This window comes from Deltaproteobacteria bacterium, assembly GCA_016874735.1.
Classification (GTDB): domain Bacteria; phylum Bdellovibrionota_B; class Oligoflexia; order Oligoflexales; family CAIYRB01; genus CAIYRB01.
In genome coordinates this window covers 115344-173014 of the sequence record VGTI01000003.1, presented here as the reverse complement: position 1 = coordinate 173014, position 57671 = coordinate 115344, and the positions used below count along the sequence as shown (strand labels likewise).

The window sequence follows — 57671 nt, the reverse complement described above, 5'->3', positions numbered from 1 at the left end:
TGCAACGGCGTCAATATCCATGCGTAGGCGAAGGTCTGCCGCGATTTTTGCTGGAGAAAAATCTAACTGAGTGGTCTCACCAGCACTGTAGACAGGTAGTACATAAACAAGGTCCGCGCCGTCCAACGATTGTAACATTTCATCATACATAGTTTCGAGTCGTGTAAATCTATGCGGCTGATACACAACGTGCAGTTTAATCTGTGGCCAAGTTTGCCGCAAAGCCTGGATACAGGCTGATATTTTTCCGGGATTATGGGCGTAATCGTCGTAGATCTTGAGTCGGTCGGTACTCAAGAGTCGGTCCATTCTTCTTTTGACCCCTCGGAAGTTAGCTAAACTTGCAGCCGCATCTTTAACGTTGAGTCCCAAAGATCTTGTGACAGCTAGTGCACATAGGGCGTTTTGCACATTATGTTTGCCCATCATTGGCAAGGAGCATTTAAATACATCGCGCTCAACAATGACCGTGAAAGTGGAGGAGCCAGAAACAGAGATGTAGTCGCGCGCTCTTACGTCGCACCCCAGGACAAATCCGTATGTGAGGCGGTCTCGCAGATATGTAGACCCAACGTCCCGCGTTAGTGGGTGATCCCAACCAATAATAGCAAAACCATCCTCGGTGATATTTTGTAGATATGACCCAAAAGCCTGGAGCAGTGCTCCCTGGTTTTTAAAAAAATCTAAATGATCCAATTCAACATTTGTGATGACGCCGACATACGGTCGATACTTCAAAAAGGAGCCATCCGACTCATCGGCTTCCGCCACAAAGATGTTACCATCACCAAGAAGGAGGTAACTGTCGTAGCGGATCATTTCCGCACCTATAACTGCCTTTGGTTTACAGCCTAGGTCGTCAAGGACATGTGCGATCATAGCAGATGTGGTCGACTTTCCGTGGGTGCCAGCAACAGTGATAGGTAACGATTCACTCATCAAAAGTTGTAGGAAATCACTACGGTGCAGAACCTCAATGGCTTTGCTGTGTGCAAGAGTTAATTCCGGATTGTCAGCGGCTATTGCGCTTGAGTAAACAACCGTCCCAGCACCATCCAGGGATTGTCCTGAGTGTCCTAAATAGAAGCGTACGCCCTTAGTGACTAATCGATCTATGATCGTCGACGATTTGATATCAGTACCTTGTACTGAGATACCAAGATGCACGGCCATTTCAGCTAACCCAGACATCCCTGAACCACCGATGCCGATAAAATGAACTGGCTCCTTAAGCCTGCTTTTCAGCATGTCCCAACTTATCCTCCGTGGCAGCCGGAGAAATTCCGGCTAGCTTGGTCAAGATAGCGGAAATCATCAGGAAAACCAGCAAGGAACTACTTCCGCTAGAGACGAATGGCAATGTCATTCCTTTGGTCGGTAATAGTCCCATACAAACACCAATATTGATGAGCGCCTGTATAACAATTGTCACAGTTAACCCAAAGGCTAAGAATCTTTTGTGTGGAGAGTTCTGATTTTGAGCAATTTGGAAACCGACAGCACATAAATAGAGGAAACAAGCACAAACGAGTAGTACCCCGAGTAAACCACTTTCCTCACCAATTACTGCGAGTATAAAATCGGTATGGGCCTCTGGTAAAAAAAACAATTTTTGCTTGGATTCACCGAGGCCTACCCCAAATAGGCCGCCATTTTGAAATGCGACAAAGCTTTGGATTATTTGAAATCCACTACCTTTAACTTGTGACCAGGGATCAAGAAAGCTCATGACCCTTGCCATACGATAGGGTTCGAAGATGATGGCAAGGCATACCGCGCCTAGAAATGCACCAACTGCAGACAGCACGAACTTACGCGTGACACCCGCAGCGAAGAGCATGCAGAACGTTACCGCAAATAATAAGACGGGAGTACCAAGATCTTTTTGCAGGAGCAACAAGCCGGATACTATTGCGAAAACAAAAATATTTGGTAGTACTCCACGGGTGAAACTATGAATATCACTGGATGGACGGCTAAGATTGCGAGCAAGAAAGAGCACCATCGCAAGCTTCGTTAGTTCTGAAGGTTGCCCTCCAATGATTGGTATGTTTAACCAGCGAGAAGCACCCCCAATTTTTACATACATGCCTGGGATGAAAATAAGAGAGAGTAAACCCAAGGTAAATAGAAGTAGGGGAAGGGTCGCTCGCTCGATCCAGCGCCAAGGCACTAGTTGAATAATAAAGTACGCGAAAAGACCAACTAAAGTAGATCCGATTTGCTTTCTCAAAAATAGGAATTCGTCGCTAAATTGCTGCTGACCCTTGAGTGAGGAAGCAGCGTAGATCGCTGTTAAACCCATCAAAGTGAGAAGTAGGACTACCAAAAGTAGCCGCTGCTGTTGGGAGTTGAATCGCGACGAATCTGCTGTTGACGCCAAAATCAGCTCCTTCGTGTTGTGATCAGCCGTCCAGAAGTCCCTTCATTTGCTCGCGGAATACATCACCTCGATGCTCATAATTATTGAATTCATCAAAGCTTGCACAACCAGGAGAGAAAAGTATCGGAGTCGGTTTATTAGATATTATGCCAGCGATTTGTCCTAAAGCTACAGTGAGGGTAGGAAATTCGTGCACCAACAGTTCTCTTGATAGGTCATTCGCGATCGCGGGACCAGATGCCCCAAATGTGATGACAGAAGATATTTTGTCTTTTAGCTTTAAAATCGGCGTGTAACTCTCGCCTTTACCTTGTCCGCCCATCAAAAGCAAAACAGGTCTAGTTTGACTTGATAAGGCGACAAGCGTTGATTCCACGTTTGTAGACTTGCTGTCGTTAATACACTGATTACCACGAACAGTCCCAATGAGCTCACATCGGTGCCTTAAACCGATAAAATCCTTGAGTCCCTCGGCCAAACTTCTCACATCCCGGCCTAAAGTATGTGCGACGGCAGTCAGGGCGAATCCCGCATTGAGCCGATTATGTTGCTCGGCGATGGAGGTTGGTGCAAGAGAGGCAAGAAAAGATCTATCCGTTATTAACTCTTTGGTATCAGTCTCAAGGCATAGACCCGATTCTTCGGCTAAGAGTAGGATATCAGCCGGTATGACCAGCAGTGACGCGTCTTGCATATTGTCAAATACACGCCATTTTGCACGTAAATATCCAAGCATCGAGCCATGCCTGGCTAGATGATCATGTGAAAAACTCGTAAAAATGCTGACGTTAGGGCGAATATGAGAGGATTGCTCTAATTGATACGAGGATAGCTCGAGAACCAGGTGCGGAGGCAGTTCACCGGCGTCAGCCAACATTTCGCTGGGTGGCATGCCGTAGTTGCCAGCTATCGCACTTTTTATTCCACTTTTTTGAAGAAGATGGTCAATCATCTTGCAAGTGGTACTTTTACCATTGGTTCCCGTCACGGCATAAATAGTTCCACTGTATCCAGCTAGGGCCAGGTCTAGTTCTGAGTTAATTGCAATACCCCGGGCATTTGCTTCGAGCAGTAGAGGGTGGGTGAAGCTGATTCCAGGCGAAATAATGATCTCTTTTACACCTTCGAGGTGGCTCAGTTGGTGGCCACCGTGCAGCACCTCCGCGCCAAGCTCGGTGAACTTCTTGATTCTCTCGGTTGAAAGGATGCTGCCCTCGGAAATTCGTACTCTTTTGTTCTTGGTTCGCAGTAGTTTCGTGGCGCCAAATCCTGATACCCCAGCACCCAAAATCAACGTAATCATTTGTTCACCGTAGCAAGATGTTCGACGAGTCTGTTTAATTTGAGGCCATTAGATCCTTTAGCGTAAACAACATCACCCATTTTTCTGAAATCTATATCAGCATCCACAAGGTGCCGCACGTCGTCGAATGTACGTATTTGATGCGCTTTTAAACCCCCATCTACTGCGCCGGTAGCAATATACTTCGCTTCGTGTCCCACCGTAATCAGATAGGAGGGATTGATACTGGCCACGAGGTCGCGACCAATCCTTTCGTGAGCTTCACGGCTTAGATCTCCCAGTTCCAACATATCACCCAGAACTAATATGACCCTCTTGCCGTGGAACGCACGAGATACCGTTTTCAGTCCAGCCGTCATACTCTCTGGATTGGCATTATAGGTATCATCGACTAATGAAAAGTCGCCGAATCTTTGGACATAATAGCGTCCCTTGATGCCGCGGAAGCCACTCAATCCATCAGCAATCGATTCGATACGGACACCACAAGCTATTGCCATAGCTGCTGCCGCAGCAGCGTTTAGAGGAAAGACCTCATGTGCTACCCCCAAGACAATAGTAATTTCGCCTTTCGCCGAATAGCGCATGCGAACTTGCATGCGGCCGTCACTAAGCCATTCGCTGCTCAACAGTCGAATGTCTGCTTGAGTTGAGGTACCGAAAGTTATGGTCTTCTTTCCAGTACTCAGAGCGCCTTCCAAGATGCGAGGATCATCAGCATTAGCGACTTGAATCGCGTGCTCAGGGCAGTGTCTAAAAATCTCAAGTTTGGTAGTCAAAAGATTTTCTCTTGATCCAAATATACCTAGGTGTGCAGATCCTACATTCAATAGGCCTACGACATCTGGAGTAGCCAATTCGCACAGAAATTTTATGTTTCCAGGCATGCGCGCACCAAATTCTAAGGCGCCGTAACGGAGGTCGGGTGTTAGCTGCTGTAAACTTTTTGGGACGCCAATCTCGTTGTTGAAACTAGCCAGGGTAGCAAACGTAGGGCCATCTGCGCGAAGGATAGCGGCTAGCATCTCCTTGGTAGTCGTCTTACCGGTTGATCCCGTCAGCGCAACCAGTCTTAGGTTTTTTAGACTTCGGCGCCATCCGGCAGCCGCAGATTGAAAGGCCTGTAGCGTGTCCGTTACGGGGAAGCCCAGATGCCCAAAATTTTTCGGAATCATCGACTTTTTTTCGATGCTATAAAAAAAACCTCGAGCGCCCTTTGCCATAGCGTCTGCAATGTACTGATGGCCGTCGAAGTTCGGTCCCTCAATAGGCACAAACCAGTGATGCGCATGAATCGTGCGACTATCGGTGGACAATTCAGCTAATTCGGGCGCGGGAGCAGCGGGATCAGCTTTGGATCTTGCAATAGGCCCTAACCACTGACGATAGTCTGACCAGTTCAACATAAATCCCCCTTTAGTTTCGGCGGGCAAGCAACGCTTTGCGTGCCATCAAACGATCATCAAAAGGTACTGTTTTGTCTGAAAATATTTGTTCAGTCTCGTGACCTTTTCCAGCTATCAAAATTAGGTCATTTGCGGATGCAGAGACGACTGATTTACGGATCGCGAGCTCTCGATTAACCTCAATGTTAACGATTGCACGACCTTTCATGCCTGCACATATATCCTCTATGATCTTGTCGGGATCCTCACGACGAGGGTTGTCTGAGGTGACGATCACATAATCAGCTAGCCGGTCTGCAATTTCTCCCATTAAAGGCCGTTTTCCCTTGTCGCGGTTACCACCGCAACCAAATACAACGTACAACCTGCCTTTAACTAGGGGCCTCAGCACAAGCAGAGTCTTTTCTAAAGCATCGGGGGTATGCGCATAGTCAACAATCACGGGAGGTTGACCCGGCACTAGAATCTGCTCCAGACGACCTGGAACGGGTCGTAACGTGTTCCAATTTTTGGAACTAATGAGGTAGGCACTACTAACATGAGATGCGATCAGGAATGCGGCGGCAAAATTATCAATCGCATGTTTTGCAAAATAAGGAACGAATCCTGACTCGATTTCGGTAGCGTCAGCCATCAGGGAAACATTGCTACCACAGAAATTAGAAGATTCGATCTGATAGGTGTAACGCCTCCAGTCGGCTGACGGCAAATTTGAGTCTTTTGAAACCTGAGCTGAATCCCCGTAAATCCCTGAGTTGGGATTCGCGAGTTTTGGTAGAGTAGGGACTTTGCCAAGAGTTGTGGAAAACAGGCACAATGCTTGCGGTTTTCCTAATTCCGAAAATAGGCGCCATTTGCAATTCCAGTATTCCTCTAGAGTGTGGTGATAGTCTAAATGATCACGGGAAAAGCTTGTAAAAGCCATGGCATCAAAGGTGAGAGGCGCAAGTTTTTCCTGAGCAAGAGCGTGTGAGGATGCCTCCATAGCGACCACGGACACGCCTTGTTCGACGGCAAAATTAAGCAATCCAAAAAGTATATCTGGATCCGGTGTGGTATGTCCTGTAGGAAGACGCTGATCCTCCAAGTAGGCTCCGAGGGTGCCGATGGTCATGCAGCGAATCCCAACGCTCCGAAGCAACTCTGCCACCATCCAAACCGTGCTAGTCTTGCCATTAGTTCCCGTTACGGCGACTAAGCGCAATTGAGTTTGAGGCGAGTTGAACGACTCCGAGGCCAGAAAACTCCAGGCTTTACGCGAATCCTTCACTTGAATCCACGGTGTGTTCTTGGGCCAATTTGCATCGGAAGGAGGCGCCTGCTCACTTACTATGAGCGAAAGCCCACAGCCTGATAATAGATCTAAATGATCATGCCCATCGTGGTGAGATCCTTTTATCGCAATGAAAATCGAGCCCCGTACTACCTTGCGTGAATCAGTGCTGATGGCACTCTTCGAGCTGCTGAGAGGTTTTTCACATTTTGCAATTAAAAGACCAGCAGATCTCAGCGCTTTTACAGCATCTAAGGCTGATATTTCACATTTTTTTAACATGAGATCCATTTGGTTCACGGATCGCCAGGGGTGGTTGTGTAGCCCTATCAGGAATCGCCGGCAGATCTGGTGCGACATTTAAATAACGGAGACTCCGTTCAACGATACGGGCAAAGATTGGTCCAGCAACTTCGCCACCATAATAGAGTTTTCCGCCCGGTTCGTCGATCATCACATACACGACGAGATGGGGGTCCTCCACCGGGGAAAAACCGACGAAGCTAGCAATATACTTGCCCTTTGCATAGCCTTTGATGCCAGGATCCACCTTCTGAGCAGTACCAGTCTTACCAGCTGTGCTGTAGCTCAGCGCGCGAGCCTTTTTCCCGGTGCCGTGAGCATCGGTAACCACTTTTTGCAAAAGATTACGCATAGTTCTTGCCGTCGACGGTGAAACCACATCGCGCACGACCTTAGTGCTCGCGCTACTAACCAGTAGGCCATCCGACGATACGATACGTTCGACCAGCGCAGGTTTCATAAGGTGGCCACCGTTAGCCAAAGCCCCCATGGCCTGAACTAGCTCCAGACCAGTTACGGCAAAGCCATGACCAAATGATACGTTTGCAAATCTGATTTGAGCCCACTTATGGAAGTCAGTAACGTAGCCAGAGGCTTCTCCGGGAAATCCTAAAAGACTATTTTTGCCTGCAAACCCAAATCCGATCAGGGCGTTGTACGTGGACTGTCGCCCCATCTGACTGGCTATCTTATAAGTGCAAATATTACTTGAGCGGATCAGTGTCTCACCCGTAGTCAGTTTGTCTGAGCCGTGTGTGTCATGAATCGTATGGTTGCCGATTCGCAAGGAGCCACTATCGCAGTTGTGCAGTTCTTCAGGATAAGTACTTTTATTCTCAATCGCTTGAGCAATTATGAATGGCTTGATGACTGAGCCTGGTTCAAAAGTATCGAGGAATGCCGCATTCCTTGCCTGTTCAAGTTTTACGTTGCGGCTGTGATTTGGATCAAAAGAGGGATAATTAGCAACAGCAAGAATGCGTCCTGTATGAGGGTCTGAGACAATCGCAAAGCCCTTTTGAGCCATCGATTGTTTAACTCCTGCGGCAAGTTCTTCCTCAGCAATTTCCTGGATCACACTGTCGATGGTAAGCATGATGCTATTGCCCGTACGCTCGGGGGCTGCGCCTACCGTTTCATTTACGATAAAGTTGCCGCGGGCGTCTTTACTTGCCATGACCTTGACGCCTTTTCCCCTAAGATCGCGATCGAATTGTCGCTCTAAACCGGCGAGGCCACCATTGTCGAGTCCAGTGAATCCCAGAATTTGGGCCGCCGCACCCCCTGCGGGGTAAAATCTAGCCGGCTCGTTTATCTCAACGAGGCCGACAATCCCCAGATTCATCGCAGCATCGGCGACCCTTTGATCAAGTTGTCGCGCCACCCAAGCAAAGTAACCCTTGCGATGTGATAGATTGCGAACCGTCTGTGGGGTAATCTTTAACGTCTTGGCTAGCTGATGAATTTCAGAATGATTAGGCCGGAAAATTCGAGGATTAATGGCCAGAGAGGGCCTTTTAACGCTGATCGCAAGGGGCTCGCCACGATGATCGAAAACATTGCCCCGACTGGGAGCGAGGGTGATTTCTCGCTGATATTGATTGTCGGCAATATGTTGAAGGGTATCAGCCTGAGTTGGAAAAATATGGAGAACGATGGCTCGAACAAAAATAGCGCAGAAAATTCCCCAGATTGACCACTGAACTAGTCTTGCGCGATCGCCCCTAAAACTGCCGGCCTGGGTCCTACTCGGTCTCCCGAAAAGAAATGACCAGAGTTTTTTGGTTGCGGAGATCACTTAAGAGCAAAGATTCCTTCAGGAGCCCCTTTAGGAGCGTTGACTTGAATGATGCGTTGTAAATGCTTCTGAGTTGTCATTTTTGCTAATTGCATCTTCAGCGCGTTACGTGTCTCAATAAGCCGAGCTTCTGAGGCCTTAAGATGACCAATCTCGTATCCAATCATCGTAGTCTGAACGCGAAGATGTATCCGGACCATCGCAAAGGAGACTAGAACCAAACATACTCCAATAACAAGGGTGGAGGCTGTCCATGGCGTAGTGGTTCTTTGGCTCATTTCTAACCTCAAGTCTAATATAAATAGAAAATAATTTAAAGTTTTGTGATTACGCGCAACTTGGCGCTACGCGAGCGAGGGTTCGAGGCAATTTCAGAAGTAGTAGCGACTATGGGGAAGGGTTTTATTATATCAGCTTTTGCGTCAATTAGTTCTCTAAGCGCAGCGGCAGTAATTGGTAGATCTCGGGGAACAGCGCTCTTATTCGATTTTCCGGCAAATGAAACAAACTTTTGCTTAACACGTCGGTCTTCTAGCGAGTGAAAGCTAATTACGGCAAAACGACCGCTCGGTCTAAGCGCTTCTAAACCTGAATCGAGCAGAGTGTCTAGTTCGGCAAGTTCATCGTTGACTACGATTCTAAGAGCCTGAAAGACTTTCGTTGCCGGATGACGTCGACTCGCAGTTGGATACCTTGCGGCAATCTTCACGAGTTCTGCAAGCTGAAGGGTCGATGTGATTGGCGCGAGCGCTCGGGTCTCAAGGATCTTTCTTGCTATTTGTCGGGCTTTTGGCTCTTCGCCAAATTCTCGAAAAACCGTCACCAAAGTCGCTTCGTCAGCCTCAGCTATAAAATCTGCCGCAGAGCGGCCTGCTGATTGATCCATACGCATGTCGAGGGGGCCGTCACCTTGAAAGGAGAATCCCCTGGAGGCTTGGTCAAGGTGCATACTGGAAACGCCAATATCGGCGCATATACCCTGAATTTTCCCACTTAAGTCAAATTGATCAACTATCCGCGACAGCTCAGAGAAACGCGCTTTGACTAATTTTAAATTCCCTTGAACCAGATAGGACGAAAGGCGCTCACTAGCTATCGATAAAGCTTCTGCGTCCTGATCGATACCGATTACTAGTCCGCTGGGACCGACTTTTTCAAGAAGGGCTTTGGTATGGCCACCAGCGCCCAGGGTACAGTCAATGGCAATGTCCCCTCGGTTCAAGGCCATTGCGTCTACCAGCTCATTTAGTAAGACCGAAGTGTGTTTTTGATGCGGTTGACTCAGGCGAATTTCCTTTTAATAGAAAACACTAAGGAACTAGCAGGTGAACCAACATGTTGTCGACGATTTGTTGGTAGTAATTGAGGAAGCGCAAAGGGTGGGTATCAGGAAAGTTTCACTTATTGAGGCACCGTACCTTATAAATCGCTACCTATAGGATATCTTGCGCGAAAAGTAGCCGTCAATTCTTGGATTAGGACGATAGCGTCGCTCGGAGGTCGCCCAGGAGACACTAAGTGCCACCAAGAATATCACCACGGAGAGGGTCGAACCCATGGGAACGACCGCTTCAATAGCCAAGATTGTGGGTAGAGCCAACAGTGGAATTAGAAAGGGCCTCAGGGACCTAATGCCGGCTGCCGACCAGCCTACCAAAACGGATAGTAAGATGACGATTATCAGAGATTTGGACAGTCGCAACTGTAGTTTTACTACGAGAAAGCTTCTGACATCTTCGATAGAAAATAAAGCTAACGAGATACCAATCACGGACCCCAGCCAGAGAGTTGTTATGCCAATCCTGCGGGCTACGACACCATAACCGTTTGCTCCCGACTGTTGCCAGCTAGCCTTATCTCCCATGAAAAGGAGGACAAGTTGAGATAGCAAAAAACACACATCAGCAGCTCTTGATAGCCCGGCTGCATGAGAACTCAAGAAAAACAAATACAAGAGGGTTGTAGCGAAAGCACCAAAATTCACGAATTTCGTCGCAAATATCAGCGCACTCAGCAGTAAGATACACGCCTCGGCCGGCCTTAGCTCAACAACCAAAGACTGAAATCCAACATGTGAGGCCGTGCCTTTAAAGAGACAGGCTAGCAGGAGGCCGACGTAAGCTGCCAGAGCGACGGCCGGAAGCCAGCGTGCGCAACCTTGTAGGGCAATGGCATGAATGATGCGAGCTTGTCGCTTCAGAGTCCCAATAGTGGCTATTGAAAGAATTGCAAACAAGGCTGTTAGCACGGCAACTAGAGTGATCATAAGAGCATCCACGGGTACATCGTTCGCAGCAACCATGGCAAATTGAGCAAGATCCATGCCGTGCGAAATGTGTGAAAAAATACAAAAAATACCGATGGTTGTGTCCGGCTTGTGCAAGTGCCTGTACAGTGCCTATACAGGCTATTCACTCGTTTTGAATGAGCAGATGAAGGGCTTTGTCTAGCATTCTGCGCGCTGTTGTTTGTCTGGTGAGCAGGCATTTTCCCCTGGTTCAGAGGTGGAAAACATTGCCCCTTGCGGGTTTCAGAGAATCCGCCTCTAATAAACTAAAGGTCTTTATAGGGGGTGCCGAAACCTCTTTCGAGATCTAGTGTCTTAACTTTTTTGTTGGAGGACTGAAATGAGAATGTTCGGGAGGCGCTGGCTTGGCGCTTCGCTCCTGGCGCTGTCATTCAGTTTCGGGATCGTCGGTTGTTCCGGCGATCAGGGAACTGAAGAAGCAGTTGAAGGATCGGAGAACCAGGTCGCAGATGAATCTGGTGGCGGTGATGCCGCTGCTGGAGAAGAAGGCGACGGTAGCGGTGGAAACAACGCTGCTGCGGAGGATGGTGGTGCATCCGCAGACGCCGAGGCAGCCAATGCTGCTTCTGGCGGAGAAAACGCGGAAGCAGTTGCCAACGCTGGAGCTTCAGGCTCTGGCGAAAACGATTTACAGGACATCATCACTGAGATGAATGGCCAACAACCAGCTGGCGATAATGCTACAGCCGAAGCCGCTACCGGCGATGCAGCAGCACCAGCCGACGGCGCCGCAGCAGCGCCAGCAGGCGATGCCGCCACAACGGCACCAGCCAACTCAACTGCTTCTGCTGCACCAGCGGCGGCACCAGCCGCAGCAGCACCCGGACCCGCTTCAACGGCACTGCCGCAGCAGCCAGGCGGATCTCCGGCAGCAGCCGGCCTTCCTGAGCTAGGCTCGAAGATGGCCTACATCGTTGAACCAGGCGACACGCTCGCCAAAATTTCGCAAAAGATTTACGGTGCGCCAAGTCACTGGCAAGAAATGGCCACACTCAGCGGACTTGCAAATCCAAGCAAAATCTACCCAGGTGACGTGATCTATTACACCCTCGAAGACAGCGCACTCGCTTTCGCAAAGGCTTACGACGCAGTTCAGCGTGCAGAAGAACAAGTACAACCGGGCGACACGCTCGCAACGATTTCAAAACGTGTTTACGGCGAAACCTCAGGATGGCGCTCCATTTGGCGTCACAACGACAACATTGACGACCCCGACGTAGTTCAATCTGGCTCCACCGTCTACTATGTTCCGCGAGGAGCAGTACAAGCAGCACTTACCAAATTTAAAAGTGACGCGGCAAAAGTCGCTCTTTCCAAAAGCCAACCGGCAAATAAGTTAGTTGTTAAAGTAAAAAGCACTGAAAGCAGCGCGGGCAAAGGCGCAAACGCAGCTAAGAAGCTGATCACAAACAGCAAAACATTGAAAAATCTCGACGCACTGAGAGTTTAATTAGTACTAGATCTAAGACGAAGTCGAAGGGCTTCATAGTGTGATACCCATCAGAACGTTGTACGGAGGCAAGATGACTTCCACACGTGAATCTGATGTAGGTTTCGAAAACAAACCAGGCACTCATATAAAGAAAGATGAGTCAGAGGTTTGGAAACCAAAAGATGTGGTAGTGTTGCTGAAATAACGCGGTACCAGCAAACGATAGGTCTTAATCATTGGTTCCGGCCAGAATTAACGATAGACCAGTCGTCAGGCAGAAGACCAAGCAAGTTTTTACAGCACCGTCCACTTATCTTCCCCAACTATGGTCGTCTGTAGTTAGATTAGTCAAAGGAAATGTTTAGTCTAAACTCTGCGCCTATGATCATGCGATGTATATTCTCTCCGGCGCCGACTTGAGCACCCGGGAGTATAACTGACTCCATGACCACGGCATTTTTTGCCACGGTAGCCCCCTTTTCTAGAATGGTCTTGGGCCCGATTTTGGCTAGCGAGTCTATTCGAGCTTCTTGGTGAATTAAGGTTTGCCGAGGATGATCTAAAACCATTTTGCTCGTCGCAAAATTTTCACTGGCAGTGCTGCTGGCTAAATCAAATAGGTTGAGTAACGCTCCGAAGTAGGATTTAGGCGTGCCTAAATCGTGCCAATAGCCTTTGTGGATGAACGACGCGATCGGTAAGTTGGCCGCTAATGCAGGGAGATATCCTTCGGAAATGATGTCGAAAGTGCCGTCGGCAGGTAAAAGTTCTAAAAATTGTCTGCTTACAACTTGGGCGCAGGCAAAATTGCCCGGGACCGCGCCGGCTAGAGGTTCCTTTTTTGTAATCGCCTTGATTTTTCCATCTCGGTGATAAACCGCACTTTCCCCAGGTATTACAGAACTAAGTAAGGCCATTGTTGCACAAGCGGCATGATCTTTGTGGGCGTGGACTAAATCCTCAAGCCGTAGCGTCGAAACTACATCGCCGTTAATTATCACCAAGGACGCGTCGCCAAGCCAAGTCTTCAAAGGGTTGAGGGCGCCGCCGGTACCGAGAATATCTGGCTCATGAGACAATTTTAGTTTTAAACTACTATTTGACCTTTGGATTGAGTTTACTGCTTGTTGGATTTGGTCGGATCGGTAGTGACAATTTATTGCGATATCTTTGATACCGAAATTTTCAAATTTTGAAATAGCAAGCGATAGAGGCGTATTCCCAGCAAAAGGCACAAGGGGTTTGGGATAATAGTCAGTCAATGGCTTCAGTCTCGAACCGAATCCCGCCGCAAGAACGAGTCCTTTGTATTTACTTTCCATAAAAATTTTTATCCAGGCTGATGCGCATCCTTCGTATCAGAGTGTCAGATAAAAGAGGCCACCTTTGGTCCGCAATATTTTGAGTTTCTAGTGTATTGAGAGCTGGCCCTACGTACTTCAAGTAATTATGTCTCTTTTTGTCGACAGTTAGGTAACCAAAGCTACCTATCGCCTTTAATTGTCGCTGTAAAAGCATCGGGCGCCAGAATTCATTTGCATCTTGATAGATAGAATCTCCTAGTTGCTGACGGATCACGTTTAGTCCCGTGTTCATGAGTTCGGTACGCATCTCACTTGAGAACGGAACATAAGAATCGAAACAAAGTGACACCAAATCGTAAGAAGCAGGCCCTAATCTTGCGTCTTGAAAATCAATTACGGCAAGTTTCGTCTCTTTCACCATTACATTTCTTGAGTGAAAATCACGATGAACAAAATATTTTGAACCCGAGGACAAAAGCTCAGCCAGAGACGTGGCCTCTTTTTGAAACTGAGCCTCCTCCATTTTGCTGAAAGAAATACCTGCGATTGGAAAGGCATATTTCTGTAAAAAGAATTTTAGTTCCCAAACAAATCGCTCTGTATCAAATCCGCGCTGGCACCAGACAGAATCAGGATTTTTCTCGACGCTTAAAAATTTGGTGATGATTTCCATACACCCCAAATAAAGTTGCCGAAGAGAAGCTAAATCGTGTTTCTCCCACAACGTGAAAACCGATCCTTCGAGCATTTGGTCACCGTAATCCTCGATGATTAAGGCGGCATGATCGGGCATCGTACAGCTAACGTGAGGGACGAAGATTTTGTGAAGACTTAGTAGGTTGGCTATGTTGATCCAGTCGTATCCGCCATCTTTTAAGGCTTGGGCATCGCTGCCAGAGAGCTGCATCAACACTAATGGCACGGTTAGCTCCGGACCAGTTATCCGGTAATAGCAGCGATCTGAACCGTCTCCTGCAAGCCAATCTATGTTGACCGCGGCGACTTTGAGCGCTTTGGCAACGTCAGCTGGTGGAGGGGGTGGGAGCACGTTTGTATTGGTTTTAGATAACGACAAATTCAAGTTGGGGCCCAACCTCTAAGGTTAATTTGCCAGTTATGGCGGTAAACAATTCTCCGTCCAAAGTGTAGTCGAACGGCTCCCTTGTTTCGATACTGAGGGATTTGCAGCAAAAGCTTATTTTATCCTTAGTTGGCCCTCGCTGTCCCCTTATGAACTCAAAAGGTAGTCGCCACGCATCTTGAACTGGTGTCGTGAACGCAACGGTCTGAAATTCATCGGGGTGGTCATCCAATGAATAAAAGTAAGGGACTCCTAGTGGTAGTTTCAGTAGTGTCGATGCAAACATGACACAAGACTTAAGCTCTGTTTGCTTGGCGTTAGTGCTCGATAATTTTTGGTCGTGTTCGACGAAGACGTTTTTGAACAAGTGTCCTCGATAGAAACTGGAAAACCAGACAGCGAGTACTAAGGCCCCGGAACCTAAAGCATTAGTTTTGCGTTTGTAGTATTCTTTCAAAAAGGATGCGGCAATTCCGTTACCGAACAAGAAGCCATGCATGCCGTCAATAGATACAGTCCTCAGGCGTTTGACCGGTATGGCGTCTCCGCGTGAGTGCCACTCGACCAATCGGAACAACACCTGTTCGGGCGTTCCCCGGATACCCAAATTGTTCGCAAGGACATTGATCGTACCGCCTTTGAGAATAGCTATTTTCGGCATTGGCTCGGAGCCGTAAGCTTTCAAAAAAGCCGTCAAAGTGCGCGAAACAGTACCGTCCCCGCCATTTATGGCTAGGACGCTGATACCCTTGCTCTTGAATTCTCTCGCGACTCGCTCTAAGTCTTCTAATGAGTTAGTGACCTCCAACTGACCCTGCGAACCGAGAATAAATCCCAGGTACGCCTGTCGGTTTGGATTTCGTTTGTTCAACTTAGAATGGGGATTTGTTATGATGCCGATCCCTGACATCGTTTTCTGCCTTTCGTTATGAGGGGGCTAGGTCCGTGTCTAAACTCCCAGCGGTTCGGACTGGCGATAAGTCACCATCGAGCTTATCTCCGCTACAACTTTACCTACAGCAAATCGCAAAATATCCTTTGCTTGAACCAGAGGAAGAGTACGAGTTGGCCCGCCAACACTTCGATGACGGTGATGTCCACGCCGCTCATCGTTTAGTTACGGCAAATCTGCGTCTAGTAGTAAAGATAGCTAATGATTTCCGGCAGGCCCAGCTTAATTTGTTGGATTTGATTCAAGAGGGTAACTATGGCTTAATGCAGGCGGTCAAGCGCTTTAATCCATACAAAGGCGTGAAATTATCAAGTTATGCTGCTTGGTGGATCAGAGCGTATATTTTAAAGCATATTATGGACAACAAGAGTCAAGTTAAGATTGGCACTACGGCCGATCAACGGAAGCTCTATTACAATCTCGAGAGAACTGCGCGTAAGTTGCTGCAGGAGTACGACCATGTCGACAGTAAAATGTTGGCAGAGCATTTGAATGTGAAGGAAAAAGACGTCGAGGAGATGCAGGCCAGGCTTGCGGCCCCTGATGTCTCTCTAGATGCCCCTCTTAGCAACGAGCCTGACGCGACTACCAGGGGGCAGCTACTGTCCTCTGAAAGCAGCGGAGCAGAGGACGTACTTGCCAATGAGGAAGTAAGACGGATTTTTTCTGATCATCTCAATGATTTTCGAAGTACTTTGAAAGGCCGAGACCTAGAGATATTTGATGCTCGGATGATGTCAGAGGAACCACTTACCTTACAGGAAATTGGCGACAGATACGGTGTCACGCGGGAGAGGGCGCGTCAAATTGAGAACAGGATACTGCAGAAGCTGCGCGAGTTTGTTAACGAAAAGGGTCTACTCGACGCCGAAGTCATCCGCTAGCGACGCCATCCATTAAGACTTTCCCGCAAGGAACCTAGTCGCTTTGCCGTCTGGGCCTTGCGTTCGTTTTCCGACGAAATCCTATTAGCTAAATTGACGGCATCGTCTGAGCGCAGAAAGGTTTGAGCTGGCACTTCGTCAAGGAACCGAGAGGGCTGACGTGACTGTTTACCTTGATAACCAGAACTTCTATCGAGGCAGTAACTAAGGTGGAGCTTTTTCTTAGCCCGGGTCAGTGCAACATAGAAAAGTCGTCGCTCCTCACATAATGCCTGAGGATCTTGAATGCTGTTCTTGTGAGGCAATTGTTCCTCCTCGAGTCCAATCACAAAAACGGCTGGAAACTCAAGGCCTTTAGAGGCATGAATCGTCATCAAGGAAATGTGATTGCCGCCATCTTTGGTTTCTTCTTTCCTATCGTTGTCTAGGGCTAGCGAATCAAGCAGGTCACGAACATTGACGTTGCCAGTATCGTCACTGGACTCTCTGGCAAGAGTGCCGAACCACTTGGGTAAACTCCGCAAATTGCTAATTTTACGTTCTCGCGAGCCTGTATCCTCGGTCCGCAAGCGTATGCCCTGCTCAAGTCCCGACAACTTCAGTATCTGCAAGCCAAGGGCCTCGTAGTGGTCAGCGGTGTCTAGAGGTAGCTCGCGCAGTTGATCAATGAGTTGGACAAAAGCGCGCATGGCTGACTCAGCCTTGCCGTTTAATTGACTCAGATCTCGCATAACCTGAAATGGGGAAAGTTTCGTGGATTTTGCTTGGTCTTCAATGCGTTCTAAGGTTTTCAGGCCGATGCCACGGTTCGGTGTATTGACAATGCGCCACAGGGCCAGTCTGTCCTCAGAGTCTAGTACAAGACGTAGATAGCAAACAAAGTCCTTGACCTCTTTCTTCTCGAAAAAACTTTGGCCTCCGTAAGTACGGTATGGTAGGCGCGCCTCTCTCAGAGCTAGCTCAATCGGGGTAGATTGCTTGTTGGCTCTGTATAGTATTCCTACATCGCGGGGCTCAAGACCGCCACCCATCAAGCTTATACACTTTTCTGCCACCAAGTTTGCCTCTGCGGTTTCGTCTTCGCAAGGGCTTAGAACTATCGGCGCGGTTTCTTGAGAGGCGCTCCACAGTGTCTTCTCTTTGCGCCTTTGATTGTTCCGGATAACAGTATTGGCAGCGTCCAAGATTACGTTAGAGCAACGGTAGTTTTGTTCGAGCTTGATGACCCTAGTGTTCGGAAATAGTTGTTCAAAGCGCTCCAGGACCTCGTACATAGCCCCGCGCCACGAATAAATTGATTGATCATCGTCCCCAACCACACAGACATCATGCGAAGAGCTAGCCAACAGCTCCAATACGGCAAGCTGAGAGGTATTGGTGTCCTGATACTCATCTACCATGAAATATCTGTATTCACGTTGGATTCTCTCGCAAATACTGGGATTTCTCCGAAGCATCAACACAGTTTTGTATATGCAATCATCAAAATCAATGACTCGATTGAGACGAAGTTGGCGCTCGTAAAGATCGAAAACCTCCGAAAGCACCTGGTTGTCGATGCCAACGCGACCAACACCCTTACCAGACCTAAGGTCTTCGGCCGTGAGTAGCTGATTCTTGGCCATTCCAATTTGGTGGTGCAACTGGTCTATGTGGTACAGACCGGCCCAATTTTTTTCCTCTAGTCCTTTGCGTACCAGATCGAGCTGGTCTGCAGTACCCGCCAGGCTGAACCCGGGAGTTAGACCCGCCTCGTTCGGAAATCGTCGAAGCAGGCTCAGACAGAAGCTATGAAAGGTACCGAGCCACGACTTTTTGGCACGCTCCCCAATGAGCCTGCGCACCCGTTCAGACATCTCTTTGGCGGCTTTGTTTGTAAAGGAGAGAGCCACAATCGATTCGGCCGGGATGCCCGCACCCAGCATATATGCTAAGCGATAAGTGATGACCCGGGTTTTGCCGGTACCCGCCCCAGCGAGAATCATTACAGGCCCGTCAATTGTGGTAACGGCATCCCTTTGGGGGCTATTAAGTTCGTCTAGGTCGAGGCGCATATCCTGTCCATCAAGTTGTTTTCGAAACTGCCTCTGCCAATACCTTGATCGTCCCAACTTATTCAGCTAAGGTCGGCCGGTTCCCATATGCCGGAGGATAACTTGTGATTCAACTCATTCTTAACGCGGCTACCGCCATGGCGCAAGCGACCGAAGTGGCACCAGCCAAGAGCCCCTCGCTAGTTGAGATGCTGGCTATGCCAGTGGGTTTTCTATTTATCATGTACTTTCTTATCATTAGGCCGCAGCAGAAAAAGGCCAAAGAGCATGCCGATCTTCTGACCAATCTAAAGGCAGGAGACGAGGTTGTAACTTCTGGTGGCATTATTGGTAAGGTCAGAGCTGTGGCTGAGTCATTTGTGACCATAGAGGTGGCAAATAACACTGCGATCAAGGTCATGAAGTCTAATGTGTCAGGTTTGACGAAGCAACCGACTGCCAAGGATGCCGTTAAAGCCTAGAGGTGGCGGGATGGTTTTCAGTGGGAAGAATTTCGTATTAGCCGGGCTCATACTGGCCAATACTGTTCCGGTTTTCGCCGCAGACGACCATAGGGTGCCCGATGAGTTCGAAGTAACCAGCGGATTGGGCGTTGCGACACTAAACAGCGGGGCGGGTGGGACCGACAGCTTCACGGCTATCACCGTTAACCCTGCGGCACTGATCGCACCGAAAACTTATGTAGTCCACGGTGTGTACCATTGGCCGACATCAGGGCGCGATTACTACCAACTTGGCGTTGTTGATACAACCAGTGCTCCGGTGGCGGCTGGTTTCAGCTACAACAGCTTCACCGAGGATTATCAGTACCCCAAGGTAGCAGAAGACCAACGTTCAGCAGAGTTTTCCTATGACTCGCCGGTAACCAGGCGCGTGTCCCTTGCTTTGGCTCAACAATTTGAGGGCATTTCGGTTGGGATCGGGGGGACTTATATCGATACTAAGCCGACCATTGATTCGCTGTTCTACAAGCAGGGAGAGCAGCGATTAACGGGCGTGGGCCTCAATATGGGACTATTAGGTACGATTTCAACTGGTTGGACCATCGGCGCCTCGGCGCAGAATCTGGCGAGTAAGCGGGTGCGTGACTTTGCTCCACGCACCTTTCGTCTAGGCACAGCCTACCAATTTAGTCAGCTATTCGCCGTCAACGTTGACATCCGGCAACGAGATCGTGTCGATAGCTTTGAGGTACCTGCAAATGCTGGCACCACTGCAACGCCTCGGGGCATGGATAAACCCGAACGGCTGGTGATTGTATCCAGCACCTTCCAGGTTCAGGAATATTTAAAAATTTTGGGCTCTTATGGAGCTTCGCTCACAGACGATCGCAACGCATTAGCTGGCGGAATTTCGCTCAGTAGCAAGAATTTTAGCCTTGCATATACGGCCTCTCGGCCATACCTCAAATTATCAGCGGCCCACCAGGCTGTAACACTGAACGTAGAAATGGCTATGTAATGATTCACGAAATACTCCCGAGCGGTGTTGAGGTTGTCGTCAAAGAGAACCACTTTACACCGGTGGTAGCTATTCAGGTTTGGGTTGGTGTGGGTTCCATGCACGAGGCTTCCGATGAGCGAGGCATGGCGCACTTTCTTGAGCATATGCTCTTCAAAGGAACGGCCCGACGAGGGGTCGGAGAAATTGCCTCAACAGTTGAAGCTTGTGGTGGGGAGATCAATGCATATACCACATTCGATCAGACTGTCTTCCACTTAACACTTGGCGCCGCTTATGCGGACCTAGGTGTTGACCTGTTGTTTGATGCGTTTGCCTTCAGTTTACTGGATGAGTCCGAGGTAGAGCGTGAGCGTGAGGTCATTCTTGAGGAGATCAGACGATCGAACGATAGCCCGGGGAGCATTTTAGGGCGCCGCGTATTTGAGCTCATGTTTGAGGGCTCGGAGGCCGGACGTCCAATTATTGGGTCAGAACAGAGTGTATCGGGTTTCACCCGCGAGCAATTGGTCGATTTCTATAAAAAATGGTACCGAGCCAATAATTGCAAAGTGGTGGTTACCGGGTCATTTGACGGCGCAGCGATGCTTGCTCAACTGGAGAGTACGTTCGGCTCACTAATTGTTGAGTCCAGCGCACAGGATCTAGCACAACCGCGTGCGCCAATGCGTCCAGTGCCAAGCAAGGATTGGCCGAAAGTCTCCCTAATCAAGGGGGATTATCAACAACCTCGGTTGGCGGTAGTTTATCCAGCTCCATCGCTGGAGCACTTAGATAGCACCGCATTGGATGTAGCGGCCTTTGCCCTTGGTGCAGGGGAGATGAGTCGTCTTAATCGTCGCCTTCGTGATGAAGAAGGCCTTGTTTCAAGTATCAGCGCTTCGGTTTATTCACCATTTTTTGGTGGAATTTTTGAGATTAGTGCGCTGGTGAGCCCAGACTCTCTGGCTGCATCGATCGCAGGTATTGCACGCGAAGTTTCTCTGATTTCAAACGTGGAGCCCGTAACTGGGGATGAACTGAGTCGTACCCGAGCTAATCTCAGGTCAGATCGTATCTATCAAGAAGAAACGGTGGATGGTCAGGCGCGAGCCCTAGGTTTCGGTCTTCGGACCTCGCAGAAGTTGCTTTATGACGATGTTTACATGGCGATGATCAATCACATGCCGGAGACAGCGGTGCAAGGAGCGGCGAGGCGGTGGCTGAAACCAGAAGATGCGGCCATTGTCGCGCTGATACCTAATGATATGGAAGGCGACGAATCTGATTTGCGTGCGCAGTTCCGTGCCGGAGTTTTGGCTGGTCGGCGCGGCTCCCCTTATGGACTTTCATCGCTCATAAATAAACGACCCGACATTGGCACAAAGCAGGCTGAAATCATCCAAATTAATGATGGGCTTAAGCTGATCCATCGATCGAATCCCCACGTCGAGCTTTTTACACTGACCGCGGCTACCGAGGGTGGCTTGCGTGCGGAGTCCTCCGTCACGGCTGGACTTTACAATGCCATGTTCTCTTTAGTTGGAATGGCCAGTAAGGAGCGTAGTTTTGAGTCCTTGGTTACTCAGGTAGAGGGGCTGGGGGCGAGCCTCGAAGGGTTCAGCGGGAAGGATTCGGCCGGCATACACATGCAGTGCTTGTCAGAGCAAACGGATCAGATGCTGCGACTTTTCCGGGAGGCGTTCTTAAGTCCGGTGTTTCCCGAGCAGCAGTGGATTTCGACGAAACGCGAAATCATGCAAAGTTTAATCGCACAAACAGATTCGCCGAGTAGTATCTGTGTACGTAAGTTTCAAGAGCGCCTATTTGGTGAGCACCCTTATCGCAATCCAGTGACTGGAACACTGGAAACGGTGGCTAAGTTCCAGCTCACGGATTTAGCGGATACCTACGAGAGCGTTGTAGGGTCCGGACCGTGGGTGATTGCTGTTGCCTCCAACCTATCTACTGCGGAAGTTGAGGCGTTAATCTCAGAGGCCCTCGATGGCTTTACCCCGCAAGCGTCCAGGCGGCAATTTAACACGTCAGATAAGTTAGGAACCAGCGCGTTTGGCAGCGAATCGATTTGTAAGGCAAGGGAGCAGGTGCACCTAGCCTACGGTTTTAGGGGACTGACTTGGGATGATCCCGATAGGGCTGCCCTAGACGTGTTGACGACCGTGTTGGGTGGCCATGGTGGCCGCCTTTTCAGAGAGTTGAGAGATCGGCAGAGTTTAGCATATTCCGTAAGCCCCTTGGTCAGTTATGGGTGTGACCCTGGTCTGGTGGGAGCCTACATAGCCTGTGCCCCTGAAAAGCGTGAACGTGCCATGGAAGCACTGCGCCTTGAATTTGAAAATCTTGTCTCTAGGCCCCCGTCCTCGACAGAGATAGAGCGTGCGATAAGCTATATTGTCGGGTCGCACGAGATGGGCTTGCAAAAAAGCGATGCTCAGACTAGCACCATGGCATTGATGGAGCTTTACGGCTTCGGCTATGACGATTTCTTGGTATATCCAAGGGCTGTCGGCAGGGTCACCGCGAGTGACGTCCAGCGAGTTGCCACACGGCTATTTGTTGCCAATAAATCCGTGGATGTTACTGTGGGGCCCGATCAATAAAACGCTTCTCATCAAGATGCGGTACAATATAGTCAGTTCAGTTTAGTTCGTGTGGCAGTTTTCTCCGCAGGGGTTGAAGATGTCCTGGTTTAAACAATACATTCGTTCATCAATTGGGGCTAAGTCAGCAGTAGCTTTGACAGGTTTGGCTATGGTGGGATTTGTTGTAGCCCATCTTTCGGGTAATTTGCTGATTTTTGCCGGCAGAGATGCCATCAACGCATACTCTGAATGGCTCCACAGCAAGGGGGCCTTGCTGTGGGTGGCGCGCCTTGGTCTTCTGGCCATGGTCGGACTGCACATCTTTTTTACGATCAAGCTAAACATTCATAATAAAAATGCAAGACCCGTAGCTTACGCTAAAAAATCATATACGAAAGCCAAGGCGGCATCGCGCTCGATGGTACTCAGTGGGTTGGTGCTGTTGAGTTACATCGTATATCACTTAGCGCACCTGACCTTTCGCGTAACTAATCCTGAGTTTGCCCAACTAGATGTCTATACCATGCTGGTGAGCTCTTTTAAGAGCCCGATGGTCTCATTTAGTTACGTTGTTGGAATGGTTTTACTTGGTGCGCATCTCTCTCATGGCATTTCAAGTCTCTTCCAAACGCTCGGACTAAACCATCCCAAGTACAATTCGATGATACGTGCCATTGGTCCAATTCTTGGTGTTGTATTGGCTTTAGGTTTTTCCAGTATTCCTGTCTCGGTGCTGCTTGGCTTAGTGCAATAATTCAACAGTGAGGCGATGATGAATCTCGATCCCAAGATCCCATCCGGCCCATTGGCCGACAAATGGACCAGCTACAAAGGCAATGCCAAGCTAGTTAATCCGGCAAATAAACGAAAATATACAGTCATTGTAGTAGGCACTGGGTTGGCCGGGGGGTCTGCGGCGGCAACTTTGGCTGAGCTTGGCTACAATGTGCTTTGCTTTTGCTTTCAGGACAGTCCTCGACGTGCGCACTCGATTGCGGCACAGGGCGGGATTAATGCAGCCAAGAATTACCAGGGCGATGGCGATAGCGTTTACCGGCTGTTTTACGACACAATCAAGGGCGGTGATTTTCGTTCTCGCGAGGCCAATGTTTACCGCTTGGCCGAGGTTAGCCGCAACATCATTGACCAGTGCGTAGCGCAAGGCGTCCCTTTTGCGCGGGAGTATGGTGGTCAGCTCGCCAATAGGTCTTTTGGCGGTGCCCAGGTGTCTCGTACTTTCTACGCTCGGGGGCAGACTGGGCAGCAGTTGCTTTTGGGAGCTTATCAGTCGCTTGAAAGGCAGATTGCTGCTGGCAAAGTGAAGATGTTCCCGCGCACAGAGATGTTGGACCTGGTAGTTAAAGACGGAAAAGCCACAGGTATTGTGGTTCGCAGCTTGGTAACTGGCAAGGTCGAGAGCTTTGCAGCCCACGCCGTCGTGCTCGCCAGTGGCGGATATGGTAATGTCTTCTACCTGTCGACTAACGCCAAGGGATCTAACGTCACCGCCACGTTTCGTGCCTATAAGCGAGGCGCAGGTTTCGGTAATCCTTGTTTTACGCAAATTCATCCAACTTGCATTCCAGTGAGTGGTGATTACCAAAGTAAACTGACACTGATGTCGGAATCGTTACGGAACGACGGGCGTGTTTGGGCTCCTAAAAAGTCCGCCGATAGGCGCTCACCGGAGCAAATTCCCGAGGAGGAGCGCGACTACTACCTCGAGCGCAAATACCCAAGCTACGGCAACCTAGCGCCTCGGGACATTGCATCGCGGTCGGCTAAGGAGGCCTGTGATGAGGGTCGCGGAGTAGGAGAGCATGGTCTCGGTGTTTATCTTGATTTCCGCGATTCTATCCAGAGACTTGGGTCAGATGTCATCGCTCAGCGCTACGGCAACCTCTTTCAGATGTACGAACGAATCACTGGTGAGGATCCCTATAGGGTGCCGATGCGCATCTACCCTGCTGTCCATTACACGATGGGTGGACTTTGGGTGGACTATAACCTAGAGAGCACGATTCCAGGTCTTTTTGTAATCGGTGAGGCTAATTTTTCCGACCATGGAGCAAATCGCCTTGGCGCAAGTGCTCTCATGCAGGGTCTTGCTGACGGCTATTTTGTCCTGCCTTACACGATAAGTAACTACTTGGCAGGTGTGAGTCGTGATCCTGTGACCCCGTCAGGCGATGCCTTCAAAGAAGCGGAGTCTGCTGTCAACGGTAGACTCCAAAGGTTGCTCGGCATCAATGGAAAGCGGTCTGTTGATAGCTTTCACAAAGAACTTGGTCGCATTATGTGGGATCAGTGCGGCATGGCCAGGAACCGTGCTGGTTTAAGTGAGGCTCTGCAAAAGATTCCCGCTCTGCGAGAGGAGTTTTGGCAAAACGTCCGTGTGCTTGGTGAGGGTGAAAACTTAAACCAATCACTTGAAAAAGCTGGGCGCGTGGCCGACTTTCTTGAGTTTGGTGAGCTCATGTGCGCTGATGCGTTAACCCGTGAGGAATCCTGCGGGGGTCACTTCCGCGAGGAGTACCAAATTGAGGGCGAAGCCAAACGCGATGATACAAATTTTTCCCATGCGGCGGTGTGGGAGCATCAAGGCGAAGGTAAGGCTCCGAAGCGTCACATAGAGCCTTTGGTTTATGAAAACATCAAGCTCGCGACGAGGAGCTATAAGTAATGAAGCTAAAGTTGCATGTTTGGCGCCAAAAAAACGCAAAGTCTAGTGGCAAAATGGTGACTTATGACGCTCCTAACGTCAGTCCTCACATGTCATTCCTGGAGATGCTTGATGTAGTTAACGAAGACCTTATCAGTAAAGGTGAGGAGCCCATAGCGTTCGAGCATGATTGCCGCGAGGGTATTTGCGGTTCCTGCTCGCTCATGATTAACGGAGTAGCTCACGGCCCGGAAAAGGCCACGACTACCTGTCAATTGCATATGCGTTCTTTCAAAGATGGCGACGAGCTTTACATTGAGCCATGGAGAGCCAAGGCCTTTCCGATTATTAAGGATCTTGTTGTTGACCGGTCGGCCTTTGATCGGATAATCCAAGCTGGCGGATATGTTTCGGTAAATGCAGGTGGTGCACAAGATGCTAACTGCTTGCCAATACCAAAGGATACTGCAGACCAGGCGATGGATGCTGCGCAGTGTATTGGATGCGGAGCGTGCGTGGCTGCGTGTAAGAATGCGTCGGCGATGCTTTTTACCTCAGCCAAGATTTCGCATCTGGGCTTGCTACCCCAAGGTCAACCGGAGCGTCAGCGTCGGGCTCTCAGTATGGTCCAGCAGATGGACAAAGAGGGTTTTGGAAACTGTACCAATCAGTTTGAATGCGAAGCGGTATGTCCGAAAGAGATCAGCGTTCGTTTCATTGCTCGAATGAATAGGGATTATCTTAACGCCTCGATTTGCGGCTCAGGACCGGAGAAAAAGGCTGGCGGCGGCGAGGATTGATGCGGAAGGGTTAGCATGGCCTCGGTGGGTTCGCCTGATAGTTCTGAGTTTGAAGTTGTGGTGCAGTTAAAACCGGAAGTTCTTGATCCCGAGGCTCGGGCGATCCAAGAGACCCTGGCAAGAATCGGATACGATGGCGTCAGATCGGTCCAGGTCAGCAAGCGCTATATCTTGACTGTCGATGACAAGTCCGGTCAAGGGGCTGCGTTGGTCGAAAGTGTGGCGCGTGAATTCCTTGCTAATCCGGTCTCTGAGACCTTTCAAGTCAGGAAGTTGTGACGCCATGAAAAGGATAACTGCGACTGGCGTGCCGCGTATTGGCCTGATCGAATTTCCTGGCTCTAATTGCGATAGAGACTGTGCCGATGCATTTTGGCGTCATTTCGGCATTAAGCTTCAGCCCGTCTGGCATACGGAGCGAGTTCTGCCTAATCTGGATGCGGTATTGCTACCTGGTGGCTTTAGCTACGGAGATTATCTTCGGAGCGGAGCTCTAGCTGCGCACTCCCCAATTATGGCCGCGGTAAAGAGCTTTGTTGCTAGCGGAGGGCCAGCTCTCGGTATTTGCAACGGCTTTCAAGTTTTGACAGAGTCTCACTTGTTACCTGGTGCTCTTCTTCGCAACCAAGGCCGGAAATTTATCTGTAAAGCAGTTGATTTAATGGCTGGGTCTGGTGAATCCGTATACTGTCGCTCACTTGCTAGTCGACGTCTCAGGGTACCGATCGCACACGGAGAGGGTCGGTACCACATCGATAACGATGGACTGCAGCGATTACGTGATAACGGTCAGGTGGCATTTCGCTACGTTGATCAAAATGGCGCGGCGACTGCAGATGCCAACCCTAATGGTGCACTCGATAACATTGCCGGTATCGTCAGTGAAAACGGGCGAGTGCTGGGACTTATGCCCCACCCGGAGCGTGCAACTGATTTACTTATAGGTGGAAGCGCGGACGGACTGGCAATCCTTGAAAGTTTCCTTACTTCGTTTATGTGATTACACCTGAGGGCCCGATGAACTCCTCTTTTTCCGCTCCAGAATTATCAAAGCTCCCACGTCCCGATTTGATAGACGACAAGGACGGCGCCTCATTCACCGCACTACTACGAAAGCACAAAATAAGCTCAGACGAGTATGCCAAGATTTTGGATATTTTGGGACGGCGCCCAACCCTTGCCGAGCTTGGTATTTTCTCAGCCATGTGGAGCGAGCACTGCAGCTACAAGTCGTCTCGTGTACATCTTAAGAGGTTTCCGACCGAGGGACCTGATGTGGTTGTGGGTCCTGGAGAAAATGCTGGCGTCGTGCGTCTCTCTGGCAAGCTCTGCCTGGCCTTCAAGATGGAGAGTCACAATCACCCTAGCTATATCGAACCGTATCAGGGCGCAGCAACGGGTGTCGGTGGAATTTTGCGGGACGTTTTCTGTATGGGGGCTAGACCGATTGCAAATCTTAATGCATTAAGATTTGGTCTTCGAACTCATAAAAGAACTCCGCACCTGGTCGAAAATGTGGTCAAAGGTATCGGCGACTATGGTAACTGTGTTGGTGTGCCGACAGTAGCAGGCAACATATCTTTTGATGCGTCCTACAACGGTAATTGTCTAGTGAACGCAATGACCGTCGGAGTCATCCACGAGGATCGCATTTTTAAGGGTTATGCCAGTGGGCGGGGTAACCTAGTTATCTATTTGGGTTCAGCGACTGGTCGTGACGGTATCCATGGGGCATCGATGGCCTCGGGTTCGTTTGCAACTAAGGATGCTAATGAACGCAGCACGGTGCAGGTAGGCGACCCGTTTACTGAAAAGTTACTCCTTGAGGCAACTTTGGAAGTACTCGAAAAAGGCTTGGTGGTTGGCCTGCAGGATATGGGCGCTGCGGGACTTACATCGTCTGCGTTTGAAATGGCAGGAAGAGCTGGCAACGGCCTCTTCATGGACTTAGATCATGTACCGGTCAGAACAGCTGCCATGTCGGCATATGAATTGCTGCTGTCAGAATCTCAAGAACGCATGTTGATGGTTATCGAGCCTCATAGGTGGGACGAGCTGAAAGCCGTGCTAGACAAGTGGCAACTTGCCTGCACGGTCATCGGAGTTGTGACCGATACCGGGCGTGTTCAAATCCAACACCAGGGTCAACTCGAAGTTGATGTTCCCGTTGCACCGATGACCGATGCGGCCCCAAAGTATGAGCGGCCGATGAAGCCACGGGCCAAGCCTGAGGTAGACGGAAGCTCCTACAATAAGATGGTTAGTGACCTGGTGCTTCAGCGCGGACCGGAAGCCCTTTTGCTCGCCACTCTGCGTGATACGGGCGACAAAGAGAAGGTATATCGTCAGTATGACCATCATATCGGAACCCAGACCGTTCTTGGACCCGAAGAACAGGGCGCTGCCGCCCTCTGGGTCCGGTCCGAATGGGCAGATCCTAGCGAGCCGTTCCTAGGTATGATTGCAGTTGCGGCATGTAATGAACGGTACAACCGACTCGACGCTTACCATGGTGGCGCACACGCGGTGCTTAAGGCTGCTCGTTCTGTAGCTGCTGCGGGCGGTAAGCCACTCGCGATTACCGACTGCCTAAACTACGGCAATCCCGAAGATCCTGCGGTCATGGCTGATTTTTCGGCAGGTGTCGACGGCATTAGTGAGGCGTGTCGCGAACTAGCGGTTCCAGTAGTGAGCGGAAATGTGAGTCTATACAACGAAACCGATGGCGAGAGTATTGCGCCTACTCCCATGATTGGGATGGTCGGCAAGATCAGTGATGTCAGATTAAGTCCAGCTGCGACTGTAAAACAACCAACCCAACTCTTTCTGCTTTATCCAAAATCGGTAAAGCCAGAGTTTGGTGGGTCTCTAGCGGCAAAACTATTGGATCAGAACGGACGCCAAGGCGTCGCGCCGGCTATAGACTGGCTGGCGGAAAAAGAATCTATGAACTTCCTCCGTGAGGTAATTAATAACGATCTCGTTGCGGCCTGCCGCGATGTCGGAGACGGAGGTATTGTTACTACCGCCGTCAAAATGATTGCCAAGACTGACCTTGGACTGACCCTTAGGCTTCAGGCAAAGGAATTAGCTGGTTTTTCGGAGATTGAGCGCTATTTGGGGGAACTCGGTGGTAGCTACCTATTGGCAATCAAACCAGGCGCAGAGTCTAAGGCCTTGCAATTAGCGGCAAGTTTGCGATACAACGCCGTCGTTCAGGCAGGCCAAGTCGAGGTGTCATCGGTGGTCAGCTGGGGACCATGGACGACACCGCTGCAACTTTGCCAGCATGCCTTTACATCAAGCTTGGTCTAGTTGCGTAGCTCAGTTAATCAGCACATCGCTGAGGCATTCATGAAGTCGATACGCGAAGAATGTGGGGTCGTTGGGGTACTGGGTCATCCCGACGCTGCGAGTATGGTCTACCTTGGACTTTTTGCTCAGCAGCACAGAGGCCAGGAGGGGTGCGGTATCGTATCTCTTGAACGGGATGGCCAGACTGAGCAGGCCAAGTTCAATGCCCATAAATCATTCGGTCTGGTTGCCGAGAGTTTCAATCCAGCAATTCTCTCTCAGCTAAAAGGTGACTGTGCCGTTGGGCATGTGCGCTATTCCACCCAGGGTGGTCACATAATCCAAAACGTGCAGCCTTTTTATTTCCGCACATCGCTCGGTGCTCTCGCTATCGCCCATAACGGTAATCTGACGAATGCGGCCGCAATTCGGACGGAGCTAGAGCGTTCGGGTAGCGTGTTTCAAAGCACGTCTGATTCTGAGATCTTTGTCCATCTTCTCGCGCGAGCTGAGGCCCCCACCATCCTCGAGCGTATCTTTACAGTGATGGCAAAGGTCAGCGGGGCCTACTCGATGGTCATCCAGGCTGAGTCACGGCTTTACGCGGTTCGTGACCCGTATGGATTTCGACCCCTAGTTTTGGGCCAAAGACAAAATAGTTACATCGTAGCAAGCGAAACCTGTGCCCTAGATTTGATGGATGCAACGTTGATACGCGAAATACAGCCTGGCGAGGTCGTTGAGATCACTGCTGAAGGCTTGACCTCGCACTTCCCATTGCCTAAACGTCAAACGGCTTTTTGTTCGTTTGAGCCAATTTATTTTGCCCGTCCGGATAGTCAAATCTTTGGGGACGAAATTTACAGCCTGAGACGCAAGATGGGGCGCATGCTAGCAGAGGAGGCGCCCGCGCCAGATGCTGATATTGTGATCGCAGTTCCAGACTCCGGAGTACCGATGGCCGTCGGCTTTTCAGAGGGGGCCAGCCTTCCTTTCGAGCTTGGCTTGGTTCGTAACCACTATGTGGGGCGCACTTTTATTCAGCCAGCTCAAGAAATCAGAGATTTTGGCGTTCGACTTAAGCTGAATCCAGTGTTGAGTGTCCTAAAGGGTAAGAGCGTGGTCGTTGTGGATGACTCGATTGTCCGGGGCACAACTTCCGCCAAAATAATTCGGATGATTAGGCAGGCTGGCGCGAAGCGCATCCATATGCGCATTGGCTCACCGCCAATTACCTACTCGTGCTTCTATGGAGTCGATACCCCAGAGCGAGCCAAACTCCTGGCAGCGCAAAAAAATGTCGATGCCATAAGGGCCTATATTGGCTGCGATAGTTTGGCGTACCTGAGCATTGAGGGCTTGCGGTCTGTTTTAGGTGATTCTGATCCAGGTCGATTCTGTACTGCATGCTTCAACGGAAAATATCCAGAGTCAGTCCATGCAAGTATTAGTACCCAGCCCACTGATGCTTGTGGGCCCGGATTAAGGTCGGGGATTTGACATCGACCACTAAAGCAGATTTGATCTTCCACTCAAACCATATATTGGGTAGGTTGGCCGCCAAATTGGTACCCCACTGGGTACGGTGCCCTTTGCCAGTAGAGCTTGGAGTTAATTTATGTTGCGATCAGACGGCCGCTCATCAAGCCAAATGCGACCCATGAGGTTTGTTCCCCATTTCACTAAACATGCCACAGGCAGTGTTTTGGTGGAGTTTGGTGACACGAAGGTCATCTGCACGGTCTCAGCTGATGACGGAGTGCCATCTTTTTTGCGAAACGCACAACCTGCCCAGGGTTGGTTAACTGCTGAGTATTCGATGTTACCGGGCTCCTCGGGGCAACGGATCAGACGTGAACGGGGTGGTTCCATATCTGGAAGGACACAGGAAATACAGAGGCTCATCGGTCGTTCACTCCGCGGGATCATCGACCTCACTAAGTGCCCTGATCTTACTTTTACTATTGATTGCGACGTCATTCAGGCTGATGGTGGGACACGAACCGCCTCTATTACAGGTGGGTACGTCGCACTTAAGATGGCTGTTTCCAAATTGCTGAGAAGCGGTCGACTTAAACACAACCCACTGAATGATGCTGTTGCGGCGGTCTCTGTTGGGGTGAGGGAGGGTGAGGTCCTAGTTGATCTTGACTACTCTGAGGACAGCACAGCCGACTTGGATATGAATGTAGTTATGACGCAAAGTGGGAAGATTCTCGAAATCCAGGGCACCGCTGAGCGAGCAGCTTTCTCCAAAAACGATGTTTTAAAGATTATTGACTCAGCTTCGGAAGTGTTGCCGGCAGTATTCGAACTGCAACATGCGGCTGCAGATGGCCAGACAATCGAGTCATAGGAATTGCTCGGCCTAAGTTAGATCATTAGCACGTAAATTAAGGCCATAATTCCGATAATTAAAATTACGGCGGTGGTTCGTGATATCCAATCGGGGCGGACGATGACCGAGTCTAGTTGGCCACCGTCGTACATTGCCGTAGTTGTGGATTTAGGTTTAGATTTTGACACAGGCCTAGGTTTGCTGCTGCTTTTAGCAGCTCCGCTGATTGGCGCTTTTGTCTGGACGCCTGGTCCTGGGGTAGGAATCTCTCGGGCAGTGCTGGCCTCCGAATCTGATGACCTAGCCTGACGTGGTGGTGGTGGCGGAGGTGGCAATAGTACTGCCACAGGAGCCGGTGGAGGTGGTATCTCGTCGAGTCCTAAGACTCTCACGATGCCTGTTGCGTCGCTTTCTGATGAAAATACAGTTTTCGTGAATTGACGACTGGCCTCCTGTGCGTAGGGCAAATAGTCATCCACGGCCCTATGGACTAGGATCAGAACCCTAGAGACCACAGCCTCTTCCGGAGAATAGGTGAAATCCAGTATGCGACTCATGCTTACAGTCTAACACGAATTGGTGCCATACCATCTAGGCGTGTGCATCGTCTCCGGGTACGGAACCATGACACTTTTTAAACTTCTTACCTGAACCACATGGACATGGATCGTTTCTACCCACTTTGTCCATATCTCGTTTAAATGTCTGTGCCTGGGGCTGTGGACGGTTTGAAGGCCCGCCATGTGCTACTGTAGACCGTGACCCGTGATATATCAGATCACCACTCGAACCAGCATGAGGGGATTCCTGTTGCGGCTTGCCGTTTCCTGAACCGTTGCCTTCGGTTGCAGCATGGGGATCTGGATGTTGCATTTCGAGTAGCGAGTCATCAATTTCAGGCTCGGGCTCCAACTCTTTAGCTAAATCCTCGGGAGGCTGATCTGGAATTTCTACTGACGCTAGAGCTGTGGCCGACTCTTCCTCGATACGGCCCATCATTTCCGAGAAAAGACGGAAGCCTTCCTTTTTGTACTCTTGCAATGGATCCCTCTGTCCGTAACCTCTGAGGCTGACACTGTCCTTCAGGGAGTCCATTCCAAGCAGGTGATTTTTCCATGCCTTATCGATAACTTGCAGATACACCCAACTCTCCAAACGCTGAGTGTTCTCGGGTCCAATTTTATCTGTTTTAACTTTATATGCAGCCATCACCTGTTGCGTGACCTCCTCGACTACGAGGTCTAGCGGTGTATCCGTAGGGGAGAGTTTTTCAAGCCTAACATCGGTATGTAGCAGAGATCTTACCAGTTTCTGAACTTGCTCAAAGTCCCACTGACCAGCGCCTGTGCGTTCCGGCGTCACTTCGCTGAGTGCACCTGTAGCGATGTCAGTCAGCGCATGGTCCAGGAACTCAAGCCTTTTCTCAGCGTGTAAGGCCTGACGCCGCAAACTGTAGATGACCTGACGCTGTTGATTCATGACGTCATCGTATTCCAGAAGGTGCTTACGGCTTGAGAAGTTCTGTTCTTCAACTCTCTTCTGAGCACGGGCAATAGCGCGAGTGACCATCGGTGAGATGATCGCCTCTCCCTCTTGCATACCTAGGCGACCCATCAGAGCCGATAACTTATCTGACGCAAAAATTCGCATCAGGTCATCTTCCAGTGATAGGAAGAACTTGGACTGGCCCGGATCTCCCTGCCGACCGGATCGACCACGCAACTGGTTGTCGATCCGCCTAGACTCGTGCCTTTCCGTACCAACAACGTAGAGACCGCCAATATCCTTGACGCCGTCACCGAGCGTGATGTCCGTGCCGCGACCTGCCATATTGGTGGAAATCGTTACCTGGCCACGTTGGCCGGCAGAGGCGATGATTTCAGCCTCCCTGGCATGATTTTTTGCATTGAGTATTTCGTGCGGTATCCCGCGCTTCCTCAGCAAGCTCGATAGTAACTCAGACTTCTCGACCGAAACTGTACCAACGAGTACGGGTTGCCCTTTCTTTTGGGCCTCAGCAATTTCATCGGCGATTACATTGAATTTCTCGCGGGCAGTGCGAAAGACAACGTCCTCATGATCCTTACGAATCATGTCCCTGTTCGTCGGAATCACCACAACGTCTAGATTATAGATCTTCTTGAACTCGACGGACTCTGTGTCCGCCGTTCCTGTCATTCCGGCTAATTTTCCGTAAAGTCGGAAGAAGTTTTGGAATGTGATGGTTGCAAGCGTTTGCGTCTCGTTTTGTACCTCAACATGCTCTTTTGCCTCCAAGGCCCCGTGCAAACCATCACTGTACCGTCTACCCGGCATCAGGCGCCCGGTATGCTCGTCCACGATCACAACTTTGCCGTCACGCACCACATAGTCCACATCTTTCTTGAAAACCACGTGTGCTTTCAGGGCTTGTTGGACGTGGTGCAAGTGCTCGATATTACTTGGGTCGTACAGGTTCTCAAGGCGAAGTCGTTTTTCTAGCTTACTGATTCCGTCCTCAGTCAGTGCCACAGTTCTCGATTTTTCATCAAAGATGTAATCACTGTCTTTCTGTAGGCCAGGGATAGAACTGTTGACAGTTTGGTATAGCCCCAGGTTTGTTTCTGACGGGCCCGAAATAATTAGGGGGGTTCTTGCTTCGTCGATCAATATGGAGTCAACTTCATCGACAATGGCGAAAAAGTGATCTCGTTGCACTAATCGTGAGGGATCCGTCTTCATGTTGTCGCGTAAGTAATCGAAACCGAACTCGTTGTTTGTGCCGTAAGTGATGTCGCACTTGTACGATTCTCGTCGCTGGGAGTCGCTTAGTCCGTGGACAATGATTCCAGTGGATAGTCCGAGAAATCCGTAAATTCGCCCCATCCACTCTGCATCGCGACGTGCCAAGTAATCGTTCACCGTAATGACGTGAACGCCCTTGCCGGCAAGGGCATTGAGGTATACCGGAGCAGTCGCGGTGAGGGTTTTGCCTTCACCGGTTCTCATTTCGGCGATTTTCCCCTCATGCAACACCATGCCGCCGATTAACTGGACGTCAAAATGTCGCTTACGGTCGACCCGCCATCCCGCCTCTCTCATTGTTGCGAATGCTTCAGGAAGCAGTGAGTCTAGCGTTTCGCCGTTAGCGAGTCTTTGCTTAAACTCCGCTGTTTTTCCCTGGAGCTGAGCATCCGAGAGGCTCTTCATGGAGGCCTCAAGACTATTGATATGGGAGACGAGCCCCACCAATCGTTTTAGCTCGCGATCATTTTTGCTGCCGAAAATCTTTTTGAGGATCTGCATCAGGCTGCCCAATTCTTAATCAGTCGGGTTGTTGCATCTGGTGCAATATACCCTCTGGCTGAGACCTTGGGAAATAACAACTGAGGGTGGCAGTCAATAGATGCGGTAGACGTCAGCCATATCTAGGATGAACTTCTGGGGGTTTTCCAAGCGGCCGTTGATGACCACTTCATAATGAAGGTGGGGACCTGTCGCCCTACCTGTTTCCCCGACAGTTGCAATCTGCTCGCCACGACTAACCTTTTGTCCTGGCTGAACTAGATTTTGATGATTGTGACCATACCGCGTCACAACTCCATAACCGTGCGCAATCATTACAAAGTTTCCGAACCCGGCTTTGGCCCCAGTAAAGATGACCACCCCGTCAGCTGGAGCCAAAATTGGGGTACCAACCGGTGCCGCTATATCGACGCCGGCATGGGCCGTGCGCTCCCCCGTAAATGGGGACACACGAGTGCCAAATCCGCTAGTCACCCAGCCATCAACTGGGGCGACGGAGGGTATCGAAGACAATAGATTTTTTTGCTGGCTAAGCGTTGACAGTAAATGCTGCAATTCTAGGGCGTGATTATTAGCGGCATGGCCGATAGATGCTAAGCGGTCAAAAATTGGACGGAAGACAAGCTTGTCTATATTGAGGCCGACGGGCACGTAAGCATTTGAATCTTTTTTTACCTCTATGGCAGCATTGGCTTGCTGAGCGACGTTAAATTCTTCGACGGTCAATGGTCCGATCCCGGTTTTTTTCGCGAATTTCTGAACCTTCAGAGCGGTTAGCTCGGCAAGTTTTCCGGTATAATCCTGTACGCGTCGTAAGGCACCCTTTACATCTTCAAGGTTTTGCATGAGTAGTCTAGCTTCACCTTTCAGATCCTCGTTTTCAGCTGCCAAAGTCTTGAAGTTGTGACGAAAGTAACGCAGCTCGAGATAGTCAAAGAAGATAAATCCAGCCGCCGCTAATGCAATAAAGCTTAAAGCGAAAGCGGTCTTAATTAGCGACTCCGGGATCCGCACCTGTCTAGTAGCGCGACATCCATCAGGTATAATCATGATCGTAATTCGCTTCATGGTCAGGCGAGACCTCCGCAAGGCGGCAATGACATTCTTCGGCTTTTTATGCGGTAGACTTGGGAATTCAGGCTGGTGTGGCGAGGGTGAAGGAAATCTTTAAAATGACAGCTGTGATGTTATCTTCGCCCCCACGCTCATTGGCACTAGCAATGAGTACAGCAGGGGCATTGCTTTCGTGATTTGATAAAATTCCAGAAAGTTCCTTGTCTGAAACCTTACCATGCAGGCCATCGCTGCATAATAGAAGCACATCCCCGTCCTCAAGCGCAAGGCTGGTCGTGTCGACGTCTTCTTCCTCTTGATATCCGACACTACGAGTGATCACATTTCGCAGATGATGTAGATCGGCCTCCTCTTTTGTGAGTATGCCAGCCCTCACTTGCTCGCTCACTAAAGAGTGGTCATTGGTAACCTGATAAATGAAACCCCTTCGTAGCAGATAGCAACGGCTATCGCCGACATGAGCTACGTAGGCGAACTTGTCCACAACAATGACAGATGTTGCAGTCGTGCCCATCCCACGGAGTGACGGCTCTTCGAGCGCTCGTTCGTATATTTTAGTAGAAGCGTGATTTATTGCATTTGCCATTGCGTTGCTGATGCGGGCATCGGGATGTTGTCGCTCGCCGGAATTACTAAAAAGATTATTTTGTTGACGGAGAAATTGCGAAATCGAAGTCACACAGAGATTACTAGCAATCTCGCCACCAGCATGGCCGCCCATTCCATCGGCGACAATATAAAGTCGCATCTCTTCATCTATCAAGAAGGAGTCTTGATTGGTGGAGCGAACTAGTCCGATGTGGGTCGCGCCAGATGATACTACCGTAATTTTAACATCAGCAGCCAATCGACCCTTTCATTGGCTAATCGCAGCCTGCTAAGGGAGTGGAATCGAATAAATGGTACTTTGTTTTATTTTAACACGGCTTGAGGCCTGCTGGCCAGTTATCAATCAAACAAGAAGAAATTTATGGCAATTACGATCTAATTTAGGGTGCGGGCCAAACGGCCACACAGATATTCAGCTGTTGCTCCAGCAGCGCCTGCAAAATGTTGGCGCCACTGGGTGTGAGAATCGGGTCCTACGGCATTAGTGACGGCCAATACCACAGATAGACTGACCGCCTGGTTTATGACCTCATTTATGCAAGAATAAAGTTCCAAATTCTCGACACAATGATCCGGACTTAGGCTATCGGGTAGCTTGCTCACCAGGCTGATGCCAGGAGAACAGACGACGCGCCGCTCAGGTAGTGACGCACAGTATTGTGGAGGTGGTGGTAAGACGATTGGTGGGGCTGTGTCCTTAACCGTATAAGAAAGCTGCATACGCTCACACGTTGGCAGCCATAAAACCTCGCTCGCACGTATTAAGTGCATTTTCGAGAAGCTACCAAAGGTTCCGCAAGTTCCGACAAAAACAACATGCCTACCGCGACAGGCATCGGCAACCAACCGAGATCTTTTAGCGGCGTTGAGTGCGCCAATGCCAACCAGCTTGGTTAAAGGGTTTATTCCCTTTTCCTGTAATCCACTTACCAAGGGATCGAGCTCAAATTTAGCTGCAGCAATGACAACTAGTTCCACTGAGGTTCTTCCAATGCAGTTCTGAGTTGAAGAAACACAAACGGCGTGGTTCTAACACTGAGATTTAACCTAGTCCAAGAGATTTATGGAAAAATCAATGCAATGGATTTTTACCGAAACCACCGGTTTTTTTCTCAAAATACGTTGTAATTCTCTCCGAATAAACTGGCGAATTTCTTCGGAAGCCTGGGCGGCGGTGAGATTTTTCTGCAAAAGCAGCTGAGGCACGAGTTGCTTTATTTTACTCGCTTTTGCGCAGAGCCAATCCGACTTTCGCAAATTTTCAGGGAAGCCGATTCCAATCAGCTCTATCGTTGGCTCGACCACCCAAGTCTCGTTGGGTATATTGTAAACGCCGTCTACGCGCGCCATACCAAGCTCGCCAATACGTAGGCGTTCCCGAAGCTCTCCATAGGACATCAGACCACTGCCGTCGCTTTCAAGAAACTTTAACTCAATTTCGAGTCGGCCTATTATGGTGGTGCCCTCTTTATCTACGTCTATCACATCCCCAGACTCCACAATTTGAGCCTGGGCAACGGAGTTTGGCGTTAAGAGAGGTCTCTGATAATTTGCATTCAATTGGCTGAATGCGCCGTGAATCGGCAGAAAATTCTTCGGCCTGATAAGTTGCAATAATCTCCCGATATCACCGCCGTAAGCATGGCCGCTTACATGAATCCCCGGTGCCTCCCGGGCGGTAATCACCTTAGCTCCTAATCTTTGAACATTATTCGACAGACTTATCACCGCCTTTTCATTTCCGGGGATTAATCGAGATGACCAAATAACGGTATCTCCCGGATTCAGGCGAAAAAATCGATGCTCTCCGGCAGCTATGCGAGCGAGGCTAGAGCGCCTTTCGCCCTGGCATCCCGTCGCTAGCACCATCAATCGATCACGAGGGACGCTCGCGAGGAGTTCGTCGGCGATCCTTAGCTCCGGCGGTACTTCGTAAATCCCCACCGCTTTGGCAACATTCAGGGTATTTTCAAGACCACCACCGGTTATGTAAAGGCGACGTCCGGCGGCGCGGCAGACATCGACGATGGTTTTGATGCGCCAAAGGTTGCTTGAAAATGTGGTAACTACGGCAGCCCGCTCGCACTGATTGATGACTTTTAAAAGCGGCTCGTAGATGCTGTTTTCTGCGGGGCAAAAGCCGTCTTTTTCCGCATTTGTGCTGTCTGCAAGCAAAAGATCAACACCCTCGTCGCCTATACGCTTTAAGCGCTCTAGGTCCGCCGGCCGCTCAATAATCGGGTCTTCTTCAAATTTGAAGTCTCCAGTGTGAAAGATGGTTAGTCCGGGAAACCGCAAATTTAGCGAACACGCCATTGGGATCGAATGATTGATGTGCACATACTCGGCATCGAAGCCTTCGGTGACAACATGATCTCCTGGCGCAACGACTTTGAGCTTATATTGTTCCGGATCTCGACCTAACCTGAATAACTTGTTTCGAAGTAACTCTATCGTCCAGGCAGTCCCATACACAGGAGCAGGCCACTTTTGAAGGATATGTGGCATTGCACCGATATGGTCCTCATGGCCGTGAGTCAAAATGTAAGCGTATACACCACCGGCCTCTGCAAACCATTTGTCAACGTCCGGAAGGACCGCATCCACTCCCAAGCGAAAAGCATCGGGGAATCGGATTCCAGCGTCGACTACGAATAGCTTGCCTCCAGACAGAAAGCAGGTGAGGTTCATGCCAAACTCACCACACCCGCCTAGAGGTACGATGCGAACCATGCCAAGGTTTTGCGTAGGGGCGAAAATCTTTTCCTGAGCATCCAAGCTTGCTATCCCTTAGTTGGGGCGAATTCAAATGGGTAACTAACCTCTACACTACCATTGCGAGGACGTGGAAAGCGCCAGGCGCCGATCTTTTTACGGATGCAATCTGTCATACGTGGGTCCTTGATACTAGTACTGATCAATGCAATATCCGAGATACCCCCACGAGAGTCGATCCGCCATCGCCATTCCATGGTCCCGGCAACTTGTTCGTTCCGGCGAAGGGCAAGCTCATAACATAATTGAAGTTCAAAGCGATTTTTTTGAATATGACCGACGATGAGACTGGGTTCAATCTCTCCAACGAGGGGCTCCTTGGTCGGTACCACCTTTGCCTTAACAACCTGATCCTGCTGGCCATATTCTGGGGCTTGCAGTTGGTTGAGTTTTTCATCTGCGATATACGGATCCGTAGCAGTCGCAAAAGATACAAATTGGACGCCATCAGGCATGCTAACCGGCTGATCAGCTTCTGCCGTGATATATTCCCCGGGCTCCATCACGTCCACTAGTGGCTTTTGTTTTCTTCTGGCGTTCACAGCGAACTGCTTCGCGTCACGGTATACTAATTCTTCTTCGCTAAGAATCTCGAATGGTTTAATTCTCCCTGTAGCCTCAGAGAGTGGGTCAACCGAGCTTACATTGCGATACTCCTCCCACGCATAGTCAGGGTCGTGAGGGAAAATCTGCTGCATTTTTCTTTTTGCAGCGAGATTGGCGTCAAAAGATAAGTGACCGACGGCGATCTTGTCCTGTATGCGGAGCATACTCGTTGTGACCGATTCCCCGATAACGGAGGGGATGCTGATGACGCTACTTCCATTTTTCATCAACTGAAGCTTATCTATTTCTAGTTGACGCCGCTTTTTGGCGGCCGCTATGGCCTGGCCGCTTTCCTGCAAAGCTTTATTCATACCCAGGGTTGTTGGCGGTAGAAGCTTCTCGTTTTCTATCGGCCAACCCATCATGCTGGAAGTTAAACTATTGTAATATTCCATGACCTGCCGAAGCATCGAACTTCGTCGTAAATTCTTTTGCAGGGCCTCAGGTGCATGGACCAGATTATTTGGTGATATAAAATGAAGTACATATTCATCATCAATTTCGGTCAGCTGCCGAGGTCTTTGCACTGGGCGATTCAACAAGCCTACAGATGCACTCCCAATAACAACCGCCGCCATCAGGGCTGCAATAGCTGAAATTTGCCATTCGAGTATGGTTGGCATCAAAAGTTTTAATAGGGATCCTCGGTACGCCGCGACAACCCAGTTTGAGTGGGTTTTGATTGGCTTACTCGCTGCTCCAATGCGGAGCATGATGCGTAAATCACCGTAACTTAGGCTGGCGAAGTCACCGTGGTGAAGACTGACTGGGGACTTTAACACCCTCCCTTTTTCAATGACAACCCCAGTGCCCATGCTAGTACAAAAACCCTGCCATTCAGGGTTCAAATCAAGAACAACTGTGCGTCGTTGCCATTGCGCGATGTCCAGCTTACCCTCAGGTAATGGGTAATACGGTAGCGAAAGTAGTCCTTCCTTCTCAGATGTAATTTGAATTTTGCCACTGCGCTTAATTGCGATTTCAGCAGATGTGATAGACGACCCGTTTTGCAACACCTCGATATGAAGTGCGCCTGTTTTGGTAGTGCGCGATTTAATTGAGCCTTGACCCCTATTTCTGGAAGATCGACTCATTGTGCTGCCCCATCGAGTTGATGATCCTCGGAGCGCGCTACCACGGGATTTAGGGTTTCGAACGCATAGTTGCTGATACCAGCCTGTGCTAGAGCATGGATGATGGGCTTAATGTGACTATACTTCAGAGTCTGGTCAGCAGCGATCACTACCCTTGTCTGTGAGCGCAACGCTCTTTGAACTAAAGCAGCAGTTTGAATTTCCTCGACCATCCTTCGGCGCAAATAAAAGATGAAATCTTTGAGTCCATCCATCGACCGCGAAGATGCGGACCATTTAAAAACCTTACGATCGTTTGTCGTGACAACCGTGTTTTTTTCGCGAGTAGTAACACTCATCCATACTGACGAGTCTCGACTCGGACTAGAAGGGTAACGGACCGGTTCAGCGGGATGCCCTAACCGCGGGTTTGTAGAAAATAGAATGTGCGCAGTCAAAATAAGTTGCAGTCCAAAGACTAACAGACACGGATATGGAAACCACCAAAGGGGTTGCTTTAGTCGCTGTGAAAGGGCGACATAACGGCTTGACCAGTGGTTGTGGGAGCCCAATTGTGAAGTCATCAACTCATTCCACTACTTAGAATCACGCGCCCAAATAAAGATGAGGATCGAAGTACTGCAACGACTTCGATAAGAATCGGCATTGGAATATCACCAGAAGGAATCATTACGAGAACTGGACTCAAAGGAATATTCGAGTTTTTAGATCGCCTTGAAACCCATAAACTCATCTCCTTCACTAGTTTCTGAATTTGCGGCAACCCATCTTTATGGGGGAGGGAATATTTGTTTTGAGAACTAGTGAAATCCACTGAAAAAGATGAAAGATCGCCGAAATAAAATGCTTCAGAAGTAAGAATGAGAGCGGCGGTGTTATTGGTAATATTATCGCGGTTGAATGCATCAAACTTATGAAACCTTGGGTCGGGAACATAGCTCTGAACTACAGGGATCTCTAAAGGTATGATGCCGTACCGTGCGGATAGTGTGACTACTCGCAGGCTGGCAGTTATTATTACGAACAAAGCGAAGAAACTGATGCCCAGCGCTCTAAAGAGCCACTGTTCGTCAGATGATCTCCTCTTCATCCTTGATGTCTTCGATAGAAGCGTCATCGAAGTTCTCTTCATTTTTGTTGGCTGGCGCTGCTACTTGCGTGGTATTTGATTTTTGTTCAATTGGTGCTTGAATCGAACTGGGACTATGAATGCCTCCACTGGCATCACCGGAATCCGGGATTGGGATATAGGAAACCGTATCACGTGGTGCCAACAGATTGAAAAGTACCGTCACGCCATGGTGCATCTCCTCGGTCAAGTTAAGAGCGATCCCCTTCAGAAAGTAATACCCAGCGAGCATCAGCATCCCGAACAGTAAGCCTAGGGCCGTCGGTGATAACGAGCTAGCTATGCCTTGAGCTATTGTCGCTTGTTTTTTGGCTGTATCGAGCACGTCGACTGACTGAAATGCTGTCCAAAGTGAGTCGATGGTTCCAAGTATGCCGATAAGCATGATTATCAGCGTTAAGGCTGGTAAAGCTCCTATCCTACGTTCAATTGCTGGAAGAAAGTCGAGGGCCTCTTCCTCAATTGCCCCTCTGACTCGCGTAGGATCGCTATCAGCCGCCTCTAACGCCTTACATGCTATTTTGGGTAGTGAAGTAGAGGAAGTGTTGCGACACAGACTAATTGCTCGATTTAAGTCTTCAGCGAGAACCATCTTGCGCAGGTTATTCAGGAACTTGCCAAAATTGATGTTGTAAACGCCTTGAATCATGATCACGCGCTCAAAGAAGATGACGAGAGCGATGAAGCCAATGATTAGCATTGAGAGGATGTAGCCGTTTCCGAGCTGGAAGCTGCGAGCGACCTCAGTCCACATGCGATAGCTCCTATTAGTTTTCTATATTGTAACTTATTCAGGCAGAATACCCAAAAAGTCACCATTTGAACGGGTGAAGACTACCTACGTTTGCTTTTAGGGGGAGTGGTGAGCCTCTCGGAGTGACTTGGGGTGTTGTTTTTTATTTTCTTACCGGAGGGATCACTGATGGCATTGCTCGCGGTGCTCGTTTTAAGGGTCAAGATACCGCTATCGTGGGCTCTGATCATGGCCTTTAGGATTTCAGGATCAAAGAGGTCTTTTTCCTCCTGAATTCGGGCTATTGCATCTGATTGATCCATGAAACCAGAATATGCCCGCCCCGAAACCATCGCATCAAAAGCATCTGCAATTCCGACAATTCTTCCAAAAAAAGGAATATCCTCTCCGATGAGCCCATCGGGGTATCCGGTACCGTCCCATTTTTCATGATGATGCCTCACGCCAGATATGAAGCGCTGGGCGTTTGGCATGTGGCTTACGATGTCCGAACCGATTTCTGGATGAAGTTTCATCTCCTCATATTCTTCTGCGCTTAACATGGAAGCCTTCTTGAGAATCGCGTCAGGAATGCCAATTTTGCCAATATCATGGCATAGGGCGCTTATTAGAAGCAGCCGTTTGATTTCGCGATTCAGCTTTAACTCATCGGCAATCGCCATCGAGTAGCGGCTTACGCGCTCAGAGTGCCCGTGAGTATAGGTGTCTTTGGCCTCAATGGAGGCGACCATTGTCTCAATCATCCCTACCATCCACGCGTCCAATTCTCTTCGTAGTAGGAGATTTTCAAATGAAGGCGCACAACGACTAATTAGTGCCTGTGCGAGTTCTATTTCCCTCATTAAGACGTGATTGTCACTTCTACTGGCCGCTTCTATGTGAATGAGACATATAGGATCGTCATGGTGAACCATTGGTAAAACAATTTGCTGGCACACCGACGTCTGCCGATCAGTTGCCGCGTCAAGAGGAACGATGATGCCCTGTTTTCTGGCGATAACATCATCGAAAGCTCTTTGGCTGAGTAAAAAAGACTCCTTTTTACGCTTGGACTGTTTAGCTGCAATCGGTATGAGTTGGCGGCTTGCTGGGCTCCACATAAACAGCGCCATTTTTGTGGCCGATGGCATGATCTTAGAGATAGATTTAAGTAATGCTTTACTGGCTTCCTCAAAGTGATTGATCACCAATATGTTGCTGTACAAATCATAAATTTCTTTTATAGCTATAGCGTCGGAAGTTGATTGGTTAATGACGGCGAGTTGATTCAGCCGTTGAGGCATGAACTTTTTATTGGACTCAGCCTTGCCAATTTCAATTGGCCCCTTTATTCCAAGGTCTTCCGCTACAATCATGTCAAACGCGACGATAGCGCTGGTCAATTGAATGTGTGGTTCCGAAGTTACAAATTGGAACTCCGTAGAACCAGCGAGAAGCTTATCGTTGTTCTGGAGGATGGAGTTTAGCACCCGGTCACCGTTGATGTAAGTACCGTTTCGTGACTCGAGATCTTCACAGATATAAAGCCGACCGCGACGTTTGATCCGCAGGTGAAACCGGGATACTTCACTGTCGTCGATGACGATTGTATTCGTGGAGTCCCGTCCGATGGTGACGGGGAACTGAGCCAGAGCAATTCGTTTGCCAGCTTCAGGTCCACGCTCGACGATCAAGACGGCACTTTGCATGTTCTACCTTGCTACCTAAAAAGCGCCTAGCCGCGCTAGCGGTCTATCGGACAATTTTAGCCACCCCTTAAGTTTTGATAGGAACCAACCGACAACTAGACAAAGCGGCATCGCTTCCCGGTTGGGGGTTCCATGAAAGCGCGATTACTAGTCGTAACCTTTGGTCTTTTTGTCGTGATCGCTTCAGTCGGTCAGTGTCTCTATTGGGTTACAACAAGGACCAAGAGCGAAACCCCTCGGTCCATGGACCTTGCCCAACTCAAGGGCCAGAGTGTCACGAGCAATCAGAGGAGCTACCGGCTTCTGAGTCCAACTAAGAAGAACCCCCCAATGGCATCTGGGGAGGTTGTTAAGGCAAAGCCAGAATTCACTGCTCCAAGCAAAATTGAAAAAGTCGCAAGACCACCGTTAATATTCAAGAAAGTTAGGGTTATGGGACGTCTGGCAAGTCCGAGGCTTGATTTTGCCCAGGGGTCATTGCCTGTCGAGCGCGTAGACGAGCCGCTAAGGCAGGAATTCTTCCAAAAGGTGTTCTCACCGGTCGGAGATTACTCTTTCTAGCTGGCCTAGCTGTCGGTATGCTTGAGTACACTATGCTTGGGAGCCATTAATGTGGCGAGTCGCTCTGGCTTTCGACGAAAGCCTATTCCGTTTTATCAACATTGGTTGGGCCTCGCCTGCGCTCGACCGAATCATGTCCGTTGTCTCGGATAAGTATCTCTGGCTAGTGATAGGTGTCCTAGCTGCTATCGCCTTGTTTCTCAAGTTTAAGAGTCGGATGAATACAGTGCTGCTGGTATTGTTGATAGCGCTAGCTTTAACAGACTCGATAACCTATCAGATATTGAAACCAGCTTTCAGCCGCATGCGTCCGTGTAAGCAATTGACGGAAATTCATCTAGTCCCCGAGTATTGTGGCGGTGACTATGGATTCCCATCAAATCATGCCGCTAATGGAATGGCCGTCACTACCGTTTTGACTTTCATGTTGTCGAGGTCGACTGCTGCAATAGCACTCGGTTTAACATTGCTTGTCGGACTTAGCCGGGTGTACCTGGGAGTCCATTTTCCCGGAGATGTGGTCGGCGGGTATTTGGTTGGTGCATTGGTGGCGACAGTTGTCGTTTTTGTCTTCCAAATCCTACAAAAAAAACGGCGGCAGGCAGTAATTTGACGGCCTACCCCCCTTATGTGAGTCATCCGAGTTTGCTTAAGCTTCTTCTGGGAAAAACCGCTGGCCGGCTGAAGCCTGCTTGATCAACAGCTCAGCGGGTTTAAAGCGCGCACCATGACGATCTTCAAGCTTCCTAAGTCGCTTGATTAAAGTGTCGGCACCAATATGATCTGCAAACTTAAAAGGCCCTCCCCAGAAAGGAGGAAATCCCAGTCCAAATACCGCGCCTACGTCCCCGTCGTAAGGACTTGTTAGGATACCGTCCTCTAAACATCGAATAGACTCGTTAACGAAGACGAGTAGACAGCGCTCTACAATGTCATCAGCGCTCATTTTTTCTGAATTAGCTGGGGGCGGGATTAGCTCCAGAACCGTATGATCTGGCTCTTTTTTCTTCCCGTTCTCATAAATATAAAAGCCTTTGTTGTTTTTACGTCCTAGTCGGCCACTATCGGCAATAGCTGTGAGTGATTTAGGAGCAATAAGGCGACTGGGAAATGCCCCAGAGATTGTTTCCAACACATGAGTGCCGACATCGATGCCAACCTCATCAATGAGCGCGATGGGCCCAACTGGAAATCCAAACTTGATCATTGCCGTATCGATAGCTTCTATTGAGGCTCCCTCCTCTAACATGAGGCAACCCTCATTTAGTAAGAAGGATAAAGTCCTAGTGGTGTAGAACCCGGGTCCATCTTTGACGATAATGACTTGTTTTCCCATCTCTTGGCCAAGTTCAGCCGTTCGAGCGATAACCCAATCAGCGGTCTTATCTGTGACCACTACCTCAAGTAACGGCATTTTTTCGACCGGAGAAAAGAAATGCATACCAATGACTCGGTCTGGACGCTTGGATTCCGCTGCGATTTTTGCGATGGGAAGAGCTGAGGTATTACTAGCAAAGATGAAGTTATCTCCGGCTGATTCCTCAACTTGTTTAAGTAATTTTTGCTTTAAGCGAAGATCCTCGAAAACGGCCTCGATGATTATGTCGTTAGTCTTAAATCCTACAGGAGACACATCTGGGGATAAGTGACCAAGTTTCTGGCCGACCTCAAATGATTTTAATCGACGACGATCGGCCTTTTTTTGGAAATAGTCGCGGGCATGTTTAAGTGCTCTACCGACCGCATCTTTATTAGGGTCCGAAAGGTTAACGCGGATTCCTCTTTCGATGGCCACCGTGGCAATGCCAGCCCCCATGAAGCCTGCGCCCATCACTCCTAAACTTCGGACCTGACTTTCCCCAAAGCGCTCACGACCAGCGTCCTTATAGCGATGTTTTTTAAGCGAAGTAGTTGCATGAAATAGATGCACTAAACTCTGACTCTCTCGCGTTAAAACTAACTGACCAAAAAGGTCTGCTTCGAGTTCGAGGCCCTCGGCGAGTGAAAGCTCAAATCCGTCAAATACAGCCTCGAGTGCCTTGAACGAAGCAGGGTAGTGTCCATGCGTTTTGCTTTGGACCATTTCCTTGGCTTTTTTATAGATCAACTTGCGTCCTAGTAAGTTGCCTTCGGTCGCCCACTTAGGTAGATCGCTCGCCAAAGAGCCTGGTTTAAGTTGTGGCAGGTTGTTTTGTGTATCGCGCGGCTTTACCGCATATTTTATAGCTACTTCCCGTAGTATCTGGCTGGGTACTGCCGCATCGACAAGACCCATTTTTTCTGCCTTTTTTCCGGCAACTCTTTTGCCTGTCAGGATCATATCCAGTGCCGCCTGGATCCCAATCAAACGTGGCAATCTTTGCGTACCACCCCCACCAGGGATCAAACCCAGCTGAATTTCTGGAAGTGCCAACTTAGTCCGAGGGTCAGTAGTAGCGATACGCCAGTCACATGCAAGTGCAAGTTCTAATCCTCCACCCAGCGCCTGACCATGAATTGCTGCCACCGTTGGAACCTTGAGATCAGCCATTTTTTGGAGGATGGCCTGCATCTGCCGGGATGCCTCAGCCGCAAGTTCAGATGACTCCAAGCCGCTTATTTCAGTTATATCGGCGCCAACGATGAAGTCCTTTTTGCCACTCGTTATAACCACGCCGGCTAAGGAAGCGTCTTTTTCAAGCTTCTCCAAGACATCGTTGAAATCTCGAAGGACTTGCTCTGAAAGAACGTTTACATCTTTACCCTTGGTGTCGAGTACGACTACTGCGACGTTACCGACTTCTCGCTCAATTTGCCAAAAATCGCTCATGATGTAAGTCTCCTTCAGTAGTCAAATACGCTCAATCAACATGGCACCAGACATCCCGCCGGCGGCACAAATGGCAATGAGACCAAGATTCTTGTCACTGCGGATCAGTTCATTTGAGAGTGTGGTGACAAGTCGCGATCCCGTCGCGCCAAATGGATGACCAATGGCGATGGCCCCCCCATTGACATTGACTCGATCCATGGGAAACGGCCCAAGAGGTTTCGTGCCAAAGTGTTTCTCCATAAATGCCGCTGATTCTATCGATCTCGTGCAACTGAGAACTTGAGCAGCAAAAGCCTCATGAATTTCAAATCGATCTATGTCACTCAGAGTGAGGCCGTTCTTCTTTAGTATCAAGGGTATCGATATTGCGGGCCCGATGAGCAACTGCTCGTAGGGATCGACACCGACAAATACGACGTCTTTGATCCGAGCTTTTGCTTTGAGCCCAAGGCTTTTCGCCCTTCCTTCATCTGCAACGAGGGTAACCGCCGCACCATCGGTGAGTGGAGAGGCGTTTCCAGCGGTGATGGTGCCATAGCGTTTGTCAAAGGCCGGTTTCAGACCCTTTAAGGCCTCAACAGAGGTGTCGGCACGCACCATGTTGTCTTTATCTATACAGGCGCTGTACTTAGGGGCAGGCCATGTGGGCAGTACTTCGTTAGTGAAGTGACCTATTTCTTGCGCCAAGGCGGCTTTTTTATGCGACTCGACGGCGAAGGCGTCTTGGTCTTCTTTGCTAATAAAATTTATTTTCGCCATCATTTCTGCATGTTCACCCATTGTGAACCCGGTCAGTGGTTCAGACAAACTGGGTGGCTTGGGTAACCAAGCTTTAGCGCTGAAGTTTCTTAAAAGGTTGATTTTGGATGCCGATGTCCGCGCTTTGTTGAGTGCGACCAAGAACTTGCGAGCTTCGCGTGAGTAAACAATTGGGACATCGCTCAGACATTCAACTCCACCCGCTAAGATTAGACCTGGATTACCAAATGCAATATTCCGGGCGGCATCAGCGATGGTCTGAAGACTACTAGTGCAGGCTCGATTTAGGGTGACGCCATGAATGTGAGCTGGAAGTCCGAGATTTAGTATGGCGTCTCGTGCCACATTAGCGTTTTTAGTTTGCGGGACAACCACGCCACACGAGACCTCATCAAGCTCCTCAGGGTCTAACTCAAGGCGACGAACGACTCCATCCACTACGCGGCTGAAAAGTTCTAAGGCATCACAATCTTCAAAAACTCCGAATGACTTGACAAAAGCTGTACGAACACCATCGACGATTACCGGCTTGCCGTTACCTTTGGGAAGGCTGCGGCGGTATTTGGTCACGGTCATGAGTCTTTCTCCCACTTCGACGCGAAGTTGACTGCGCTGGCAAATAAATGCTCACCATTGATGGCAGCAATATTGTGCCATCAATGGTGCCATTCTTGCTAATATAAAAGCCAAAAATTTAGTTGGGCGCTGGGTGAATGGCAGCGTTTGATTAAATTTTAAGCATGTGTTTATGCCGTGGGACTGCGACGCTGTCTTAATGTCTCAACCACTTGATCAATGATCAGGCGCTCGGTTTTGCTGAGCCCTGTGAAAACCCCACCAACGCGGAATCGCTCAGAATCAAACCAGCGACACTCACCGCGACACATGAGCCTAGCTGGAGCGTATATGCCAAGTGGAGCAAGTGGTATATGAAGCCAGAATAGCTCCCCTGCGCCGACTTTTTTGTCGCCTGTTAGTTCAATCTTGAAGCCGCCAAGGCTAATGTCAAGAAGCACGGCACTATGAATACCAAGCGGTAAGAATTTGAATTTTCGGAATTCGACCAAGGCATGTGATGTGTAGCGATTTTCGCGACTGACTATCTTTGCGTTGGCATCCGTCGGTTTACTCAATGGGGGCCTCGACAGAAGTTCTCAGTGTGGACTTTGAGTGGATTCACCAATAAATTATAGTACGTCCCTTGTCGTTGCGTCCACGCATAATTAAGCTTCAATTGAGTGGAGCTCGATACATGGCAGATGCCGTTGAACTACCACAGCGCGTACGCGCACTGATTCTAGGTGCTGGCATACATGGCACTGCTGTTGCCCATGATCTAGCAACTCGTGGCTGGCGTGACGTTCACATCATAGAGCAACATCACATACACAAGAAAGCATCTAGCAGTAGCCCCGTTTTTATTCATGACGGTTTTAGATTTTTGCAAAAAATCATCGAATTCGACGGAATTTCAGACGATCTACAAGAATGTCAATTGTTGATGGGGCTAATGTCGGGTCTGATTCAAGCAATGGAGTTTTTAATTCCGATTGGTAGCGAAGATATACGGCAAAGAGTCTGGTCGAAACTGAGTTTGCTCCTATACGAGGCAGCTGCCGGACGTCACCGGTTAGCTAAACATAGGTGCATTAAATTGTCGGAGTTGGCTATCAAGGTGCCTCATCTAAAGCGCGATCAATTGCTCGGCGCGCATTCGTTGTGGAGCTGTCTTGTAGATGAGGAGTCTCTGGTCAAAGCCGTGCTGCAATCGGCAATGAGTTTAGGTGTTACCGTATCCGATTTGACTGAGGTAGAGCGCATTGAAGCGTCTGCCGATGGGTGGATCGCGACGATCAGATCACCAAACGGGGCGGCAAAGCGACTGAGCGCGTTGTATGTGGTCAATTGTCTGGGCGCCCGAGCAAATCAGCTGCTTGATTCCAGCGGCATAGCTCCGACACATCGGGGGCTGAACCTGAAGACGACTCAAATATTACTGCCGAATTTGGGTCTTAACTCTGGCCTTTATTTGCCGATTTCCAAAATGGAGCGCCGCGGATTATCTGTTTTCCCATGGGAAGGGCAGACGGCCTTACTCTCACCGGTGGACTTCTATGCCGGAGACCCCGGGTATGCAAGACCAACTGAAGTTGAGGTCGATCAATTAATTAGCCAACTAAACCAATACCTCAGGGTGCAAGTTAGGCGTAAGGATATTTTGAGTGTAAGGACTCGCCTCAACTGGGCCACGGTACATGGGGGGGCTGATTTGAGCAGCTCGAGTTTGGTCGGAGAAAGAGCCAGCGGACGTGGGCTTCTTCTTACCGTATATGATGGACAGATCGTGACATTTAGAGCTCTAGCCCGCGAGGTTGCAGATCGCATATGTACCCACTTTGGCGAGTTTCGCCCGTCGGGCACTCACAGTAAGGCTCATTGGGTGACGCATAATGACGCCTAAAGCTAATGTTTCAAAACAGAAACCACGCCGCTCCTTTCGAGCCGTCATAGATAGTCTGAGACAGGTGTGGACTATCGAGCGCGTCCCCGATCATGAGGCAATTTGGAGACTTGGGCAACCTGCCCTTGCGGCATTGGCGCCAGAGCGCTTCAGAATCTCCATTTGGAATCTTTGCAAAGGGGCTGGGGGCTTGATGTTTGAACATGATTACAGATTGCTGTGTTACTGTTCAGACATATTGATGACGCAGGAAGCACTTCTATCGAGGCATGCCATGAGCATGTTCTGCGCAACAGGTTTTGAATCCGTGCATGCCGCCTCGTATAGGCGACGGGATGGACTTCGTGACGGTGTCATGACAGTGGCAAGAGTACCTACCTGCGATGAGCCTCAGAGGATCATTTGCAAATACCCGGAGCCTATTTTTAAAACACCGAAGGCTGCGCTCATCAAAAAGTATCCGATTGCGGGGATGGATGAGAGCCTTTTGGTGATAAACATTCACGCAACTCTGGTGCGACGCAAACGAGCTGCCATCGAGGAAATGCAGCATCTTCTGGAGCGACTGCCAACTCATCGAGGTCCCATGATACTTGCCGGTGATTTTAATACCTTCACCCCGGGTTATCTGCGAGCAGTCGCAGATGTCCTGAGTCAGATTGGTTTAAATTATGTGCCAATACCCAATGACCCCAGACCAACCACACAAGCTCTTGATCAGCTCTTTTGCCGAGGCCTCGAGGTACGCAGTATTAGGGTCGACACCAGTTTCCGCAATTCGGATCATTTTCCAATTCTCGCCGAAATGAAGGTGCTTGGTAGCTGACAGTACACCTCAAGTGCGGCCCTGAGCGCTTAATTTGGTTACGGTGTCCTCAAGTGATTCGGCCGTTTGGAGCCAGTCGAGTTCCAGTCCCTCTAGCTTTTCTTGGAGGCCTTGCTGCTCTTTGTGTAGTTCTGCCGCTTTTGCAAAATCAGAACTCTCACTACTCATGGCACTCTCCAGCTGTTGGATCTTTGTCCTCAATTCGACGATTTGGGAGTCCAATTTAGCTAGTTGGCTTTCTAATTTTTGGCGGTTTCTTTTTAGTTCTTTTATTTGCTCGTATTGGTTGCTGCTGTCAGAAACTTTGTTGGAGGTACTAGCATCGCCTTTTTTGGCTTCGTCAACTTTTAGTACATTTGGAAACCCAGCAATCTCCGCCAAGCGCTGGTAGTCAGCCAACTTGCCCGGGAAAAGCATGGAACGGCCGTCCGGAAGCATAGCGAACACATGTGTGCATACGTTGTCGATAAATTCTCTGTCGTGGCTGACAAAGATAACAGTGCCTTCGTAATCGGCTAGGCCTGCGGCTAATGTCTCGACACTGGCCATGTCTAAGTGGTTGGTTGGCTCATCTAGTAGCAGAAGGCCGGACTTTTGGGCTAAGACGCAAGCGAGACCAACGCGGCTCTTCTCGCCACCGGAAAGCACCTTGACCTTTTTAAACACAGCATCGCCGGTAAAGAGAAATGCACCTAATAGGCTACGGGCGTCCTTTTCCCCAATATTACCGTAAGCGATGAGATTCTCTAGTACGGATGCATCGCCACGCAAAGTTTCCGTTTGTTCCTGTGCAAAATAGCCGCGTGTAACACCTTCTCCTAGTGCAAACTCTCCATCAAGCGGCTGCAAGCGGCCTGCGATGGTACGCAACAAAGTGGATTTGCCGATTCCGTTTGCACCAATAATGGCAATTTTGGACCCTTTTTCCACCTCAAGGTCGATGTCTACCGCTAAGGGGGCATTGTAACCGATAGCCCCACGAGTAATTTTGAAGACTATTCTTGGAGTTTTGCCCGGAGCAGGAATCGAAAAATGCACACTTGCTTCGTCACCCTCTGTAGGGAGGGTGTCCTCGAGCTCGCGTATTCTGGCGATCATTTTCACGCGGGATTGGGCCTGGGCGGCTTTGGTGGCTTTGGCTCCAAAACGCTCAACAAAGTGCTCCATTTGCTCACGTCGGCGTCGTAGCTGATCCCTTTCGGCTTGTTGCTGCATGAGGCGTTCTTCTCTGGCGGTTAGGAAAGCGTCGAAGTTGCCCCGGTACGGAGTGAGCTGGCCACCAGACAGATGTAATGTCATCGTTGCCAATCGATTTAAAAGCGAGCGATCATGGGACACGAAAAGTACCGTACCGGCGAAACTACGCAAATAGCTCTCAACCCAGACCAGGCTGGGGAGATCCAGGTGGTTTGTAGGTTCGTCGAGGATCAAGAAGTCTGGCTGGCGCAGGAATAGGCGAGCTAGCTCCAACCGCATGCGCCACCCCCCTGATAGAGACCTAGGGTCTTTGACTAATTCCGATTGTTGGAACCCGAGTCCAGCAAGTATCCCTGTGGCTCTGGACTCAAGGCTGTAGCCTCCCTCCAAGCGGAAAGCGGCCTCCGCTTTTTCGTAGGCACCGATAGCATACGCGTCATTTGTGGCATTCATGGTGGCAAGGGCCTGTTCCATCGTGTCGCGTAATGCGGTCAGTTTGGTCGACCCGGCCATGCATTCCTCTTTTACAGAGGTCGCCGGGGAGGCGTTTGGCTCCTGAGGCAGGTAGCCTAAAGTTGTCCCGGATGCGAGCACAATCCGCCCATCATCGGCGGACTCTAAGCCGCAGATAATATTGAGTAGAGTGGTCTTTCCGGCGCCATTCGCCCCGACAAGAGCGATGCGCTCACCGGCGGGGAAGTGAAAGGTTGCATCAGCAAATAACACCTTGGAGCCAAAAGATTTCTGTAAATTATCAATGCGCATTGGTAGCCAATTTAGCCGGTTATGGGGTATGTCTCCAGTTCCTCTATACGGTGAGTTACTCCCACCTTAACAGTCATTAGTCGAGGTTAAAGAGATGAAAGCGGTCACGTCCGACGTGAACTTTCCGCAGATGGAAACAGAGTTGCTGGCGGAATGGCAAGAGCGCAACACATTTGCGGAGTCCATGAGTCAAAGACGTGGTTCTAAAGAATTTACGTTCTATGACGGGCCCCCATTTGCCAACGGACTTCCTCATTACGGACACCTGTTGGCAAATACGATCAAGGACACGGTACCAAGGTACTGGACGATGCGGGGGTACTACGTTGATCGCCGCTTTGGCTGGGATTGTCACGGGGTACCCGTGGAGTACGAAATTGAGAAGCGAGACAATCTCAAAGGTCGTGCCGACATACTTGCGATGGGGGTGGACAAGTTCAATGAAGCTTGTCGTGCCTCGGTCCAGGCTTACACGGTGGAGTGGGAAAGGACCATCACGCGGCTAGGTCGCTGGGTAGACTGGCAGAATCAATACCGCACCATGGATAAAAGTTTCATGGAGTCGGTCTGGTGGGTTCTTTCTGAGCTATACAAGCGAGGTCTCGTTTACCGAGATTTTAAAGTAGTGCCCTATTCACCTAGAATCACGGCAGTACTTTCGAATTTTGAAGCAAACCAAAACTACAAGGATGTGCAAGATCCAGCCATCACGGTCAAGTTTAAGCTGAAGGACGAGGATGCCTTTATTCTTGCCTGGACGACGACACCGTGGACGCTGATCTCAAACTTAGCGCTTTGCGTTGGTTCGAAGATCCAATACGTCAAGGTTCGCGACCATGAGTCAGGGGAGCACTACTACCTTGCCGAGGCCCGGCTTGCATCTCTCTATAAGAAAGGCGGCAAGGACGCTGGAGCACAACCATTCGACGTTGTTGCTCACATCTCTGCCAGCCAGTTGGCGGGCAAGCACTACGAGCCATTGTTTCCGTACTTTAAAGAACATCCCGGGGCGTTCCGGATCCTGGTTGATGATTATGTAACAACCGATGATGGTACGGGGGTAGTGCATCAGGCTCCGGCGTATGGTGAGGACGACTTCCGCGTATGTAGAGCCCATGGAATTACCCTTGTTGACCCTGTTGACGAGGAAGGTAGATTCAAGTCCGAGATCGCAGACTATGCGGGCAGTTTCGTCAAAGATGCTGACAAAGAAATCATCCGGCGGTTAAGGGACTCGAAGCAACTATTACGCAATGAGCAGCTGCTGCATAGCTACCCCTTCTGTGAGAGGACTGATACACCGCTCATCTACAAGGCAATTCAGACTTGGTATGTGGCAGTCGAAAAGATTAAAGATCGCCTGATTGCAAACAACCAGCGCATCAACTGGGTGCCCGAACACTTACGTGATGGGCGTATGGGCAAATGGCTAGAGAACGCGCGTGACTGGGCGATCAGTCGGAATCGTTTCTGGGGTACCCCTATACCAATTTGGATTTGTAGTGAGCACTCAGACCATATGGAAGTCATGAGTAGCGTTGCGGATCTCGAGGCACGAACAAAGACTAAAGTTGACGATCTGCACATACACCACATTGATCGGCTGACTTTCGCCTGTCAAAAGTGCGCCGGTCAAATGCGCCGTATCCCCGAAGTGTTTGATTGTTGGTTTGAGTCAGGATCAATGCCTTATGCTCAGATTCATTACCCTTTTGAACACAAAGATCGGTTTCACCAACGATTCCCGGCTGACTTCATTGCCGAGGGTCTCGATCAGACGCGAGGCTGGTTTTACACCCTAAGTGTGTTGTCGACCGCTTTGTTCAATGAGCCCGCGTTTAAGAATGTTGTCGTAAACGGCATGGTACTGGCCGAAGACGGCAAAAAGATGTCGAAGCGTCTAAAGAACTATACCCCTCCAGAGACTCTGCTCGGCAGGTTTGGGGCTGATAGTGTCCGCTTGTTCATGCTCAACTCTGCGGTCCTAAAAGCGGGGGACCTCTGCTTTTCCGATCAGGGCGTGCGTGACACGACAAGAGCTGTACTGCTGCCATTATGGAACGCTCACAGCTTCCTAACGACTTACGCAGTAGCAGATCATTGGCAGCCTTCCAAAGAACTGGCATCGGGTGTGGTGCCAGCCGTAGACAGTGAGATCGACCGATGGATCATCTCGCGCTTCCATACTTTGTGTCAGCGCGTTCACGAACAAATGCATCATTATCGATTGTACAATGTTGTGCCACAAGTACTTGATTTTATTGAGGACTTGACCAACTGGTATATTCGACTCAGTCGCAAAAGGTTTTGGGGCACCGACGACGAGTCGACCACGGCTACCAATGTATCGGCAGCTGATACTGAGCAGGCGTATCAAACCCTCTATTATGTACTACTTGGTTTCTCCAAGGTATTTGCACCATTCGCGCCCTTCATCGCGGATCGCATCTATAAGAACTTGACTGCCGGATTCGAAGCCTTACCAGAATCCGTTCACCTGTGTGACATCCCACTTGGTGATAAAGAGCTCATTGATCGTGAACTCGAGGGGCGCATGGACCTTCTGCGTCGCGCCAGCAATTTAGGGCGTAGCCTGCGGGCTAAACACCAGATCAAGACCCGTCAGGTGCTTCCCTCGATGTTAGTGATCACCCGCAAATCTGCTGACCGTGACGCGATTGAGCGGGGAGCGGAGCTTTTGCGCGGCGAGTTGAATATCAAGGAGGTGCTGTTCTCCACGGATGAAGCTAATTTTGTTCTTCTATCACTGAAGCCCAATCTAAAAACTCTGGGTCCGAGGATTGGCAAAGAGTTAAACGCCATGCGACAGCATCTTGAGCAGCTCAATAAAGAGCCCCAGCGGGTAGTAGAGTTGCTTACTCACCTTGAAGAACAAGGGAGCGTCAAGGTCCTCGGCCACGACTTGACCGAGGCAGATTTCCTGATCGATCGTGGGCCCAAAGACGGGCGATTGATTGCAACCGAACATGGCGTGACGGTTTTGCTTGATACTAAGCTAACCCCCGAGCTTGTGCAGGAGGGATTGGCGCGTGAGCTTATCAATCGCATTCAGAGACTTAGGAAAGACTCTGGGCTGCAGGTCTCAGATAGAATTGTTCTAAGAATTGCAGCAGAGTTGACGTTGGCCGCCGCCGCGAGGGCCTTTGCGGAGTATATTAAGCGGGAAACTCTCGCCACTGAGCTCGAGGTTTCAACCTGTGAAAAAAGGGAGTCGACTGAGACTGCGGTAGTCGAGATCGATGGTAGTAGCTGCTCGCTGGTTTTGGCGGTGGCCAGAAGTTGAATCCATCGGTTCAGTATCTCGGCATTAATCTCGGGAGTAGGGTAATAGCCATCTCATTGGCGATCGTACTCTGCTCGGGGTGCTATGTTTCCCGGCAAGCTTGGCACCAAGGCCGATTGCTGAGTTCCAGTAGACCGATTGAGGAAGTGTTGAGGGACCAAGCAACTCCGGTCGAGACCCGCAATAAGTTGCAAAAGGTTAAGAGTATTTTGGCATACGCCGGGCGTGAGCGTCTGCATGTAGATGGTGCCTACGATCACTACATACAGACTCAGCAGCCAGTCGTGTCCTATTTGGTACAGGCGGCGGAACCCACCAAACTTGAGCTCGTTACGTGGTGGTTTCCCATCGTGG

General features: G+C 49.7%; 47 protein-coding genes (2 of these 47 cut by a window edge). 19 read left to right on the top strand and 28 right to left on the bottom strand.

Features of this window, described 5'->3' with window-relative positions:
* The 9 genes from murC to FJ146_03460 form a co-directional block, all read right to left on the bottom strand.
* Positions 1-1248, bottom strand: partial view of a UDP-N-acetylmuramate--L-alanine ligase gene (murC, locus tag FJ146_03500; GenBank protein ID MBM4251012.1) — the 5' portion only. It extends 126 nt beyond the left edge of the window; only the first 1248 of its 1374 coding nucleotides appear in the window; the start codon lies at positions 1246-1248; its stop codon lies off the left edge, out of view.
* Positions 1229-2383, bottom strand: a complete 1155-nt coding sequence (gene ftsW, locus FJ146_03495; protein ID MBM4251011.1) for a putative lipid II flippase FtsW — start codon at positions 2381-2383, stop codon at positions 1229-1231. Before ftsW ends, murC begins: the two co-directional genes overlap by 20 nt.
* 22 nt (positions 2384-2405) lie before the next feature.
* Positions 2406-3686: a UDP-N-acetylmuramoyl-L-alanine--D-glutamate ligase gene (gene murD, locus FJ146_03490; GenBank protein MBM4251010.1), complete on the bottom strand. Its 1281-nt coding sequence runs from the start codon at positions 3684-3686 to the stop codon at positions 2406-2408.
* Positions 3683-5092 carry a UDP-N-acetylmuramoyl-tripeptide--D-alanyl-D-alanine ligase gene (murF, locus tag FJ146_03485; protein ID MBM4251009.1) on the bottom strand — a complete coding sequence of 470 codons (1410 nt, stop codon included), beginning with the start codon at positions 5090-5092 and terminating at the stop codon, positions 3683-3685. Before murF ends, murD begins: the two co-directional genes overlap by 4 nt.
* A gap of 10 nt (positions 5093-5102) precedes the next feature.
* A complete protein-coding gene (locus FJ146_03480) occupies positions 5103-6725 on the bottom strand; it encodes a UDP-N-acetylmuramoyl-L-alanyl-D-glutamate--2,6-diaminopimelate ligase (protein ID MBM4251008.1) in 1623 nt (540 codons plus the stop codon).
* On the bottom strand, positions 6631-8466 hold the full coding sequence (locus FJ146_03475; GenBank protein MBM4251007.1) for a penicillin-binding protein 2: 1836 nt from the start codon (positions 8464-8466) through the stop codon (positions 6631-6633). The genes FJ146_03480 and FJ146_03475 overlap by 95 nt, the downstream gene beginning before the upstream one ends.
* Positions 8463-8687 (bottom strand): hypothetical protein, encoded by a 225-nt coding sequence (locus FJ146_03470; GenBank protein MBM4251006.1) that lies wholly within the window; start codon positions 8685-8687, stop codon positions 8463-8465. The genes FJ146_03475 and FJ146_03470 overlap by 4 nt, the downstream gene beginning before the upstream one ends.
* A 92-nt stretch (positions 8688-8779) precedes the next feature.
* Entirely contained in the window at positions 8780-9694 is a 915-nt protein-coding gene (gene rsmH / locus FJ146_03465; GenBank protein MBM4251005.1) for a 16S rRNA (cytosine(1402)-N(4))-methyltransferase RsmH, read from the bottom strand.
* A 201-nt stretch (positions 9695-9895) separates the two neighbouring features.
* On the bottom strand, positions 9896-10732 hold the full coding sequence (locus tag FJ146_03460) for a hypothetical protein (protein MBM4251004.1): 837 nt from the start codon (positions 10730-10732) through the stop codon (positions 9896-9898).
* A 361-nt stretch (positions 10733-11093) separates the two neighbouring features.
* Here FJ146_03460 and FJ146_03455 point away from each other — a divergent pair, with 361 nt between their 5' ends.
* Positions 11094-12224 carry a LysM peptidoglycan-binding domain-containing protein gene (locus tag FJ146_03455; protein ID MBM4251003.1) on the top strand — a complete coding sequence of 377 codons (1131 nt, stop codon included), beginning with the start codon at positions 11094-11096 and terminating at the stop codon, positions 12222-12224.
* A gap of 326 nt (positions 12225-12550) precedes the next feature.
* Here the strand turns inward: FJ146_03455 and FJ146_03450 are convergent, their stop codons facing one another.
* Genes FJ146_03450 through FJ146_03440 form a run of 3 tightly spaced genes read right to left on the bottom strand, consistent with a single transcriptional unit; the run spans position 12551 to position 15501 of the window.
* A complete protein-coding gene (locus tag FJ146_03450; GenBank protein MBM4251002.1) occupies positions 12551-13528 on the bottom strand; it encodes an NDP-sugar synthase in 978 nt (325 codons plus the stop codon).
* On the bottom strand, positions 13518-14591 hold the full coding sequence (locus FJ146_03445) for a DUF1679 domain-containing protein (GenBank protein MBM4251001.1): 1074 nt from the start codon (positions 14589-14591) through the stop codon (positions 13518-13520). Before FJ146_03445 ends, FJ146_03450 begins: the two co-directional genes overlap by 11 nt.
* On the bottom strand, positions 14572-15501 hold the full coding sequence (locus FJ146_03440) for a hypothetical protein (protein ID MBM4251000.1): 930 nt from the start codon (positions 15499-15501) through the stop codon (positions 14572-14574). Before FJ146_03440 ends, FJ146_03445 begins: the two co-directional genes overlap by 20 nt.
* Between FJ146_03440 and FJ146_03435 the strand changes: the two genes are divergently transcribed.
* The gene (locus FJ146_03435) at positions 15495-16427 is read left to right on the top strand and encodes a sigma-70 family RNA polymerase sigma factor (GenBank protein ID MBM4250999.1); all 933 of its coding nucleotides are present in this window, start codon (positions 15495-15497) and stop codon (positions 16425-16427) included. The two genes, FJ146_03440 and FJ146_03435, sit on opposite strands and share 7 nt — an antisense overlap.
* On the opposite strand, the gene FJ146_03430 is transcribed toward FJ146_03435, so the two are convergent.
* A complete protein-coding gene (locus FJ146_03430; GenBank protein MBM4250998.1) occupies positions 16424-18481 on the bottom strand; it encodes an ATP-dependent DNA helicase PcrA in 2058 nt (685 codons plus the stop codon). The two genes, FJ146_03435 and FJ146_03430, sit on opposite strands and share 4 nt — an antisense overlap.
* Positions 18482-18585: 104 nt before the next feature.
* On the opposite strand from FJ146_03430, the gene yajC reads away from it, so the two are divergent.
* The 11 genes from yajC to FJ146_03375 all read left to right on the top strand — a co-directional run bounded on the left by yajC (position 18586) and on the right by FJ146_03375 (position 31636).
* On the top strand, positions 18586-18942 hold the full coding sequence (yajC, locus tag FJ146_03425) for a preprotein translocase subunit YajC (protein ID MBM4250997.1): 357 nt from the start codon (positions 18586-18588) through the stop codon (positions 18940-18942).
* Between the two features lie 10 nt (positions 18943-18952).
* Positions 18953-19942 carry a hypothetical protein gene (locus FJ146_03420; protein ID MBM4250996.1) on the top strand — a complete coding sequence of 330 codons (990 nt, stop codon included), beginning with the start codon at positions 18953-18955 and terminating at the stop codon, positions 19940-19942.
* Entirely contained in the window at positions 19942-22542 is a 2601-nt protein-coding gene (locus tag FJ146_03415) for an insulinase family protein (protein ID MBM4250995.1), read from the top strand. The genes FJ146_03420 and FJ146_03415 overlap by 1 nt, the downstream gene beginning before the upstream one ends.
* Positions 22543-22621: 79 nt before the next feature.
* Positions 22622-23278 (top strand): succinate dehydrogenase cytochrome b subunit, encoded by a 657-nt coding sequence (locus FJ146_03410; GenBank protein MBM4250994.1) that lies wholly within the window; start codon positions 22622-22624, stop codon positions 23276-23278.
* 18 nt (positions 23279-23296) lie between these two features.
* Positions 23297-25207 (top strand): fumarate reductase/succinate dehydrogenase flavoprotein subunit, encoded by a 1911-nt coding sequence (locus FJ146_03405; protein MBM4250993.1) that lies wholly within the window; start codon positions 23297-23299, stop codon positions 25205-25207.
* Entirely contained in the window at positions 25207-25986 is a 780-nt protein-coding gene (locus FJ146_03400; protein ID MBM4250992.1) for a succinate dehydrogenase/fumarate reductase iron-sulfur subunit, read from the top strand. Before FJ146_03405 ends, FJ146_03400 begins: the two co-directional genes overlap by 1 nt.
* A gap of 15 nt (positions 25987-26001) precedes the next feature.
* A complete protein-coding gene (purS, locus tag FJ146_03395; GenBank protein MBM4250991.1) occupies positions 26002-26265 on the top strand; it encodes a phosphoribosylformylglycinamidine synthase subunit PurS in 264 nt (87 codons plus the stop codon).
* A gap of 4 nt (positions 26266-26269) precedes the next feature.
* Entirely contained in the window at positions 26270-26986 is a 717-nt protein-coding gene (gene purQ, locus FJ146_03390) for a phosphoribosylformylglycinamidine synthase subunit PurQ (protein MBM4250990.1), read from the top strand.
* A 17-nt stretch (positions 26987-27003) separates the two neighbouring features.
* Positions 27004-29301 carry a phosphoribosylformylglycinamidine synthase subunit PurL gene (purL, locus tag FJ146_03385; GenBank protein MBM4250989.1) on the top strand — a complete coding sequence of 766 codons (2298 nt, stop codon included), beginning with the start codon at positions 27004-27006 and terminating at the stop codon, positions 29299-29301.
* Between the two features lie 39 nt (positions 29302-29340).
* Positions 29341-30780, top strand: coding sequence for an amidophosphoribosyltransferase (locus tag FJ146_03380; protein ID MBM4250988.1), 1440 nt, complete (start codon positions 29341-29343; stop codon positions 30778-30780).
* A gap of 121 nt (positions 30781-30901) precedes the next feature.
* The gene (locus FJ146_03375; GenBank protein MBM4250987.1) at positions 30902-31636 is read left to right on the top strand and encodes a ribonuclease PH; all 735 of its coding nucleotides are present in this window, start codon (positions 30902-30904) and stop codon (positions 31634-31636) included.
* Positions 31637-31653: 17 nt separating this feature from the next.
* Here FJ146_03375 and FJ146_03370 read toward each other — a convergent pair whose 3' ends face one another.
* From FJ146_03370 to FJ146_03320, 11 genes are all read right to left on the bottom strand, one after another.
* Positions 31654-32175 (bottom strand): hypothetical protein, encoded by a 522-nt coding sequence (locus tag FJ146_03370; GenBank protein MBM4250986.1) that lies wholly within the window; start codon positions 32173-32175, stop codon positions 31654-31656.
* 34 nt (positions 32176-32209) lie between these two features.
* A complete protein-coding gene (gene secA, locus FJ146_03365; GenBank protein ID MBM4250985.1) occupies positions 32210-34903 on the bottom strand; it encodes a preprotein translocase subunit SecA in 2694 nt (897 codons plus the stop codon).
* 93 nt (positions 34904-34996) lie between these two features.
* On the bottom strand, positions 34997-35749 hold the full coding sequence (locus FJ146_03360) for a M23 family metallopeptidase (protein ID MBM4250984.1): 753 nt from the start codon (positions 35747-35749) through the stop codon (positions 34997-34999).
* Between the two features lie 289 nt (positions 35750-36038).
* Positions 36039-36806: a Stp1/IreP family PP2C-type Ser/Thr phosphatase gene (locus FJ146_03355; GenBank protein ID MBM4250983.1), complete on the bottom strand. Its 768-nt coding sequence runs from the start codon at positions 36804-36806 to the stop codon at positions 36039-36041.
* 155 nt (positions 36807-36961) lie between these two features.
* Entirely contained in the window at positions 36962-37564 is a 603-nt protein-coding gene (locus FJ146_03350) for a hypothetical protein (GenBank protein MBM4250982.1), read from the bottom strand.
* Between the two features lie 69 nt (positions 37565-37633).
* On the bottom strand, positions 37634-39364 hold the full coding sequence (locus FJ146_03345) for a ribonuclease J (protein ID MBM4250981.1): 1731 nt from the start codon (positions 39362-39364) through the stop codon (positions 37634-37636).
* 5 nt (positions 39365-39369) lie between these two features.
* A complete protein-coding gene (locus FJ146_03340; GenBank protein MBM4250980.1) occupies positions 39370-41061 on the bottom strand; it encodes an AgmX/PglI C-terminal domain-containing protein in 1692 nt (563 codons plus the stop codon).
* Positions 41058-41399: a hypothetical protein gene (locus FJ146_03335; GenBank protein ID MBM4250979.1), complete on the bottom strand. Its 342-nt coding sequence runs from the start codon at positions 41397-41399 to the stop codon at positions 41058-41060. Before FJ146_03335 ends, FJ146_03340 begins: the two co-directional genes overlap by 4 nt.
* 224 nt (positions 41400-41623) lie before the next feature.
* Positions 41624-42151, bottom strand: a complete 528-nt coding sequence (locus tag FJ146_03330; protein ID MBM4250978.1) for a hypothetical protein — start codon at positions 42149-42151, stop codon at positions 41624-41626.
* The gene (locus tag FJ146_03325; GenBank protein MBM4250977.1) at positions 42132-42944 is read right to left on the bottom strand and encodes a MotA/TolQ/ExbB proton channel family protein; all 813 of its coding nucleotides are present in this window, start codon (positions 42942-42944) and stop codon (positions 42132-42134) included. The genes FJ146_03330 and FJ146_03325 overlap by 20 nt, the downstream gene beginning before the upstream one ends.
* Positions 42945-43024: 80 nt before the next feature.
* Positions 43025-44632 (bottom strand): HD domain-containing protein, encoded by a 1608-nt coding sequence (locus FJ146_03320; protein MBM4250976.1) that lies wholly within the window; start codon positions 44630-44632, stop codon positions 43025-43027.
* 132 nt (positions 44633-44764) lie between these two features.
* Here FJ146_03320 and FJ146_03315 point away from each other — a divergent pair, with 132 nt between their 5' ends.
* Positions 44765-45193: a hypothetical protein gene (locus FJ146_03315; GenBank protein ID MBM4250975.1), complete on the top strand. Its 429-nt coding sequence runs from the start codon at positions 44765-44767 to the stop codon at positions 45191-45193.
* A gap of 49 nt (positions 45194-45242) precedes the next feature.
* Positions 45243-45806, top strand: a complete 564-nt coding sequence (locus tag FJ146_03310; protein ID MBM4250974.1) for a phosphatase PAP2 family protein — start codon at positions 45243-45245, stop codon at positions 45804-45806.
* Between the two features lie 36 nt (positions 45807-45842).
* On the opposite strand, the gene fadJ is transcribed toward FJ146_03310, so the two are convergent.
* The 3 genes from fadJ to FJ146_03295 form a co-directional block, all read right to left on the bottom strand.
* Positions 45843-48002 carry a fatty acid oxidation complex subunit alpha FadJ gene (fadJ, locus tag FJ146_03305; protein ID MBM4250973.1) on the bottom strand — a complete coding sequence of 720 codons (2160 nt, stop codon included), beginning with the start codon at positions 48000-48002 and terminating at the stop codon, positions 45843-45845.
* A 21-nt stretch (positions 48003-48023) separates the two neighbouring features.
* Positions 48024-49340, bottom strand: a complete 1317-nt coding sequence (locus FJ146_03300) for a thiolase family protein (GenBank protein MBM4250972.1) — start codon at positions 49338-49340, stop codon at positions 48024-48026.
* A gap of 170 nt (positions 49341-49510) precedes the next feature.
* Positions 49511-49912, bottom strand: a complete 402-nt coding sequence (locus FJ146_03295) for a PilZ domain-containing protein (protein MBM4250971.1) — start codon at positions 49910-49912, stop codon at positions 49511-49513.
* Positions 49913-50016: 104 nt separating this feature from the next.
* Between FJ146_03295 and FJ146_03290 the strand changes: the two genes are divergently transcribed.
* Both FJ146_03290 and FJ146_03285 read left to right on the top strand, forming a co-directional pair.
* Positions 50017-51225, top strand: coding sequence for an FAD-dependent oxidoreductase (locus tag FJ146_03290; GenBank protein ID MBM4250970.1), 1209 nt, complete (start codon positions 50017-50019; stop codon positions 51223-51225).
* Entirely contained in the window at positions 51215-52051 is an 837-nt protein-coding gene (locus FJ146_03285) for an endonuclease/exonuclease/phosphatase family protein (GenBank protein MBM4250969.1), read from the top strand. The genes FJ146_03290 and FJ146_03285 overlap by 11 nt, the downstream gene beginning before the upstream one ends.
* Positions 52052-52060: 9 nt before the next feature.
* On the opposite strand, the gene FJ146_03280 is transcribed toward FJ146_03285, so the two are convergent.
* Positions 52061-54013 (bottom strand): ABC-F family ATP-binding cassette domain-containing protein, encoded by a 1953-nt coding sequence (locus FJ146_03280; protein MBM4250968.1) that lies wholly within the window; start codon positions 54011-54013, stop codon positions 52061-52063.
* A gap of 94 nt (positions 54014-54107) precedes the next feature.
* On the opposite strand from FJ146_03280, the gene FJ146_03275 reads away from it, so the two are divergent.
* Together FJ146_03275 and FJ146_03270 are read left to right on the top strand one after the other, a co-directional pair.
* On the top strand, positions 54108-57317 hold the full coding sequence (locus FJ146_03275) for an isoleucine--tRNA ligase (protein ID MBM4250967.1): 3210 nt from the start codon (positions 54108-54110) through the stop codon (positions 57315-57317).
* On the top strand, positions 57284-57671 hold the start of the coding sequence (locus FJ146_03270; protein ID MBM4250966.1) for a hypothetical protein. 728 nt of this gene lie beyond the right edge of the window; only the first 388 of its 1116 coding nucleotides appear in the window; the start codon lies at positions 57284-57286; the stop codon falls past the right edge of the window. The genes FJ146_03275 and FJ146_03270 overlap by 34 nt, the downstream gene beginning before the upstream one ends.

Coding starts and splice junctions, on each gene's coding strand:
- murD (MBM4251010.1), bottom strand. CDS start 3,686: ATGATTACGTTGATTTTGGGTGCTGGGGTATCAGGATTTGGCGCCACG.
- murF (MBM4251009.1), bottom strand. CDS start 5,092: ATGTTGAACTGGTCAGACTATCGTCAGTGGTTAGGGCCTATTGCAAGA.
- FJ146_03480 (MBM4251008.1), bottom strand. CDS start 6,725: ATGTCGCACCAGATCTGCCGGCGATTCCTGATAGGGCTACACAACCAC.
- rsmH (MBM4251005.1), bottom strand. CDS start 9,694: ATGGCCTTGAACCGAGGGGACATTGCCATTGACTGTACCCTGGGCGCT.
- FJ146_03460 (MBM4251004.1), bottom strand. CDS start 10,732: ATGATCACTCTAGTTGCCGTGCTAACAGCCTTGTTTGCAATTCTTTCA.
- FJ146_03455 (MBM4251003.1), top strand. CDS start 11,094: ATGAGAATGTTCGGGAGGCGCTGGCTTGGCGCTTCGCTCCTGGCGCTG.
- FJ146_03450 (MBM4251002.1), bottom strand. CDS start 13,528: ATGGAAAGTAAATACAAAGGACTCGTTCTTGCGGCGGGATTCGGTTCG.
- FJ146_03440 (MBM4251000.1), bottom strand. CDS start 15,501: ATGTCAGGGATCGGCATCATAACAAATCCCCATTCTAAGTTGAACAAA.
- FJ146_03430 (MBM4250998.1), bottom strand. CDS start 18,481: ATGCGCCTCGACCTAGACGAACTTAATAGCCCCCAAAGGGATGCCGTT.
- FJ146_03420 (MBM4250996.1), top strand. CDS start 18,953: ATGGTTTTCAGTGGGAAGAATTTCGTATTAGCCGGGCTCATACTGGCC.
- FJ146_03415 (MBM4250995.1), top strand. CDS start 19,942: ATGATTCACGAAATACTCCCGAGCGGTGTTGAGGTTGTCGTCAAAGAG.
- FJ146_03410 (MBM4250994.1), top strand. CDS start 22,622: ATGTCCTGGTTTAAACAATACATTCGTTCATCAATTGGGGCTAAGTCA.
- FJ146_03405 (MBM4250993.1), top strand. CDS start 23,297: ATGAATCTCGATCCCAAGATCCCATCCGGCCCATTGGCCGACAAATGG.
- FJ146_03400 (MBM4250992.1), top strand. CDS start 25,207: ATGAAGCTAAAGTTGCATGTTTGGCGCCAAAAAAACGCAAAGTCTAGT.
- purS (MBM4250991.1), top strand. CDS start 26,002: ATGGCCTCGGTGGGTTCGCCTGATAGTTCTGAGTTTGAAGTTGTGGTG.
- purQ (MBM4250990.1), top strand. CDS start 26,270: ATGAAAAGGATAACTGCGACTGGCGTGCCGCGTATTGGCCTGATCGAA.
- purL (MBM4250989.1), top strand. CDS start 27,004: ATGAACTCCTCTTTTTCCGCTCCAGAATTATCAAAGCTCCCACGTCCC.
- FJ146_03380 (MBM4250988.1), top strand. CDS start 29,341: ATGAAGTCGATACGCGAAGAATGTGGGGTCGTTGGGGTACTGGGTCAT.
- FJ146_03370 (MBM4250986.1), bottom strand. CDS start 32,175: ATGAGTCGCATACTGGATTTCACCTATTCTCCGGAAGAGGCTGTGGTC.
- secA (MBM4250985.1), bottom strand. CDS start 34,903: ATGCAGATCCTCAAAAAGATTTTCGGCAGCAAAAATGATCGCGAGCTA.
- FJ146_03360 (MBM4250984.1), bottom strand. CDS start 35,749: ATGCAAAACCTTGAAGATGTAAAGGGTGCCTTACGACGCGTACAGGAT.
- FJ146_03340 (MBM4250980.1), bottom strand. CDS start 41,061: ATGAGTCGATCTTCCAGAAATAGGGGTCAAGGCTCAATTAAATCGCGC.
- FJ146_03335 (MBM4250979.1), bottom strand. CDS start 41,399: ATGAGTGTTACTACTCGCGAAAAAAACACGGTTGTCACGACAAACGAT.
- FJ146_03330 (MBM4250978.1), bottom strand. CDS start 42,151: ATGAAGAGGAGATCATCTGACGAACAGTGGCTCTTTAGAGCGCTGGGC.
- FJ146_03325 (MBM4250977.1), bottom strand. CDS start 42,944: ATGTGGACTGAGGTCGCTCGCAGCTTCCAGCTCGGAAACGGCTACATC.
- FJ146_03320 (MBM4250976.1), bottom strand. CDS start 44,632: ATGCAAAGTGCCGTCTTGATCGTCGAGCGTGGACCTGAAGCTGGCAAA.
- FJ146_03315 (MBM4250975.1), top strand. CDS start 44,765: ATGAAAGCGCGATTACTAGTCGTAACCTTTGGTCTTTTTGTCGTGATC.
- FJ146_03310 (MBM4250974.1), top strand. CDS start 45,243: ATGTGGCGAGTCGCTCTGGCTTTCGACGAAAGCCTATTCCGTTTTATC.
- fadJ (MBM4250973.1), bottom strand. CDS start 48,002: ATGAGCGATTTTTGGCAAATTGAGCGAGAAGTCGGTAACGTCGCAGTA.
- FJ146_03300 (MBM4250972.1), bottom strand. CDS start 49,340: ATGACCGTGACCAAATACCGCCGCAGCCTTCCCAAAGGTAACGGCAAG.
- FJ146_03290 (MBM4250970.1), top strand. CDS start 50,017: ATGGCAGATGCCGTTGAACTACCACAGCGCGTACGCGCACTGATTCTA.
- FJ146_03285 (MBM4250969.1), top strand. CDS start 51,215: ATGACGCCTAAAGCTAATGTTTCAAAACAGAAACCACGCCGCTCCTTT.
- FJ146_03280 (MBM4250968.1), bottom strand. CDS start 54,013: ATGCGCATTGATAATTTACAGAAATCTTTTGGCTCCAAGGTGTTATTT.
- FJ146_03275 (MBM4250967.1), top strand. CDS start 54,108: ATGAAAGCGGTCACGTCCGACGTGAACTTTCCGCAGATGGAAACAGAG.